This window comes from Streptomyces shenzhenensis (genome assembly GCF_021462265.1).
Classification (GTDB): Bacteria; Actinomycetota; Actinomycetes; order Streptomycetales; family Streptomycetaceae; genus Streptomyces; species Streptomyces shenzhenensis.
On record NZ_JAJONF010000016.1, the window covers coordinates 1 to 57,671 of the forward strand.

Genomic DNA, 57,671 nt, shown 5'->3' on the forward strand with positions numbered 1-57,671 from the left:
TCCCAAACCTTAGCGGATCCGCTCTGCGATTCCCAATCGGGCCTTGCGGTCCGACCGAGCACCACAGAGTCCCGAAATCGAATTGAATTCGGGCGCGCCGAAATCAACCCCGTCGGGAGATCATGCTGGTGTTTGGAGTGCCGCTCCTGCGGCGGAGGTGCTGTCGCAGAACCGTTACGGCTCCGCGGCAACCCGAAGAACATTACGGGGCGGGCAGCACGGAGTCAAGCGGCCCCTGTCAAGATTTTTTCCGCGGCCCCCGCGCCCCGACGTCAGTCCAGGTCAGTGAGCCGGCCGCCGGCGTCAGGCTGGGCGTGCTCGACACGGCGCAGCAGCCTGGTGAGGACCTCGCCGAGCACCGAACGTTCCGCCAGGGAAAGGTCCTGGAGCAGATCCTCCTCGAAGACGGAGGCCAGGCGCATGGCCTCAAGCCACTTCTCGCGTCCTTCGGGGGTCAGCTCGACAATCACCCGGACGCGGTTGGACTCGTCCCTCGCCCGGGTGACGAGCCCCCCGGCGACCATCCGGTCGATGCGATGGGTCATCGCGGCGGGCGTGAGGCCGAGGCGCTTGGCCAGTTCGCTGGGGCCCATGCGGTAGGGGACCCCGGAGAGGACGAGGGCCTTGAGGACCTCCCACTCCGCGTTGCTGATGCCGAGGGCGCCGGTCTGGCGGCCGTAGGCGACGTTCATGCGGCGGTTGAGCCGGGACAGCGCCGAGACGATCTTCTCCACCTGGGGGTCGAGGTCCTGGAACTCGCGCTGGTAGGCGGCGATCTGTTCGTCGAGGGTCGGCTCGCCGGCGCCGGTGGTGTCGGCCATGGCCGCAGTATCGCACGGACCCGCTTGGCGTTGAAGTCCTTCACGATGTAGTCTTTAGCTTCGAACTTTATCTTCTAAGTCTTGAGGCTTCAGTAGTCCGCTGACTTAACGACCTGAGAGAGGTGAACGTGACCAGGGCGATGGGCGCAGCGATGCGCCGGATCCACGTGGGCAACGCACTCAGCGCGTTCGGGCTCGGCTTCACCGTCCCCTACCTGTACGTCTATGTGGCGCAGGTGCGGGGGCTCGGTGCCATGACGGCGGGGTTCGTGCTCGCCGTCTTCGCCGTGGCCGCGCTGATAGTGCTGCCGTTCGCCGGGCGGGCGATCGTGCGGCGCGGCCCACTGCCGGTCCTTCTCACCGCCCTGGTGACGGCCGCGATCGGTGCGCTGAGCCTGGGGCTGGCGGGGAGCGGTCCGTCGGTGCTGGCCGCGGCCGCGCTGCTCGGGGCCGGGCAGGCCGTGATGCAGCCGGCGCTGGCGACGTTGATCGTGGACTGCTCGACGGCGGACACCCGGTCCCGGGCCTTCGCGACCCAGTTCTTCCTGCAGAACCTGGGGCTGGGGGTCGGTGGCCTCATCGGCGGCCATCTGGTCGACACGACCAAGGTGTCCTCCTTCACCGTGCTCTTCGCGATCGAGGCGACGATGTTCCTGCTGCTGGCAGCCGTCATGGCGACGGTGCGGATCCCGCACTCGCCGCGTTTCGCCGACACGCCGGCCTCGTCGTCCGCGAAAGGCAGCTGGAAGCAGCTGCTCGGGAACCGGGCGATGGTGCAGCTGTCCGTGCTGGGCTTCGTGCTGTTCTTCGCGTGCTACGGGCAGTTCGAGTCCGGGCTGAGCGCCTACGGCGTCGAGGCGGCGGGGATATCCACGTCCGCGCTGGGGACCGCGCTCGCCGCGAACACGCTGATGATCGTCGTCGCGCAGTTCGCCGTGCTCAGGTTCGTGGAGCGTCGGCGGCGGTCGCGGGTGATCGCCGGGGTCGGGCTGGTCTGGGCCGTGGCCTGGGTCGTGGCCGGGTACGCGGGACTCGGTCATGGCAGTCAGGAGATGGCGACGGCCGCGTTCGTGTCGACGTACGCGCTGTTCGGGCTGGGTGAGGCGATGCTGTCGCCGACGGTGGCTCCGCTGGTCGCCGACCTGGCGCCGGAGGGGATGGCCGGGCAGTACAACTCGGCGTTCGCGCTGGTCAAGCAGCTGGCGCTGGCCGTGGGGCCGGCGGTGGGCGGGCCGATGGGGGCCTCGCTGCACGCGCCGTACGTCGTGACGTTCCTGCTGTTCTCGCTGGGGATCAGTGTCCTGGCGGTGCGGCTCGGGAAGCGGCTGACGGATGTGCAGGACCGGCCTTGGCTGGCCGCGAGGAGCAGGGTCGTGGCCCGGGGTGGCGCGGCTGCGGAGTCCGTGTCCGCGTAGTTGGGGGCGGGAGTGGGCCGCTTACCGGCGCTGAAAGGGTCCCTCCCCCAGAGGGGGTGCCCCCCCAGCACCCACCCTCCCCCCACGCTCGGCTTCGCTCGCGCGCGGGGAGGCGCGACTGCCCGCAGCTGAGAACTGTCACGAGCGCCCGCGGCTGGGAACCGGCGGCGGGCGAAGCGCCCCGTCAGGGGCGCGGGGCCGCGTCAGTATGCGGTTCCGCCGCGTGGGCGCGCCCAGCCCACACCCGCCCGCAGCCGAAACCCAAGGGCCCGCCCTCCTACGGCGCTACCCCTTCGGCAGTACGAACTCGCACCACACCGCCTTCCCACCCCCCGGCGTCCTCCTCGACCCCCACCCCGAAGCGATCGTCGCCACGATCGCGATGCCTCTCCCCGACTCGTCCGCCGGCTCCGCGCGCCTCCGCCGCGGCAGGTGGTCGTCGCCGTCCGTCACCTCGATGATCAGTCGGCGGTCGGTGCGGCGGAGCCGCAGCCGCATGGGCGGGGTGCCGTGCTGGAGGGAGTTGGCGACCAGCTCGCTCGCGGCGAGGACACCCAGGTCGTGCAGATCGGCCGGGAACCGCCAGCTGGTCAGCACGCCGGAGGCGAACGCACGGGCGCGGGGCGCCGCCTCGATGCCGCCGAGGAGTTCCAGTGCGGCGTTGCGGAACAGGTCGCTGTCCGGGCCCGTACGGGCCGGATGCTGAAGAACCAGGACGGCGACGTCGTCGTCGTGGCCGGCCGTGACGCCGGCCGAGCGGACCAGGCGGTCGCAGATGACCTGGGGTGTGCCGGTGGCACCCGCAAGCGCGCGCTCCAGCGCCGCGATGCCCTCGTCCAGGTCCTCGTCACGGCGTTCGACCAGGCCGTCCGTGTAGAGGACGGCTGTGGAGCCGGGGCTCAGCGGTACCGAGGCGGACGCGTGCACCCAGCCGCCGGTGCCGAGCGGCGGCCCGGTCGGTTCCTCGGTGCGCAGCACGCTGCCGTTCTCGTCGCGGACCAGGATCGGGAGGTGGCCGGCGGAGGCGTACACCAGCCGTCCCTCGTTGGGGTCGTGGACGGCGTAGACGCAGGTGGCGATCTGGTTGGGGTCGATCTCGGTGGCGAGGCCGTCGAGGAGCTGGAGGACCTCGTGCGGGGGGAGGTCCAGGCGGGCGTAGGCGCGGACCGCCGTACGGAGCTGGCCCATGACGGCCGCCGCGCGGACGCCGCGGCCCATCACGTCGCCGATGACGAGGGCGGTACGGCCGCCGCCGAGGGTGATGACGTCGTACCAGTCACCGCCGACCGCGGCCTCGGTGCCGCCGGGCTGGTAGGTGGCGGCGATGCGCAGGTCGTCGGGTTGTTCGAGCTCCTGCGGGAGCAGGCTGCGCTGCAGGGTCACCGCGGTCTCGCGCTGGCGGCGTTCGCTCGCGCGCAGCCGCTCTGCCGCCTCGGCGTGGTCGGTGACGTCGGTGGCGAAGAGGAGGACGCCGCCGTCGCGGCCGCCGTTCTCGGCGACCGGGGTGCAGGTGAACGTGTAGGTGCGGCCGTCGAGCGCCTTGCGGGACTTGAGGGTGCGGGGCCTGCCGCTGCGCAGGACCTGGTCGAGGAGGGGGAGGAGGCCCAGTTCGGCGAGTTCGGGCAGGGCCTCGCGGGCGGGGGCGCCCGGGGGACGTACGCCGAAGGCCGTCGTATAGGCGTCGTTGACGTAGGCGACGTGGTGGTCGGGGCCGTGGACGAGGGCGACCAGGGCCGGGACGTGGTCGAGGACGCCGCGGGCGGGCAGTTCGTCGACCGCGGGCACACAGGGCGAGTTGTCTGTCAGCTGTTCGGCGCGGGCCGCGGGCACGGAGCCTTCCCCCCGTCGGTCCGGGGTGACCGCGTGCTCGGTCCGCGCTGCGGCGCGGCGCTGCGTTCCGGGGAGCCGGGCGCTCCAGCGCGTGAAGTTCACGAAACCTTGCCTCGTGTCGTCGTCTCCGGCCGGCTCGGGGAGCGGCCGGGGGCCGGGGGAGGTCCCCCGGTGCAGTTCTGGGGAGGAGCTGAGGAGAAGCCTTGTGCTCGGTCGGGGGCAGTCTGGCAGGGTGGCCGTCGGCGACGACATCCGTCAGACGCCGGGGCGGCCCGTGGAGTTCCTGAGTTCCGTCAGAACGACCCGTTCGAGTCGTCCGAGGGACTGTGTGGATGCTTTCCACCGGCCGCGAGTTCGAACTCCGCTCGGGGATGTTCGAGTGATCCGAGCGAGACGATCTCCCGTTTGAAGAGCCCGGCGAGGACCCATTCGGCGAGGACGCGGGCCTTGCGGTTGACGGTGGGAACCCTGCTCAGGTGGTAGAGGCGGTGCATGAACCAGGCAGGGTAGCCCTTCAGCCTGCGCCCGTAGACCTGGGCGACGCCCTGGTGGAAACCGAGGGAGGCGACCGCGCCGACGTAGGTGTGGGCGTAGGTGTCGAGGGGTTCGCCGCGCAGCGCGTGGACGATGTTGTCGCCGAGGGTCCTGGCCTGGCGGACCGCGTGCTGGGCGTTGGGGGCGGTCTCGGTGCCGGGTTCGGCGGCGGTGGCGTCCGGGACGGCGGCGGCGTCGCCGGCGGCCCATGCGTGGTCGACGCCGTCGATCGTCAGCTCGGCGGTGCACTTCAGCCGTCCGCGCGGAGTGCGCGGCAGGTCGGTGGCGGCGATCAGCGGGTGCGGCCTGACGCCTGCCGTCCATACGAGGGTGCGGGTCGGGAAGCGCTGGCCGTCACTGAGGACGGCGACGCGGTCGGCACAGGACTCCAGGCGGGTGTCGAGCAGCACCTGGATGTTGCGGCGGCGCAGTTCGGTGACGGTGTAGCGGCCCAACTCGGGCCCGACCTCGGGGAGGATCCGGTCAGTGGCCTCGACGAGGATCCATTTCATGTCCTCGGGCTGGACGTTGTGGTAGTACCGCGCGGTGTAGCGGGCCATGTCCTCCAGTTCGCCGAGGGCTTCCACGCCCGCGTAGCCGCCGCCCACGAAGACGAACGTGAGGGCCGCGTCGCGGATCGCTGGGTCGCGGGTGGAGGAGGCGATGTCCATCTGCTCGATGACGTGGTTGCGCAGGCCGATGGCCTCCTCCACGGTCTTGAAGCCGACGCCGTGCTCGGCGAGACCGGGGATGGGCAGCGTGCGCGCGATCGAGCCGGGGGCGAGGACCAGTTCGTCGTACTCCAGGAAAGTGGCGCCTTTTCGCTCCTCGGCGGTGGCGAGGGTGGCCACCTCGGCGGTGCGCTTGGCGTGTTCGACGGCCGTCACCTCGCCGATGACGACATGGCACTGGTCCAGAACGCGCCGCAACGGTACGACCACATGACGAGGGGAAATCGAACCCGCGGCCGCTTCGGGAAGGAACGGCTGGTAGGTCATATAGGGATCGGGAGTGACGACAGTGATGTCGACCTCGCCCCGCCTGAGTTCCCGCTTCAGCTTCCGCTGCAGCCTCAGGGCCGTGTACATCCCGACGTAGCCGCCGCCGACAACGAGAATGCGCGCACGTTCCTTCACCATCCCATGACGCACCCGTGACTCTTGTTTGTCCACAGCCCCGGCAATTTGTGTGACCGACGGGCGCCTGGGCCGGGCGCCGGGCGCGCGCCCCGGGCGGGACGAAAGGGGCCAGGTCAGCGGGGGCGGGCAAGGGGGCGCGAAGGCGTCGAATCGGGAGGTAAACGACCCGTGCTCCGATCGGGGGGCGCACCGTGCGGAACGTTCCCCTTCTGAATTGACAGCCTCTCAACTATGTTCGTGTGTCGACGGGGTGCAGAGGATGTGGTCGAGCGATCCGCGACAGGCGGTCCGCAGGCCCACGGTCCATGATCGGTCATGGGTCGGCCGCAGTTCCGCTCGCTCCGGCTATCAGTGACGGGGAGTCTCCGGGGGGAGACGTCGTTAACCGGGGGAACACAGATGCATATTCAGGACACGCATTGGTCATCGGCATCCGCTCTGGCGGCCGGCGGCGGAACGGTGAACTCGGCGACGGGCAACGGACGCGGTGACGGGCCGCGTACGACGCCGTTGCGGGTGGACGCACAGCGCAATCTGGAGCACGTGCTGCGTGCGGCACGCGAGGTCTTCGGCGAGCTGGGGTACGGCGCGCCGATGGAGGACGTGGCGCGGCGGGCGCGGGTCGGGGTCGGCACCGTGTACCGGCGCTTTCCGAGCAAGGACGTGCTGGTACGGCGGATAGCCGAGGAGGAAACCTCCCGGCTGACCGACCAGGCGCGGGCCGCGCTCGGGCAGGAGGACGAGCCGTGGTCGGCGCTGTCGCGCTTCCTGCGGACGTCGGTGGCGTCGGGGGCGGGGCGGTTGCTGCCGCCGCAGGTGCTCCGGGTCGGGGTGCCGGAGGGGCTCGGCGGCGGTGCCGACACCGGCTCCGGGACCGAGGAGGCCCGGCTGCCTCAGCAGCGGACGCAACCGGGGGCCGGGGAGTTGCGGCTGGTGGCGGAGGAACGGGAACCGGTGACCGGCGCCGACGGCGACGACGCGGGGGCGGCCGAACTGCTCGAGGTCGTCGGGCGGCTGGTGGAGCGGGCACGGGCGGCGGGTGAGTTGCGGCCGGACGTCTCGGTCTCCGACGTGCTGCTGGTGATCGCCACGGCCGCGCCGTCCCTGCCGGACGCCGCCCAGCAGGCGGCGGCTTCGACCCGGCTGCTGGACATCCTGCTGGAGGGGTTGCGGTCCCGGGCCTGACGGTGTCCTTGCTCGGCCGCGCGGGTGACCTTCGCACGGGCGTGTGCCGGGCGACGACCGTGGGCGGGTGCGGGTTGACTGTGGCTGGTCGCGCCCACGCGGCGGAGCCGCATGTCCGACCCGGCCCCGCGCCCCTTCGGGGCGCGTCCTCTTCCGGGTGACCGTTCGGCACTCGAGGACCCGGGCAAAAGGCGGTGTGGGAGTCTGAGCCGGTGATTCGGGCGGGCGGGCAGGCGGCGGGGGCGTTCCGCGATGAGCGTTGACGGGTGGGGCGAGTCCGTCGGTGAGGAGATGACCTCGCCGCAGGTGCCCAGCCGGGGCGGCCGGGCCGACGTTCCGGCGCAGCGCGACGGCGGTGTGCCGCCGCCGTCGCGGAAACCGCCGCACCCCGACAGCCAGTTGATCGAGCGGACGCGGGCCGGCGACGACTCGGCGTACGAGGAGCTGTACCGCCGGCACACGGACGCGGTACGGCGCTACGCACGGACCTGCTGCCGGGACGGGCACACCGCCGACGACCTGACCGCCGAGGTGTTCGCCCGCATGCTGCAGGCGGTACGCGGCGGGTCCGGGCCCGAGTACGCCGTGCGCGCCTACCTGCTCACCTCCGTACGCCGGGTCGCCGCGCAGTGGCTCAGGTCGGCCCGGCGTGAGCGACTGGTCGACGACTTCGCGCTGTTCGCGGCGCAGTCCGCGCGCGGCTCCGAGTGGTCCGGCAACGACGCCCTGGACGTGGGCGCGGATGTGCGGGCGATGCACGAGGCCGAGCAGTCGATGGCGATGCAGGCCTTCCGTTCGCTGCCGGAGCGCTGGCAGGCCGTGCTGTGGCACACCGAGGTCGAGGACGAGTCGCCGGGCGAGGTGGCCCCCCTCTTCGGGCTGGACGCCAACGGCACCCGGGTCCTTGCCGGCCGGGCCCGCGAGGGCCTCAGGCAGGCCTACCTCCAGGCCCATGTCAGCGCCGCCCTCGTCGACGACGAGGAGTGCGCCCGCTACGCCGGCCGGCTCGGCGGCTACGCCCGCCGCAAGCTGCGGGTCCGCGCCGAACGGGGGCTGCGCAAGCACCTGGAGGAGTGCGCCAGGTGCCGGCTGGCCGCCGCCCAGCTCGAAGAGGTCGCGAGCGGTATCCCGGCCGTCGTACCCGTCGCGGTCATCGGCTGGTTCGGGGCCGCCGGGTACGCCAAGGCGCTCGGGATCATCGCCGGGGGCGCCGGAGCGGGGGCCGCGGGCGCGGCCGCCGCGGCGAGCGGTTCGTCCGGCGGGGCGGGTGGCGGTGCCGGGGGTGCCGCGGCCGCGGAGGGGCCGGCGGGACCGGTGAAGGCCGCTATCGCCGCCGGGCTGATGGCGACGGCGGTCGCCGTGGTGGCCCTCGCCCTGGCGAACGACGGCCACCCGGCCGGGGAGGCCGCCGGACCCACCCCGTCCACGCCGGTCGTCCGGCCCGGGGCACCGACCCCCACTCCGTCGAAGAAGAGACCGGAACCCGAGCCGGTCGCCGTCGCCGCCCGACCGACCCCCGCCCTCACACCGACACCGACACCGAGCCCCCGGCCCACCCCCAGCCCGAAGCCCGCCCCCACTGCGATACCCGCGCCGCCCCTGACTCCGAGACCGACCCCCACACGCACACCGACCCCCACCCCCACACCCACTCCGCCGCCCGCCCCGGTCGTCTACCAGTGGAGCGAGCTGCGCTTCGACGTCACCGGCGACGGCACCCGGCCCGAGATGCGGCTCGGCGAGAGCAGCTGGGTGTGGCAGCGGCACGGCGTGACGGTCGCCGGCGAGAAGTACGCCCACGGGGTCACCGTGCACGGCAGGTCCTCCGTCACCGTCGACCTCAACCGGCAGTGCACCGCCTACGACGCGATGGCCGGCGTCGACGACATGACCCTCGGCCTCGGCAAGGTCGTGTTCGCCGTCTACGCGGACGGGGTGCGGCTGTGGCGGTCCGGGCTGGTCGAGGGCGGACAGGCCACCGTGCCCGTCCATGTGGACCTGACCGGGCACAAGACCGTGCGCCTGGTGGTGGAACCGCAGACCGCCTTCGACACGGTGGCGCTCGCCGACTGGGCCGAGTCGAGGTTCACGTGCCGGTAGCGGCGGCCGGCGTTCCGCTCAGTTCGCGCAGGGCGTCCTCCTCGGTGAGGGAGGCGCCCCGCGAGCGCTCGGCCGCGTAACGCTGCGAGGTCAGCGCGGCACGGGCGGCCGCGTCGACCTCCTCGGCGCGCGTGCGCTCCGGCTCGGGGCGGACACTCCCGGCGCGCCAGTGGTCGGCGGCGGCGTACAGCCGTACCGCCCCCGCCAGATCGCCGAGCCGGGCCAGCAGGTCGCCGCCGATGTCCACCAGCGCCGCCGTGATCACCTCGGCGCAGCGGTACTCCACCGCCTCGCGCAGCCCCTCGGTCACGATCGGCAGCGCCCGCGCGGGGCCGTGCTCCACCGCCGTGAGCAGGGCCTCGACCACGCGGATCGCGGCCATGAACTGCGGCGGCGCGGAGCCGGCCGCCGTCGTGGCACGGGCGGTCTCGTAGCACTCGCGCGCCCGCGGCAGTTCCCCGTCGCAGAGGGCCAGGTACGCCCTGAGCAGCGCCACGTACGCCTTCGACTCCGCCACCGCGTACCGGTCGGCGGCCTCGCCCGCCCGGTCGAGGGCGGCCTGGGCGCCCGCCCGGTCGCCGGAGCGGAAGGCGATCTCGGCGAGCCGCGCGAGCAGGAAGGGCGTCTCCGCGTGCGCGCCGACCTCGTGGGCGAGCCGCAGCGCCTCCCGGTACTCGCCCTCCGCCGCCGCGAACCGGCCGCGCGCCATGTCCGCCTCCCCGGCCGCGCTGCACACCTGTGCTCCCATCCAGCGGTCCCCGACCCGCCGGCTGAGGACCCGCAGCTCGGCCAGGTCCTCGTCGACGCCCCGCAGGTTGCCGGGTGAGTCGACCAGGATGTGGGTGCGGTACATCAGGGTGACGCCGATCTCCCAGTCACCGCCGTGCACCCGGCAGTTGGCGACCACCGCGGACATGTCCGGGGTGATGTCCACGGCGGAGCCGCCCAGGGTCCACGCGGTGAGCGGCCAGATGAGGCCCGGCATCCGGGCGGCCCGGGGACCGCCCGCCTCGAAGGCGGCCCGGACGCGCGCGACGTACCGCGGGGTCCGGTCGTCCCTCACCAGGTCCGGCCGGCCGGACTCGGACGCCAGGAACAGGTCGAGCAGCCTGAGGTCCATGCGCAGCTCGTACAGCGGGTGCCCGGCCCCGGCGTCCGGGGCGGCCAGGAGCGCGCCCACGGGGTCCGCCGCGTCGGCGGACGCGCGCAGTTCGTCCGGGTGGGCGTCCGCGGGCAGGGCGTCCCGGGCGACTCCCAGACGCAGTACCGCGCGCACCGAGGCCGTCGCCTCCTGGCGGTAGTTGCGCAGCCACCAGAACCAGCCGACGGCGAGGACGATCCGGCCCGCCTGCACCTCGTCGCCCGCGCGGAGCGCCCGGTCGAGGGCGGCGCGGATGTTGTCGTGCTCGGTCTCCAGGCGGCGGATCCAGGACAGTTGCTCCCCGGAGCGCAGTCTGGGCTCCGCCTCTTCCACGAGCGCCCGCACCCACGCGCCGTGCCGCCGCTCGGCCGCCGCGCGCGGTCCGGGGGCCTCCGCGGCGCGCTCGACGGCGTACTCGTGGATGGTCTCCAGCATGCGGTAGCGCATGCCGCCGGTGCCGTCCGCGCCGTCCGGGGTGGCGATGATCAGGGACTTGTCGACGAGCGCGCCGGTGAGGTCGGCGGCCGGTCCGGTGCACACGGCCTCCGCCGCCGTGAGGTCCCAGCCGCCGGCGAAGACGGACACCTCGCGCAGCATCGTCCGCTCCCGCTCGTCGAGCAGGTCCCAGGACCAGTCGACGACCGCCCGCAGGGTCTGCTGGCGGGGCAGGGCCGTGCGGCTGCCGGCGGTGAGCAGGCGGAAGCGGTCGTCGAGCCGGTCGGCGATCTGCCGGGGCGTCAGCAGCCGCAGCCTCGCCGCCGCCAGCTCGATGGCCAGGGGCAGGCCGTCCAGGCGGCGGCAGATCTCGTCGACGGCCGCCGCGTCGCCCGGCGCGGCGGCGCCGGTTGCGGGGCGGACGGCGGCGGCGCGCTCCTCGAAGAGGCGGTGTGCCTGCTCGGGGGCGAGGGGCTCGACCGGGCGCACCGACTCGCCGGGGACGCCCAGGGGTTCACGGCTGGTGGCGAGGACCGTGAGTCCCGGGCAGTGGGTGAGCAGGGTCTCGGCGAGGGCGGCCGCCGCTTCGATGACATGTTCGCAGTTGTCAAGGATCAGGAGCTGGCTGCGCGGGGCGCAGTACTCGACGAGCAGGGCCGTGGGGTCGCTCTGCACCGCCGCCAGTTCGTTGGTCATGAGCACGGTCTCGCGCAGACCGAGCGCGCTGACCACCGCGCCTGGCACCGCCTCCGGCCGGTCGAGCGGGGCGAGCTCGACGAGCCATGCCTGCGGGAGCCCGGCGGCGGCCTCCTCGGCGAGACGGGTCTTTCCGGAGCCGCCCGGTCCGGTGAGGGTGACGAGACGGGCCCTGTGCAATTCGGAACGAACGGCTTGGAGTTCGGGTTCCCGGCCCACGAAAGAGGTAAGACGCGGACGGAGGTTGCCGGTGCGGGGCGGGGGCGCGCCGAGGAGGCTGGGGCCGGGTCTCTGGGTGAGCAACGAGGCGTGCAGTGACTTGAGTTCCGGGCCCGGGTCGGTCCCGAGGCCTTCGGCGAGGGTGCGGCGGGCGGTCTCGTACGCGGCGAGGGCGTCCGCCGGGCGGCCGGTGTCGCGCAGGGCGCGGATGAGCAGGGCGTGCAGGGGCTCGTCGTACGGGTGGGCGGTGGTCAGCTCGGTCAGTTCCGGTACGGCGTCGGCGGCGCGGCCGAGGCGGAGCGCGGCGTCGGCGCGGGCGCGGGTGGCTTCCAGCCGGAGCGCGTCGGGGCGGGCGGCGGCCGCGCCGCGGTCGGGGAGGTCGGCGAGGGCGGGGCCGTGCCAGAGGGCGAGGGCGTCGGTGAGGAGACGGTGGGCTGCCGCCGGGTCGCCGGTGGTCAGGGCCTGGATGCCGTCGCGTACCCGTCGCTCGAAGACGTGCAGGTCGATGTCGTCCTCGGCCGCCTCCAGGCGATAGCCGCCCGGGGTGGAGGTGACGCTGTCCTTGCCGAGGGCGCGGCGGAGGCGGCCGACGAGGGCCTGGAGCGCGGCCGGGGCGTCGTGGGGCGGGTCGTCGTCCGTCGCCCAGATCTCCTCGATGAGGGTGTCGGGGGTGAGGGTGCGGGCGGGGTGGAGGGCGAGGACGGTGAGCAGGGCGCGGAGGCGGGGGCCGCCGACGGGTATGGGGGCGCCCTGGTCGTCGCTGGCCTGGGTCACGCCCAGGATTCGGTACCGCACCGGGTCATTGTCGCCGGGGGCGGGGGCGGGGGCACGGAGTTTCAGCGCCGGGGGTTGCGGGTTGCCCGGGGTGGGGGCCGGTGCCGGGGGGTGTCACTTACCGGCGCTGGCAGGGTGCCGCCGCGCCCACCCGTGCCGCCCCAGCGGCACGACTGCCCGCGGCTATGTAGAGCTATGTAGGGCTAGGTAGCACGCGGCGACTGCGGCGCCCCGCACGGGGCGCGGGGAACTGCGCGATCAGCCCCCCACCGGCCCGCGCCCGGCGACGAACCGGCACCACCCCCGATGCGGGGGCCTGGGGGCGGCAGCCCCCAGACACGGCGGCCCCCGTCACCACGTCACGCCCCCGACACGGCGATCCCCGTCACCACGTCACGCCCCAGACACGGCGACCCCCGTCACCGCGTCACGCCCCAGACGCCAACGCACCCCTCATCGGCGTCACCCCCGCCGGCACCGCACGGGCCCGCGCCGGCGTCCCCGTCCAGCACGTGCCCCGGCGGGAGAGGAGGCGGCGCAGCCACAGCTCCAGCGAGACCAGGTCGGCCAGGCCGTCCAGCGGCAACGGCTCCCCGGCGGCCGCCGCGCGCAGCGCCTTGCGGACCACCCTCGCCTCCACCAGGCCCGCCTGCGCCAGCAGCGGCGTCGAGAAGAGGGAGATCAGCTCGTCGGCCGCCACGCGCAGCCCCGTGCGGGTGGCGGCTGCCGAGGAGGCGTGGGAGGGGGCGCCCCAGCCCGGCGGGAGGTCGGTGACACCGGCGCCCTCCAGGACCGTGCGGAGGATGGCCGCGCGGGCGCCCGGCTGGACCCGCAGCGCCTCGGGGAGGTCGCGGCAGGCGCGGACCACCTGGTTGTCCAGGAACGGCGCGTGGAGGCGCTGGGAGCGGATTTCGGCCGCCTGTTCCAGGACGCGGATGTCGGCCGCGTGACGGGCCAGCACCGCACGCGCGCGGTAGTCTCCGGGGCGCTGGCCGGGGCCGACGCCGGAGCGGTTCGCCGCGCCCTGGAGCAGAACCGATACTTCAGCGAGCGCCTCGCCGGTCAGCCAGCGCGCCGCCGGACCCGGTCTCGCCCAGGTGAGCGCCGCGAGGGAGGCACCCACCGCGCCTCCGGGGTCGTCGAACCGGCGCCGCAGCAGGCGTTCGGCGAGGGTCTCGACGCCCGTGCGGTACGGCGTACGGGCCAGGCGCCGCGCCGCGCTGTACACGCGCGCGGGGACCATCACCGAGCCGTCGGCCTTGGCCAGCGCGGCGACCGGGCGGACGAGGTGGCGCCGCTTGCGGTCCATCAGCAGGTCGGCGAGGCGCGCGGGGTGGGCGTCGAGAACCTGGCGGGCGCCGTAGCCGGTGAAGTGGTCGGCGCTGCCGGCGGCGAGCCGGGCGCGGTGCCGGGCCGCGGAGACCAGGGACGGCCCCGGTTCGTCGGTCAGGGGGCCGTCGAGGTCGGCGTACGGCAGCGTCTCCTCGCCGCCGGTGACCACCACGTGGTGCAGGCGCGGGTTGGCGGCGAGGGTGCCGGCGCGCTGGAGTTCGGCCTCGCGGCCGCCCACGGCCAGGTCGTTGAAGGTGACGGCGAGCAGGCGCTCGCCGGCGCCGTGGCCGAGGACCGTGCCGGGCATCCCGGGCAGCCCCGCGGCGAGCAGCGCGAGCGTCCCCGACGCGGGGCCGCCGGAGAGGTCGGCGCCGATGCCCGGGACCGGCATCCCGCGCGCCGCGCGACGCTCGGCGGGGCCCATGCCGGGGACCGGACCCGGGTCGATGTCCGGGACGTGCCGGGGCGCCGACAACCGCGCGCGTACCGCTTCTACGAGCGCGTCCCGTACGGCGTCCACCGCACTGTCGGGGTCGGCGGAGGGTGCCGCGACCGCGAGCGAGGCGACCTGCTCGTAGCCGGCGATCTCGCGCGCCCCGGCGCGCAGGATCAGCGCGTGCCCTGGCGGAACGCGCCGCACGCCCTCGTACGGGGTCGAGTCGTGCAGCGCGGCCGGTACCTCGGGGACGGCGAGGAGGGCCGCGAGGTGGCCGTAGTCGAGGTTGGCCTCGATGAGGTCGGCGAGGGGGAGGGCGGCCGTGGCGTAGGCCGTACCGCCTGCCCAGGGGCTGTGGAAGACCGGCCGGGCGCCCGCGAGGTCGCCGCAGACGGTGACCCGGCGGCCGACCTGGACGACGGCCGTGTAGCTGCCGGACCAGGCGGTCAGATGCCGCAGTGCGCCCCCGCGCGCCGTGAAGAGGCCGAGGCGCAGCTCCTCGTCGGTGGCGCCGCAGGTGCCGAGGACGGCGATGCGGTTCTGCGCGTCGGCCCTGATGACGCGCACCTCGTCGGGCCGCCAGTCGCCGACCGCCCACAGCGGATCGGGGTCGCCCCACAGGAGCTGGGAGCCGATGGGGTGAACGGTCTCGCCGTCGTAACCCATGGCGCCGGCGGAGCCGATCGTGGCGGCACCGGAGGCGGTGCTGCTCCATCCCACCAACCACCGCATCGACGCCTCCACAGGCTGTGGACAACCATGCACGGTACGAACCGGGTCCCCATGCTGCCATGAAGGACGCGGTCCGAGGTGGCGGTGGGGCCGCCTTTGATCCCTGGAAGATTCCCCGGAGTTGCCGCAGGACCGGCTACGCGCGCGTGCCGCGGAAGAGCCACGGCGAGCGCCGACGGCCGTACGGCACCGGGTGAGTGCGACGCGAATGCGCCCCCTGTACGCTCCCCCAAAACGCCCTTCGCGCCCTCAATTGCCATGGTAGGAGCGTTGATCGCTCGCGGAGGGTGGGGGCGATTTTCGGCCAAATCCGAGATGGGCGCGCGGACTTGCGCACGCTCCGTACACGCTTGGCGCATCGCACCCGCGCGCACTTGACAACGCACAGTCCGGGAGGCGGGCATCGCCTCCCGGACCGGTCCGCCACCCGCGGGGATGAAGGTGGCGGTGTCCCCCAGCCCACTGGATCCAGTACAGCGGGCCGACCCACGCACCAGCCATGGAACCGCTCCCCTGGTGGCCGGAGAAGAGCGCACGGGCGGGCGCACGGCCACACGGCGGGGGCACGTCGCGACAGGTCGTGCACGGTGCGTGTCTGGGCCGCACTCGCGTACGGACCACAATCCCGCCATCCGGAAGAATGCCCCTTAACGCTTGGGATGCGGCGAACTACGCTGGGTTTACGAATGCCGCGTGGTTATGCCAGCGCGGCAGCCGTCTGTGTCGAGGGGTGGCGCATGTCCAGGGAGCAACGCGGGCCGAACGAAAAACTCGGCGCCGTTCTCGCCCTCGCGGGAATCAGCAACGCAGGACTCGCGCGTCGCGTCAACGATCTTGGCGCTCAACGCGGGTTGACTCTTCGCTACGACAAGACGTCGGTGGCGCGCTGGGTGTCGAAGGGCATGGTGCCGCAGGGCGCCGCCCCGCACCTCATCGCTGCCGCGATCGGCCAGAAGCTCGGCCGCCCGGTGCCGCTCCACGAGATCGGCCTGGCGGACGCGGATCCCGCCCCCGAAGTGGGCCTCGCCTTCCCCAGGGACGTCGGCCAGGCGGTGCGGTCGGCGACGGAGCTGTACCGCCTCGACCTGGCCGGCCGCCGGGCCGGTTCCGGCGGCATCTGGCAGTCGCTGGCCGGATCCTTCGCAGTAAGCGCGTACGCGACGCCCGCCTCGCGTTGGCTGATTACACCCGCCGACAGTTCGGTGGCACGCGAAGCGCACACCGTGGACGGTTCGGGCGCACCGCTCAAAGTCGGCCACAGCGATGTGCAGAAGCTGCGGGAGGCCGCCGAGGACGCCAGGCGCTGGGACTCCAAGTACGGCGGCGGCGACTGGCGGTCGTCGATGGTGCCGGAGTGTTTACGCGTGGAGGCGGCACCGCTGCTGCTCGGCGCGTACTCCGACGAAGTCGGGCGGGCGCTGTTCGGGGCGAGTGCCGAACTGACCCGGCTGGCCGGGTGGATGGCCTTCGACACCGGGCAGCAGGAGGCCGCGCAGCGGTACTACATCCAGGCGCTGCGGCTCGCCCGCGCGGCGGCGGACGTGCCGCTCGGCGGGTACGTCCTGGCATCGATGTCCTTGCAGGCGACCTACCGGGGCTTCGGCGACGAGGGCGTCGATCTCGCGCAGGCCGCCGTGGAGCGGAACCGGGGGCTGGCGACCGCCCGCACCATGAGTTTCTTCCGGCTGGTCGAGGCGCGGGCCCACGCGCGTGCCGGTGACGCCCAGGCCGCGGGGGCCGCGCTGAAGGCCGCGGAAGGATGGCTGGAGCGGGCGCGGGAGGGGGACAACGATCCCTCCTGGCTCGGCTTCTACGGCTATGACCGGTTCGCGGCGGACGCGGCCGAGTGCTACCGGGACCTGAAGGCTCCGCGGCAGGTGCGGCGCTTCACGGAGCAGGCTCTTTCCAAGCCGACGGAGGAGTTCGTGCGCTCGCACGGGCTGCGGCTGGTCGTCTCCGCCGTCGCCGAACTGGAGTCGGGCAACCTCGACGCGGCCTGCGAGCAGGGGGTGCGGGCCGTGGAGGTGGCCGGGCGGATATCTTCGGCGCGCACCACGGAGTACGTGAAGGATCTGCTGCACCGGCTGGAGCCGTACGGGGACGAGCCGAGGGTGGTGGAGCTGCGGGAGCGGGCGCGGCCGTTGCTGATGGCTCCGGCGTGAGGGGCGTCTGGGCGTCTGGGCGTCCGCGGGCCTGAGCACGCGGGGCGGGTGCGGGTGCCTCGTGGTTGCTCGCGCCCGCGCGGCGGCAGCCGCACATCGGACACAGCCCCGCGCCCCTTCGGGGCGCGCTGCACGCACCGGCGTTTGAAAGTGATGTCAGTGGCGCAGTGCACTATCGAGCGTGGGAGGTGGTGCAGGTGTCTGCCGGGGTTGCTTACGACTGCGATGTGCTCGTCATCGGGGGTGGGATCGTCGGGCTGTCCACCGCGTACGCGATCACCCGTGCCGCACCGGGGACCCGGGTCACCCTGCTGGAGAAGGAGGCCGGGCCGGCGAGGCACCAGACGGGCCGGAACAGCGGGGTCATCCACAGCGGGATCTACTACCGGCCGGGGTCGCTGAAGGCGCGGTTCGCCGTCAAGGGCGCCGCCGAGATGGTCAAGTTCTGCGCGGAGTACGGCATCGCGCACGCCGTCACCGGCAAGCTGATCGTCGCCACGGAGCGGGCGGAGCTGCCCCGGCTGCACGCGCTCGTGCAGCGCGGCCGGGAGAACGGGATTCCGGTGCGGGAGCTCGGGGCCGCGCAGATCGGGGAGTACGAGCCCGAGGTGCGGGGCCTCGCCGCCATACACGTCGGGACGACCGGGGTGTGCGACTTCGTGGGAGTCGCCCGGCAGCTCGGTCGGGCCTCGGGTGCGGAGATCCGGTACGGCGCGCAGGTGGTCCGCGTGGACCGGCGGCCGGAGCGGGGCGTGGCCGTGCTCACCGCGCGCGGTGACGTCGTACGCGCACGCGTGCTGGTCAACTGCGCGGGGCTGTACTGCGACGAGGTGGCGCGGCTGGCCGGGGACGAGCCGGGGATGCGGATCGTGCCGTTCCGGGGCGAGTACTACGAGCTGGCGCGGCCGGAGCTGGTGCGGGGGCTGGTGTATCCGGTGCCGGATCCCGCCTTCCCGTTCCTCGGGGTGCACCTCACGCGCGGGATCGACGGCGGCGTGCACATCGGGCCCAACGCGGTGCCGGCGCTGGCCCGGGAAGGGTACGGCTGGGGCGTCGTACGGCCGTGGGAGGTCGCCGGGACGCTGGCCTGGCCGGGGGCCTGGGCGCTGGCGCGGCGGCACTGGCGGTACGGGGGCGGCGAGCTGCGCAGGTCGGTGTCGAAGAAGGCGTTCACGGCGGCCGTACGGCGTCTGCTGCCCGCCGCGGAGGAGGGCGACCTGGTGCGGGCGGCCGCGGGGGTGCGGGCGCAGGCCGTGCTCCGGGACGGGACGCTCGTCGACGACTTCCTGATCAAGGAGGCCCCGCGGACGGTCCATGTGCTGAACGCGCCCTCGCCCGCGGCGACGGCCTCGCTGCCGATCGGGCGGGAGGTGGCACAGCGGGCGCTGGCGATGCTGGACGCGGTGTGACCCCCTCGGCCCTGCCGCCGGGGCCGTAAAATCGACCCACTGTGTCTGACTCCCTCAATGCCTCCGAACTCAATGCCTCCGAAACCGCCCCGCCCGGTGAGCGGCCCCACCACGCCCCCGGCCGGCACACCCGGGCCAAGGGCGAGCCCCGGTTCCCCGACGGGCCCAGGGCCGATCCCGCCGGGTCGCACTTCGAGCGGCGGATCCGCAGCTTCCAGCCGCGCCGCAGCCGGGTCACCGCCGGGCAGGCCGACGCGCTGCAGCGGCTGTGGCCCAAGTGGGGCCTGGACATCGACGGGCAGCGGGTCATCGGCCTCGGCGGGCTGTTCGGCAACGGCAACCCGGTGGTACTGGAGATCGGCTTCGGGATGGGCGAGGCGACCGCGCTGATGGCCGCCGAGGAGCCGGCCGTCAACATCCTCGCCGTCGACGTGCACACACCGGGGCAGGGGAACCTGCTCAACCTCGCCGACCAGAACGGCCTGTCCAACGTCCGGGTCGGCAACGGCGACGCGATCATCCTGCTCCGGGAGATGCTGACGCCGGACTCGCTGGACGGGCTGCGCGTGTACTTCCCGGACCCGTGGCCCAAGAAGCGGCACCACAAGCGGCGGCTCATCCAGGCCGAGTTCCTCGATCTCGCCGCGACCCGGCTGCGCCCCGGGGCGATCGTGCACTGCGCGACGGACTGGGAGCCGTACGCCGAGCAGATGCTGGAAGTGCTCGACGCCCACCCGGAGTTCGAGAACACGCAGGCCGACGGCGGTTTCGCGCCACGCCCGGCGCACCGGCCGCTGACCCGTTTCGAGGGCCAGGGACTGGACAAGGGACATGTGGTGAACGATCTGCTCTTCCGTCGCGTACAGCACCGGGTGCCGCAGAGCGAGCAGCACCGTCAGGAGTCACCTCGTTAGGGTCGATGCCGTGGCCGCCTTTACGCCGCCGTACCCGCAGCACCCGCCTTACCCGCCTTACCCGCAGAGCCGTCCGCCCCGCTGGTGGCGGCGGCGCTGGGTGCGGTACGGGGCGCTGGTCACGCTGCTGGCCCTCTCCGGCCTGGTGATCCTCGCGCTGGTGCGGGAGCAGACGGGGACGGAGGGCCTTCTCGTCGGCCTCGGGCTCGCCGTGCTGCCCGTGCCGCTGCTCGTGGGCGCGTTCCGGTGGCTCGACCGGGTGCAGCCCGGCCCCTGGCGGAACCTGCTGTTCGCCCTCGCCTGGGGTGCCTGCGCGGCCGCCCTGATAGCCATCGTCGCCAACAGTTTCGCGACGAGATGGATAGCGACGGCGACCGCGGATCCCAGCAGCGCGGACACGCTCGGGGCGACCGTGATAGCGCCGGTCGTCGAGGAGTCGGCGAAGGCGGCGGCGGTGCTCCTCGTCTTCCTCTTCCGCAGACGGGACTTCACCGGGATCGTGGACGGCGTGGTGATAGCCGGGGTCACCGCCACCGGGTTCGCGTTCACCGAGAACATCCTCTACCTCGGCACGGCCTTCGGGACCGACCGGCTGACCGGCGGCAGCGGGATCGCCTCCGTCACGGCCGCGACCTTCTTCGTGCGCATCGTGATGTCGCCGTTCGCGCACCCGCTCTTCACCGTCCTCACCGGCATCGGCTTCGGTATCGCCGCGCTCTCCGGGGAGCGGCAGCGGGCGCGGCGTGTGCTGGCGCCGCTCGCCGGGCTGCTGCTCGCGATGAGCATGCACGCGTTCTGGAACGGGTCTTCGACATTCGGGCAGTACGGGTTCTTCGCCGTGTACGGCATGTTCATGGTGCCGGCGTTCGGGCTGCTGACCTGGCTGGCCGTGTGGACGCGGCAGCGGGAGCTGCGGACCGTGCGGGAGGAGTTGCCGGCGTACGTCTACGCGGGGTGGCTGGGGGCGGCCGAGCCGTTCCTGCTCGGGTCGATGCGGGCGCGGCAGATGGCCCGGGAGTACGCCGCGTACCACTTCGGCAGGGCGGCGGGGCGGGCGGTCGCCGAGTACGAGGGGTACGCGACGACGCTGGCACTGCTGCGGCGCCGGGGGCAGCGGGGGCGGGCCGGGGCCGACTTCGTGGTGCGGGAGCGCGAACTCCTCACGGAACTGTGGAGCCGGCGGGAGCTGGTGCGGCCGGCCCTGGAGTACGCGGCCCGGACGGCCGCGCCGAGCGGGTGGCCCGGGTACGCGGGTTACGCGGGTTACGCGCCGACGGCTTACGGGGCACCGGGCCCGGGGTGGCAGGGGGCGGCGGTGCCGTACCCGTCCTACAACCCGTACCGGAGCTAGTGCTTCGGGGTCGCGGAGGGTCCGGCACCGCCGGGACGCGCCGTGCGGGCTCGGGCTGAGCACCGTCGCGGCGGCGAGGAGCGGTGACGAGAAACGGTGAGCGGCCCGCCGGTGGTGAGCCGGCAGGCCTGCGCGGGGCGTCAGGCGGAAGCCGTCGTCAGCCTGCTCAGTTCCTGGTCCGTCAGGGTCAGGTCGGCCACGCCCAGCAGGGGCGGGAGCTGTTCGAGGGTGCGCGCCGAGGCGATCGGGGCCGCGATGGTGGGCTGGGCCGCCAGCCAGGCCAGGGCGACCGTGGGGACCGGGGCCTCGTGGGCCGCGGCGATCTCGTCCAGGGCCGCCAGGACCTTCTGACCGCGGTCGGACTCGGCGTACTGGGCGGCTCGGCCCGCTCGGGCGCTGTCGACCGTCGTACCGGGGCGGTACTTGCCGGTGAGGAAGCCGGCGGCCAGGGCGAAGTAGGGGACGGCCGCGAGGCCGGTGCGGGAGGCCAGGTCCTGGAGCGGGCCCTCGTAGGTGTCGCGGGAGACCAGGTTGTAGTGAGGCTGGAGGGCGACGTACCGGGCGAGGCCCTCGCGGTCGGAGAAGTCCAGGGACTCCTGCAGCCGCTCCGGCGTGATGTTGGACGCGGCGATGTGCCGGACCTTGCCCGCCCGCACCAGCTCGTCCAGCGCGCCGATGATCTCCTCGACCGGGACCTCGGGCTGGTCGAAGTGCGTGTAGTACAGGTCGATATGGTCGGTGCCCAGACGGCGCAGGGACGCGTCGGCGGCGGCCTTGATGTTGGCGGCGGACAGGCCCGGGTACTCCGGGTGCTGGCTGACCTTCGTCGCGATGACGACGTCGTCCCGGTTGCCGCGCGCCCTGACCCACTTGCCGATGATCGTCTCGGACTCGCCGCCCTTGTTGCCCTCGATCCACGCCGTGTACGAGTCGGCGGTGTCGACGAAGTTGCCGCCGGCGGCGGCATAGGCGTCGAGGACGGCGAAGGAGGTGGCCTCGTCGGCGGTCCAGCCGAAGACGTTACCGCCGAGGGCGAGCGGGAAGACCTCCAGGTCGGAGGCGCCGAGCTTGCGGAGGGAAGGGGAAGCGGAAGAAGCAGTCATGCTTCACTTCAACACGCGGCCCCGGGCGCCCCATGCCGACGCGACACGAAGTTCTCGTAAAGGCGCCCCGCCTGTCCTGGGCAGGTCAGGGGTTGAGGCCCTTGCCGCGCAGCCAGGTCATCGGGTCGATGGCGGTGGCCTGGCCGTTCGGGTGCACTTCCAGGTGGAGGTGCGGGCCGGTGACGTTGCCGGTGGCGCCGACGCGGCCGATGACGTCGCCGGTGGCGACCTTCTGGCCGACCTTCACGCCGATCGAGGACTGGTGGCAGAACCACAGCTCGGTGCCGTCGTCGAGGGTGATGATCGTGCGGTAGCCGTAGGACCCGGCCCAGCCCGCCTCGGTGACCGTGCCGCTGTGCACGGCCTTGATCAGCGTGCCGGTGGGCGCGGCGAAGTCGAGACCGGTGTGGTAGCCGGAGGACCACATGGAGCCGGCCTGGCCGAAGGTGCCGGTGATCGTGTACGAGACGACGGGCAGCGTGTACTGCTTGGCCAGCTCGGCGAGGTGGGCCTGCTCGGCCTTCTGCTTCGCGGAGGCCTCCGCCTTCTCCTTGGCGTCGGCGGCCTTCGCGGCGGCCGCCTGCTCGGCCTTGGCCTCGGCGGCGGCGATCGCCCTGTCGGCGGCGGCGACGGCCTTGGCGCCGGCCTTGGTGTCGAGCTGGTTCTGCTGCTGCGCCGCCTGGGCGATGATCCGGCTGCGCAGCGCCTCACCGGCGTTCGAGGAGGAGTCCGCGTCGGTGGCGGCGGTCGTGGTGACGCTGCTGAGCGCCGTCTGGGTGGCCTGGTGGCCGCCGCCCTCGCCGAGCAGGGAGCTGACGGAGGAGGGCAGGTCGGGCAGGGAGATGGAGACCGGCGGCTTGCCGGTGTTGGCGCTGGCCATGCCGCCCGCGCCGACGGCGGCGATGACGCCGACGCCGAGAACCGTGGAGCTGCGGGCGAGCCCGCCGCCCTTCTGCCTGGCGACCCGGTGCCGGCCGCGAGCCGCGGAGAGGGACTCCTCGGTGGGGTTCCACTCCTCGAAGGGGCCCTCGTCGGGGCGGTAGCCGCCGTAGCCGAAGGTGTCGGGCTGACGCTGGCTGGGCACGAACGGGGCTGTGGGAGCAGGCGGGTTGGACGCCACGCGGGCGCACTCCTTTCCTTCCGCCGCCTACCGGGTTAGCTGACGGGTTCGGAGCGGGAAGGTCTCCTACGCGTGTATACCGGCCGTTTCGTACCCGGCGGTAGCCTCGCGATTCACCCCAAGGTGGTGGTTCCCCGGTTCCCTTGCGGGATTCGGCGCGTGCGCACGGAGCCGTCTCGGGTGACGGCTGGGACGACCGCGCTGCGTTATCGAACGTTAATAGACCCGGCCATGAGATTCCAAGCCGTTCGGCTTGATCATTAAGCTTTCAGGGCCCGGACTTACCGGCCACGAACGGTCAAAAGCGGTCGAGTCGACGATGCGAGCCGCTCACCTCAGGAGTCACACAGGTTTTGATGGTGACTCAGTTGTGATGCGGAGGGCGGCCGCCCGGACACCGAAAGTGACGGCGTTCTGCGGATTCGCGGGGGGCATGACTCAGGGCCGGAATCCTCTGACAAGGATTCCGGCCCTGGGTTTCAGTAGCGGGGACAGGATTTGAACCTGCGACCTCTGGGTTATGAGCCCAGCGAGCTACCGAGCTGCTCCACCCCGCGTCGTTGACACCAGCATACGCCATCCGAAGGGTGGGAGTCACACGGGTTGAGTCGCGTGGGGTCCGGCGGGTTCTGCGGGTTCTGCGGCCGCGGGCAGGTGGGGGCCGCTCGCGCAGTTCCCCGCGCCCCTGAAGGGGCGCTGCGGCAGCGCGATCCCGAAGGCGCGCGGGGACCCGCGCGAGCAATCACTGCGCACCCGCAACCGCAACCGCGAAAGAACTCCAGCCCTCTCTCCGGTCGTCCCGTCCAGCCCACCTGCTCAGCCGAGAAGATGCCCGTTCGGTGCCTTCGCCTGTGCCTCGAACTCACCCAGGAGCAGCACTTCCACCCCGGCCTCCCGGAGCGCCCCCGTCCCGTCGGCCGCCGTCACGAACGTGTCCGGCTCACGCCACGCGGTCACCACCCGCCGCACCCCGGCCCGCAGGATCAGCTCGGCGCAGGGGTGCGGGCGGGAGGCGCGGTGGGTACAGGGTTCGAGGCTGGTGTAGACCGTGGCGGCGGGCAGGCGGGGGTCGGTCGGGAGGATCTTGGCCAGGGCCGCCTCCTCCGCGTGGACCACTGCGTCGCCGGCCTCCCTGGAGTGGCCGCGGGCCAGTTCCGTGCCGTCGGCCGCGACCACCACCGCGCCGACGCTGAACGCGGTCCGGGAGGGCGGGCAGTCGGCCGCCAGTGCGCAGGCGAGCCGCAGCCAGTGGCGGTCGGCGGCGGAGGGCGCCGCACCCGCGCCGGGCGCCGTGGGCTCGTACCGCATCAGGACGACGTCCTCGATACGGCGGCTCTCCAGGAGCCGCAGCCGCCCGGCCTGGTATCCGCCCGGCCCGAACAGCCGCGGCGCCTTCGGGTCGCCGACGAAGAGGGGGGCCAGGACCAGCTGGAGCTCGTCGGCCAGGCCCTGCTGGAGGAGCTGGGTGTGGACCGTGCCGCCGCCCTCGACCATCAGGCGCCGCACTCCCCGCACGTCGTGCAGGTGCTCCAGGAGGAGCCGCCAGTCGAGCTCCGGGCCCAGCGACACGACGTCCGCCGCCACCTGCGCCCGCCCCGCGCCCTCGTCCGTGGTGTAGACGGCCTTCGCGCCGCCGGTGTGCCAGAACCTGGCCTGCGGGTCGAGCTCGCCGGTCGCGGTGACCGTGACCTTGAGGGGGTACTCCGGCTTGCCCGCCGCGGCCCGGGCCGCGCGCCGCTCCGGATCGTTGACCAGGAGCCGCGGGTTGTCCGCGCGGATGGTGCCGGCGCCGATCAGGATCGCGTCGACGGACGCCCGCACCTCGTCGACGCGGTCGAAGTCGGCCGGCGAGGAGAGCAGCAGCCGGTCGGGGCCGGTGTCGTCGAGGTAGCCGTCGAGGGAGACGGCGGCGGAGAGCAGGACGTGGGGATACGGCATCGGACGCGTTCACTCCCGGGGGACGGGCAGCCTTGGTTAAAGTTTGAAACAAACCTACACTGGATGCATGACGACTCGCTGGCTCACTCCGAAGGAGCAGCGCGCGTGGCGCGCGTTCATGGCCGCGAAGATCCTCCTGGAGGACGCGATCGACCGGCAGCTCCAGCAGGACGCCGGCATGCCCCATCTGTACTACGGCATCCTCGCCAACCTCTCCGAGGAGCCGGGGCACAAGCTGCGCATGACCGATCTCGCCGAGAAGTCGAAGATCACCCGGAGCCGGCTGACGTACGCCGTGACACGGCTGGAGAAGGACGGGCTGATCCGGCGCGAGGACTGCGCGTGGGACAAGCGGAGCAGCTTCGCCATCCTCACCGACGAGGGCATGGCCGTACTGGAGCGCACGGCGCCGGGGCACGTGGAGACCGTACGGGCGGCGGTCTTCGACCAGCTCTCCGACGAGCAGGTGGAGCAGTTGGAGACGATCGGTTCCGCGATCGCGCGGGCGCTGGAGGGCGGCGAGACCCCCAGGCCCACGTCGGACGAGGTGCCCTGGCGGCGCCGGTCGTCCCCCTGTTCCGGTCCGTGAGCCGCCGCAGCACGGAAACTGTTGATTCAAATTTAAAACATGAGTAGGGTTCCCCGCGTGGATCTGCTTCAAATCTGAAGCAGACGCCGCGACGTCCCGTACCGGGACCGCCGTCCTGCACCCGGACACTGGAGAACCCGATGACCGACTTCCCCGCCGCCACCCAGCGCGCCCGTGTCCGGGTCCCGCTGCGCTTCCACGACGGCTACAGCGTCGACGCCGAGCTGGTCACCTTCCATGGCCTGACCGACGGCCAGGAGCACGTCGCCGTCGTCCTGGGCGAGCCCGCCCCCGGCGCCCTCCCGCTGGTGCGGCTGCACTCCGAGTGCCTGACCGGCGACGTCTTCGGCTCGGCCCGCTGCGACTGCGGGCCCCAGCTGCGCGAGGCGGTCGAGCGCATCGCCGGCCGCGGCGGCGTCCTGCTCTACCTGCGCCAGGAGGGCCGGGGCATCGGCCTCTACAACAAGCTCGACGCCTACGCCCTCCAGGACCAGGGCCTCGACACCTACGAGGCGAACGCCGCCCTCGGCCTGCCCGAGGACGCCCGCGACTACACCGCCGCCGCGCAGATGCTCGCCGCCCTCGGCATCACCGAGCTCGACCTGCTCTCCAACAACCCCGACAAGGCCGAACAGTTGCGCGGCCTCGGCGTCACCGTCCGCGACCGCGTCCCGACCGGTGTCTTCAGCACCGCTCACAACGTCCGTTACCTGCGCGCGAAGGTCCTGCACACCCAGCACACGCTGCCGCTGTCCGAGTTGACGGAGCTCAACGCGGGCTGAGCACCGCAGGGCACGGTGGGCCGGCACCGACGGACACACCGCCGGGGGAGCCTCGGGGAACGACCGGTGGCCGGTACAGGAGTTCGCCGCCGCCCCGCACGAGGGGGGCGGCGGCGTGCTGACCGGGGTCCTGCGAGGGGCCGGTCCCGGTCTCCGAACCCGCGAAACACCGCGAGCCCCGGTCCGGACGAGGTCCGGACCGGGGCTCTTCGGTAGGCCGTGTGGGACTCGAACCCACAACCAATGGATTAAAAGTCCACTGCTCTGCCAATTGAGCTAACGGCCCAGGCGATGTTGCCTCCCCGAGCATAGCCGGACGGAGGCGTCTCGCCGATCGGGTATCGGGGTCGTGGCCGCGTCGTGTGGCAGAAGTGGGACGAGAAAGGGGCGGGAGGGCGCGGGAAGGGCGCGGGAGGGCGCGGTCGGTCAGAGGTCGACGAGTTTGGCGGTGTCCTCGGAGCGTGCCGTCCGGTCCGGGTTGAGGAACCAGTGGCGGGCCGAGGCCTGCCACCAGATCGCGGCGAAGCCGAGGACCGCGAGGACGGCGACCGGGGCGTAGTTGAAGGACTCCCAGGTGACCGGGGAGACCTGCGGGAGCATGAAGAGGACCGTGATGATCACGACCCACGTCACCGAGACCACGCCGACGACCAGCGACCAGCGGCCCAGGTGCCAGGGGCCCCGCTCGAACGCGTCGCCCTTGCGCACCCGCAGCAGCGTCGGGATCACGTACGCCACGTACAGGCCGATCACCGCGATCGACGTCACGGCGGCGTAGGCCGTGTAATTGATCAGGTACGGGAGGCCGAGGGCGAGGGCGGCGAGGGCCGCCAGCCACACCGCCGCCACGGGGGTGCGGGTGCGGGGGCTGACCGTGTGCCAGACGCGGGAGAAAGGCAGCGCGCCGTCGCGGGAGAAGGCGTAGATCATGCGGCTGTTGGCGGTCACCGACGCCATCCCGCAGAAGAGCTGGGCACCGATCACGACGAGCAGGAGGAGCTTGCCGGTGGTGGCGCCGAGCGCGTCCAGGAGGATCTGAGCGGGGGGCGCGCCGGTCGGGGACGCCAGCTCCTTGCCGTACGACTGGATGGCGAAGGTGAAACCCAGGAGGAGGACGAAGCCGGCTATCCAGGACGTCCAGATCGAGCGGACGATGCCCTTCGGGCCCGCGGTCGACGCGTCGTGGGTCTCCTCGGTCATGTGCGCCGAGGCGTCGTACCCGGTGAAGGTGTACTGGGCCATCAGGAGGCCGAGGAGGACGACATACGGGCCGCTGCTCCAGCCCGTCTCGTTGACGAACCTGGTGAAGACGAAGGACGCCGACTGGTGGTGGTCGGGGACGAAGGTCAGCGCGCCGACGATCACCAGGACGCCGATCACGTGCCACCACACGCTGACGCTGTTCAGGATGGCGACGATGCGGACGCCGAAGGTGTTGAGGAGGCCGTGCAGCACGAGAATCCCCGCGAAGAGCAGGATCGTACGGCCGGGGGTGACGGTGAAGCCGAACTGGAGGTTCAGGTAGGCGCCCAGGAAGGACGCGGCCCCGAAGTCGATGCCCGCCGTCACCGCCACCTGGCCGAGCACGTTGAACCAGCCCGTGAACCACGCCCAGGCGGCCGCGCTGCGCGGCGGGGCCAGCCGGTGGGCCCAGAAGTAGAGGCCGGCAGAGGTGGGATAGGCGGAACAGATCTCGGCCATGGAGAGACCGACGAAGAGGGTCATCAGGCCTACGGCCACCCAGCCCCAGGTGATCACGGCCGGGCCGCCGGTGATCATGCCGAAGAGGTAGAGGGTGAGGCAGCCGGAGAGGACCGAGATGATCGTGAAGGAGACCGCGTAGTTCGAGAAGGCCGACATACGGCGGGCCAGGACCTGGGTGTAGCCGAGCTGTGCCAGCCGTTCCTCGTCGGAGAGGGCGCCCGAGGGCGACTTGGCTGTCGCGTCATCTGTCATGCCCCCAGCGATTCCCTCCCCGGGGGCGTGACATGCGTCACAGCATGGCCGAAAATAGTCTGGAACGGCCATGAAACAGGCGGCAGAAGCCCGAACACGAGCCTGAACAGGCCTCAGAAGAGCGCCTTGTAGCCCTGCCAGCCCGTCGCGATCTTCACGCGCGCCGCGAACGCCCCCTTCCCGGTGCCCGTCTGCCGGTACAGGTTGCCCGCGGTGTCCCGCATCACCAGGTCGTTCTTGCCGTCCCCGGTGATGTCGCCGACGCCCACGACCGCGTTGTACGAGGCGTTCCAGTGCGCGGCGACCTTCACGCGCTCCTTGACCTGGCCCGCGCCGGTGCCGTCGTAGCGCCACAACGTGCCGGCCTTGTCGACCGCCAGCACGTCCCCGAAGCCGTCGCCGTTCAGGTCACCGGCACCGACGATCTTCGTGTACGCCGACCAGGTACGGATCTTGACCCCGGCCTTGAGCTTGCCGGCGCCGTTGTCGGCGAACAGGTAGACGTCCCCGGTGGAGGCCTTGCGGGCCAGCAGGTCGGTACGGCCGTCGCCGGTGAGGTCGCCAGGGGCGGTGAGGACGTTGTACGCGTTCCAGCCGGTGCCGAGGGAGACGTGCTTGTCGGACGGCTTGTACGAGCCCCCGCACTTGCCGGTGTACCGGCGCAGCTCCCCGTTCGGCATCCGCACCAGCATCTCGGCGCACCGGTCGCCTGTCATGTCCCCGAAGGGCACGGCGGCCGTGCCCGCCGGCCAGCCGGAGGCCGCCCACTTGCCGCTGAGCCTGCCGTCACCGGTGGTGTAGTGCAGCGTGAGCCCGCCGGAGGAGCTGAGGGTGGCCAGGTCGCCGTAGCTGTACCCGCCCTGGTCGTGGAAGCCCTGCGTGCCGCCGGTGTAGCCGAACTTCCCGCTCGTCGTGTACGTGCCCGAGCCCTCGACGGCGGTGGCGGTCAGCGTCCAGGTCTTCGGACCGTTGAGCGGGTAGCCGCCCTTGTCGTTCGTCCCGTCCCAGCCGATGTTGACCGCCGTGCCGCTGCCCTTGATGGTGGCGTCGGCGTGCCCGTGCGTGTCCTTCACGGTGAAGGTCCAGTTCGCCGGCTTGCTGAGCTGCCAGACGCTGCCCCAGACGGTGTTGCCGGTGGCGCCTTCCCTGGCGTCCTCGTCCCAGTCGGCCACCTCCGACTCGATCCCCGCCAGGGGCTGCGTCGGCACCCCGCTCGGCACGATCCGGATCACGTCGTCCGGGCCGACGTACGCGATGTCGCCGCCGAACTTGTCCACGGACCAGGTCAGCCGCCGCTGGTCCGCGGTTTGTCCGGCGGGCAGGTCGGCGATCGCGCGCGCCGCGGCCGCGGTCCCGGCGTGGAAGTCCGTCAGCATGAGCTTGCCCGCGGTCCGGTCGTGCTGGACGAGGTAGCCGTCGCCGACGAGCGCCGGGCCGGAGGGCACCTTGGTGTTCTTCTTCGCCGTGCGGTCGTACACGCCCGCGGCCCCCGTCGGACCGCAGTTCCAGTAGATCCAGCGGCCGATGACCTGGAGCTCCTTGACCGTGCAGGGCGCGCCGGTGGAGACGGTCGCGACCGTCTTCTTCGTCTTCAGGTCGTATCCGGTGACGACGCCGCTGCCGGTGCCCGGCGTCCACAAGGTCGAACCCCACACGGAGGCGGCGGTGATGGACCGGGTCAGCCGGACGTTCTGGGTCTGGTACGCGGGCACCGCGTCGACGTACTGCTTGCCGGTGGAGGACGCCTGGTAGACGTAGAAGCGGCCGGTGGCGTCGACGAAACGGCCGCCGGTGACGACCGGATCGGGCCCGCCGTCCATCGAATCCTCGGTCAGGTAGATCTGGGCCGTCTGCTTGCCGGTGCCGTCGTCCATGAAGTCGCCGACGTAGGTGTTGCCGAAGGTACGCATCGGCACACAGCCCCGTGCGCCCTCGTCGCACGGCACCCGTTGGAGATGGCTGCCGACCGCGTCCGTGCCGGCGAATCCCCGGGTCGTCTTCTCCAGCACCGTGGAACCGTCGGCCGAGATCTGCCGGCCGATCACCCACTGGTCATAGTTCGGCGCGTTCTCCACGGTGGCCAGGAAGCCGCCCGCGTAGTCGATGCCGTAGACGCCGTTCGTCGTGATCGGCGTCGGGGTGGTGTCCGCGGCGGCGGTGCCCGCGGTGGTCAGCGAACCGGCGCCGAGGGCGGCCAGGCCGACGAGAGTGAGTGCGATCCGGGCATGCCGGCTCAAGGAACCCCCCAGGAAGTCAAAAAGTCAAAGGATGCTAACAACCGGCACACAGACATCAATAGTGAATTGACTGTGAACACAGGGCGGTTGGCGGGGTCCGGTCCGGCCGGGAACGGGGACGCGAAAGGGCCCGTACGAACAAGTCGTACGGGCCCTTCGTCAGCTCACTCGGTGTCAGCCGTTGCGCTTCCAGCGCGGCTTGTCGTCACGGCGGCCGAAGGAGCCGGAGGACGAGGAACCGGAGGACGAGGAACCGCGGTGGTCGTCACGACGGCCGTACGGACGCTCGTGGCCGCTGTGGCCGCCGCTGCGGAAGCCCGGGCGGTCGTCGCGGCGGTCGCGGTTGAAGGGGCGGTCGCTGCCACGGTGGCCGGACGGACGGTCGTCGCGGCGGAAGCCACCACGGTCGTCACGGCGCTCGAAGGAACGGCCGCCGCGGTCGTCACGGTCACGGTCGAACGGACGGCGCTCGTCGCGGCGCTCGAAGGGACGTCCGCCACGGTCGTCCCGGCGCTCGTCACGGCGGAAGCCACCGCGGTCGTCACGGCGGTCGTCACGGCGGTCGTCGCGACGGTCGCGGTTGAACGGACGGTCGGTGCGGTCGCGGTCACGGTCGAAGGAACGGCCGCCGCGGTCGTCACGGTCACGGTCGAAGGGGCGACGGTCGTCACGGCGCTCGAAACCGCGCTCGCGGTTTTCCCGGCGCTCGAAGGGACGGCCGCCACGGTCGTCACGACGCTCGAAGCCACGGTCGCGATCACGGTCGCGGTTGAACGGGCGATCGCCGCGGTCCCGGTCCCGGTCGAAGGAGCGCTTCTCGAAGCCGCGCTCCCTGCTGTCCCGGCGCTCGGTCTCCCGCGCCACCGGAGCCGCCGGCTCCGCCGCCACGGCGGTCTCCTCGACCACCGCGACCGCCGCGTCCACCTGGGCCTGGGCCTGCGCCTCGGCCACCGCCGTCTCCGGGTCCTCGCCGCGCTCGCGGGCGACCCGGGCGACCAGGCGGTCGGCCTCCTCGCGCAGTTCGGCGGCCCGGCGCTGCGCCCGCTCCAGCTGCTTGGTGAGCTGGGCGACGTCACGCTCGGCCTGCTGCGCCGCGTTGCCCGCGGACTCGGCCTGCACCTCGGTCATGGAACGGGCGCCGGTGATGTCCGCGACCTCGGGGTCGAAGGCCGTTCCGGAGTTGATGATGTGACGGCCGGCGTCGACGCCCGCGTCCTCCATCAGCCGGAAGATCTGGCGCCGCTGGTGCGGCAGGGAGAGGGAGACGACCGTGCCGGTGCGGCCCGCGCGAGCGGTACGGCCGGCCCGGTGCAGGTAGTCCTTGTGGTCGCCGGCCGGGTCGACGTTCAGCACCAGGTCGATGCCGTCGACGTGGATGCCGCGGGCGGCGACGTCGGTGGCGACCAGGACGTTGACGTACCCGTCCTTGAAGTCGGCCAGGGTCCGGGTGCGGGCGCCCTGGGTCATGCCGCCGTGCAGCGCGTCGGCCTTCACCCCGGCGTCGCGCAGCTGCTCGGCGACGCGGTCGGCGCCCAGCTGGGTGCGGACGAAGATGATCGTGCGGCCCTTGCGGGAGGCGATCGCGGCGGTGACCGGCGCCTTGTCCTTGGGCTTCACGATGAGGATGTGGTGCGACATGGTCGTGACCGCGCCCTGGGCCGCGTCCACCTCGTGGGAGACGGGGTTGTTCAGGTAGCGCTCGACGAGGGTCTGGACCTCGTTCTCCATCGTGGCGGAGAAGAGCATGCGCTGGCCGCCGGCCGGGACCTGGTCGAGCAGCTCGGTGACCTCGGGCAGGAAGCCCAGGTCGGACATCTGGTCGGCCTCGTCGAGAACGGCGATCTGCACGTCCTCGAGGGAGCAGGCGCCGCGGTTGATGACGTCGCGCAGGCGGCCCGGGGTGGCGACGAGGATGTCGACGCCGCGCTCCAGGGCGTAGATCTGGTTGCCCATGGACGTACCGCCGCAGACGACCTTCATCTTCAGGCCGAGGACGTCGCCGTAGGGCTGGAGCGCGTCGGCGACCTGCATCGCCAGCTCGCGGGTGGGGGTGAGGATGACGGCACGCGGCCGCTTCTTCTCGGTGTGACCGCCGGCCAGGGTGGCCAGGGTGGGCAGACCGAAGGAGAGGGTCTTGCCGGAGCCGGTGCGGCCCCGGCCGAGGATGTCCTTGCCGAGCAGGGCGTCCGGGATGGTCGCGACCTGGATCGGGAAGGGGGTCGTCACGCCGTTCTGCGCGAGCTTGCGCACGACGCCCTCGGGGAGGCCGAGGTCGGCGAAGGTGGTCTGGGGGGTGGTGTCGGTGGTGTCAGCGGTCTCTTCGGAGACCTGGGTCACCAGTTCGTCGTCCTGGATGTTCTCGGGCACGACGATCTGATCATTACTGGACACGGACATGCGAATGCGAAACCTTCCGGAGTCTCTTCGGCACGCGCCCGTCAACTCCGTGATTCGCTCACGACCGCCTCAATGCGGTCCGCCACGGCAAGGGAGAGTACGCGCCACACGGCGCGCTCTGCGGTGGCGCCGGGCAAATGGGATCAAACGATCTACCACCATACGCACCCAACACCCCGGAAGGCAAACCGAGAGCCAGCGACGCAGCTCACAGCAGGTTTGCCCCAGCCCCAACGACACTCACGCCAATCCGCCGCCACACAGCTCGCACAGACCGGACGCGCAGCCCTACAGTCCCCCCAACACCCGAGCCCGCCATCTTCTTCCACCCCCGAAAACACCTTCTCCCCCACCCGGGACTCACCCACGCCCCGCGCACACCCGCCGCCGCCCCGGCGGCACCGCCACCCGGCCTCGGTCCGCCCACCCGAAACTCGCCCCACCCGGAACCCGACCCACCGCCACGCGTCGCCCAGCGGCACCCGCCGGCGCCCGCCGCCACCGGGTGGCTCCGCCGCCCGAGGTTCGCCCGTCACCCGGGCTTCGCGCGCCGCCTGGGGCTCGCTCGTGGTCCGAGAAGCCTTCCCGTCGTCGCGGCGCTCAGCCCCCGCGGTGTCTCCCGGCGGTGCCCGGACGGCCGCGCGCTCCCTACGCCGGCCCCGCCTGCGGGGCCGGTTCCCGTTGGACCAGCTGGGTGCCCGTGCCCTCGTGGGCCGACGAGGACGGCTCGGCCGACGGCGGGTCGGTCGCCGGGGGCGGCGGGGTGGGCGAAGACGGCGGCGGGGTGGGCGAGTCCGGCGGCGGCGCGGGGCTCGTCGGGGCCCCGGTCGGCCCGGCCGGCGCCCCCGGCGCCGCGCTCTTGCCCGGCTTCGCCGGCCCGCCCGGGGCCGCGCTCGCCCCCTTCGTCGGTTCCGCGGACGCCGACGCCGACTCGCCCGGCTTCGCCTTCCCCCCGTGCCCGCGCTTCCCGTCCGCCACCGCGCCGCCGTACCCCGCGCCCCCGCCGGACACCCCGGAGCCGCCGCCGGCCCCATCACCGTCCCGGTGCCCCGCCGAGTGCGACGGCTTGGCCTTCCCCGCGTCGTCACCCACGTTCACACAGCCGGCGGCGGCCGCGACCGCCATCACCGTGACGGCCAGACGGACGGGTACGTTCAAGGGGCGCACGGCGGCCACCTCCGGGGGCGGAGAAAGAAGTCAACCTGCCCAACTCCCGCCGCCCACAAGAGGACACGCCCCCAGCTGTCGCGGGGGCACGGGTGTATGGCTCACCATGGGGTGTGCGATTCGACTCCGTTCCCATGCCGGCGAGCGTCGGGGCCAGGCCTCGTGACGGCCGCGGCTACCCGGTCCCCGCGATCACCCCGTGGGAGGACGACACCCCCCAGTTCGCGCTCACCGACTACGAACGCAGCGCGGCGTGCGCCCGGAACAGGCTCTGTTCCGTCTGCAACACCCTGATGCCCAAGGGCCCGGTGTGGCGGGTGGTAGGCGCCGCGGAGAGTTCCGCGATCCGTGACGCGCTGAGCGCCGGGCGGCCGTACCGGAACCTGGCACCGACCCTGGAGGCTCCCGGGCACCGCGCCTGCATGCTCTACGCCTCGATGGTCTGCCCGTATCTGGCCCGCCCCAACGCCAGGCGGGGCACAAGCGCGGAAACCCCGGACGACATGACCGCGCATGTCGTCCGGGGTGCTGTGCGGGGAAAGCTGGGTGCAGTGGTGGGATTCGCCGACTACGAGTTCGCCGTCACCAGCTCCCAGGTCCTGTTCCGTTTTCTGGACGTGGTCGAGTTCCTGCCGCACGACACGGCCGACGAGCACCTGGCGGAGCTGCGGGCCGAACTCGCCCGCTCCGACGGCCGGCCGGGCGGCGGGCAGCGAGGGTAGGCCGTCACCCGCGGTAGGCGGGCAGCCCCTTGTGCGCGGAGACCTTCACCGGGCTGCCGAACCCATGGGCGGTCCTGGTGACCGTGTAGGTGCCGTTCGGGGTCCGGAAGGCGATGGTCTTGCCGTTGGGCGACCAGGTGGGCTCGGTGTAGTCGGTGGTGGCGTGCGGGGTGATGTCCTTGACGGCGTTGGTGCCGGCGGTCAGGTCGTCGACGAAGAGGTGGTCGTGGCCGCCGACCGAGCGGACGAAGACGACCTCCTCCTCGTCCGGGGCGAGCGCGGGCTCCGATCCCTTGGCCAGCGCACCGCCCTGCTGACGCAGGTAGTCGTCCCGGATGTAGACCTCGCCGGTGTGGGTGTTCTCGTAGACGGCCGTGCCGTAGGCCCCGCCGGCGTTCGGCCAGGCGTTGTTCGTCTGCGGGAGCGCGCCCGACTCCGGGTCGTCGCTGTACAGGCTGATCTTGGCCGGCTTGCCGTGGTCGCTGGTGGCCTTGACGCGCTCCAGCACGGTGCTGCCGTGGATCTTGGCGGCGAAGATGATGTTGTTCTTCGCGGGGATGCCGTTCGCCCGGTCGGCCGCGGCGACCTGCCAGGTCGGGTGGGACCAGGTCTGGTTGCCCGGGTTGGCGGCGACGGTGACGCGGTGGCTGCCGTCGGGGTTCGAGACGACGAGGTTGCCGTGACCGTCCACGAAGGCGGCCTTGCTGCCGCTCGGGTTCCAGGCCAGGTCGCGGACGACGGTACCGAAGTCGATCGACTTGCCGCCGACGAGAACGTGACGGGTGCCGTCGCTGATGGTCAGCCCCCGGGGCACGCTCACCGCCGCGGTGGCGGGAGCGGCCGTCGCGGTGACGGACACGCCGGCCACGGCCAGCAGCGCGGCGACACCGGTGACTGCGGCTGCTGCGGTACGACGACGGTAACGTGCGGACATCGGGTTCCCCCCAGGATGAAATACGCGACAAGAGAAGTGGTCGGTACTGAACCGCACTGACCCGAGTGGTCGGTGCTCAGTGGTCAGTGGTCATCGCGGGAGTCGACTGCCGTCCCCGGAGCCGCCCCGGCCCGGTCCTTTCGGCCCGTGCCGCCCTCTCGCGATGACTGAAGTCTTCCTTCGAGGGGTGACGGGGCTGTGCGTGCGCTGTCACAGGTGTGCAATAGGGCACACGGCCGCGTTCGTCCCCGACAATGGCCCTGTGCTGGAGATGACACGCGACAGGTTCGAAGAGCTGGTGAGTGAGGCCCTGGACCGGATCCCGCCGGAGCTGACGCGGGTCATGGACAACGTGGCCGTGTTCGTGGAGGACGAGCCGTCGGCCGACGACCCGGAGCTGCTCGGGCTGTACGAGGGGACACCGCTCACCGAGCGCGGGGAGTGGTACGCCGGGGTCCTTCCCGACCGCATCACCGTCTACATGGGGCCGATCCTGCGTTACTGCGAGACGCCGGACGACGTGGTCCACGAGGTCGCTGTGACCGTCGTCCACGAGGTCGCCCACCACTTCGGCATCGGGGACGCCCGGCTCCACGAACTGGGCTGGGGCTGACCCCTGCCCGCCCCGGCTCGTCGCGCGCCGCCAACCACCGCATGCGAGCCCGCAATCCTGGGCATACGGCACCAATGGCCCGCGTCCGCACCCGAGCCCGAAGCCAACCCCAAGCCCAAGCCCAAGCCCACAACCAAACCCGAACCCGAACCCGCAGCCAAACCCGGCCCCGCAGCCGCCTGCCAGTCCTGGAACTCGTCCCCGACGCACACCGGCCGCCCGCCTGGAGCCGCGTCCTCGGCCTGGCCGCCGTCGTCCTCACCGGTGCCTGGCTCGGCCTGCTGATCGTCGGGAACGTCCGTACCCAGGTCGGCCCGATGGACACGACGATGACGCTGCGCCCGTCCCTCACCGGCGGCACGAAGATCAACGTCTCCCCCCTGGGCGCCCTCTACCTGGACACCCACACCGGTCCCGTCCGCCTCGACGTCAACGTGGACCAGCTCGACCCGGTCCGCTCCCAGGCCCTGGTCGACCACCCCGAGCGCCTCTCCGGACTCCAGACCGAGGTCACCCACGACGTCGAGCACGACACCCTCGACCTGGCCGTACGCTCCTGCGTGGCCGTCGTCGCCGGCGCCACCACCCTGGGCCTCGCGGTCTACCGCCGCCCCCGCCGCGCCCTGGCCGCCGGCGGCCTCGCCCTGACCCTGCTCGCCTCCTGCGGCGCGACCGCGTACGCCACCTGGAACCCCGAGTCGGTCCTGGAACCGAGGTTCTCCGGGCTGCTCTCCTCCGCCCCGGCCCTGGTCGGCAACGCCCGCGGCATCGTCACCGAGTTCGACGTCTACCAGAAGGAACTGGCCCGCCTGGTGACGAACGTGACGAAGCTGTACGACGTCACCTCCACGCTCCCCGCCTACTCCCCGGACCCGGCGACCCTCCGTGTCCTGCACGTGTCCGACATCCATCTGAACCCGGCGAGCTGGAAGATCATCGCCTCGCTGGTGGAGCAGTACAAGGTGAACGTGATCGTCGACTCCGGCGACACCATGGACCACGGCACGGCGGCCGAGAACGGCTTCCTGGACCCCGTCGCCGACCTGGGCGCGCCCTACGTCTGGGTGCGGGGCAACCATGACTCCCGCACCACTCAGCGCTACCTCTCCCGCATGAAGAACGTGCACGTCCTGGACGACGGCCGCGCCGAGACGATCGGCGGGCTGCGCTTCGCCGGGATCGGCGACCCCCAGTTCACACCCGACCGCTCGACGGTCCCCGGCGGCGACGAGGCCGAGGAACTGGCCGGGGACCGCCTCGCCACGGCCCTGCGGGAGCAGCGGGCCGCCGGCACCCCGGTGGACGTCGCGATCGTCCACGAGCCGTCGGCGGCCCGGATGACGGACGGCGAGGTGCCCCTGACCCTGGCGGGCCACCTCCACCACGAGCAGACGGAGCTCCTCCCGCACGGCACCCGGCTCCGCGTGGAGGGCTCCACGGGCGGCAGCGGACTCAGGGCCGTCGAGGGCAAGTACCCGGACCCGATCGAGGCCTCGATCCTCTACTTCGACCGGGACAGCCACCGGCTCCAGGCCTGGGACGAGATCAAACTGGGCGGTCTCGGCGAGACGACGGCCGAGGTCAGCCGCCACCTTCCGGCAAAAGAGCAGCCCTGAGCCCCCGCAGCTATTCGGTTTGGCCCAGATCCCGACGTCGTAGTACAGTCACGTCGTGCCCAAGGGCGCCGGTCAGGGCTTGACCGTCCCGAACCTCGACAAGCGGTGAAGGAGAAGCGGAACCTCTCAGGGGAAGCGGAGTCACATGCTTCTCACGTCCCCTGGACGCGAAGACGAAGCAGAGCAGCACCTGGTAGTACGCCCTCATCGTCTAGCGGCCCAGGACGCCGCCCTTTCAAGGCGGTAGCACGGGTTCGAATCCCGTTGGGGGCACGCAAGATCGTGTGCAACACTGTTGCACACACAGCTTGGTCCTGTGGAGCAGTTTGGAGTGCTCGCCACCCTGTCAAGGTGGAGGCCGCGGGTTCAAATCCCGTCAGGACCGCTGAGGTTTCACGTGAAACCTCGTGGCTGGGTAGCTCAGTTGGTACGAGCGATCGCCTGAAAAGCGATAGGTCGCCGGTTCGACCCCGGCCCCAGCCACCACAGACAGCCCCTCCGGGATTCCGGAGGGGCTGTTCTCATTCCGCGCCCGGCCCCCCGCACTTCTTCCACTCCCGTTGCATCAGCTCCAGCTTTTCGTAGAAGTCGGGGTCCTCGGCGATCGTCCCCGATGTGAAGGGGATGGGCAGCAGGAACGACCTGCCATCGGTCCGGGTGACTCCGATCTGAGTGATGGACCCGTTGCGCCCACGGCCCGCGAGCGCGTGGATGCTCTCGATGTCCCGCCAGCCCACGCGCCGGCGTCCGGTCATCCCGCGAGTGCGCAGGCCCTCCGCGTCGATGCGTGTCCAGCCCGTCGGCATCCCCGCCAGTGGCACGAACAGCACGGTCGGTATCAGCCCGAACATGAGCCAGAGGCCCACGGCGGAGCCGGTCTGACCGTCGGCCAGGTATCTGGCCGCACGCACACACACCGCCCCGGCCCACCCCGCCATCCCCAACGCGAACGCCCACATCACCAAGCGCTGCCTGCGCGTGTACCGAAAGACCGTCTCGCCCATCCGTGCAGTCTGGCAGCGGTCCGCCGACGGACTCCGTTTTGATCAAGATGAGGGCGGAGTATGGCGTTCCTTTGAAGTCGGGCTGCGACCATGACGACTGCATGACAACGCTGAGCTGAATCATCTCCTCCGGCGTTCCTGTGACCACACCCGCGAACGCTCCGTGGAGACCTCATGCACAGATCCCGTCCCGCCGTCGGCCTGTCCCTCGCCGTGATCGTCATGGCGGGGGTGATGAGCGGCTGGGGGACCGGACGGGCCGCGGCCGATCCCGGGCCGGACAGGACGCTGTACGTGGAGGCCTACAGCCCGGTATGCAATGACAGCGGTACGGGGACGGAGAGCCGGCCCTTCTGCACCGTGCAGGCCGCCGCGGACGTGGTCGAGCCGGGGGACACGGTCCGGATCCTGGGGGACTACTCCCTGTCTCCGCACCCGGAAGCGGTGGCCCTCACCCGGTCGGGGACCAGCGACAAGCCGATCACGTTCAGCGGAGCGCCCCTCCCCTCGAGCCGTCTGAAGACGGTGCTCGCCACTCCCGCCTCCGCACCGGCGCTGACGCTGAAGGGCGTGCACGACGTGCGGGTCGAGGCGCTGACCTTCACCGACGAGCACCACTCGGACGTGGTGGCGGTGACCGGGTCCGACCACGTGACCCTTGACCAGCTGACGGTCGACAACGCCGCCCCGACGGTCCCCGTCACCGGGACGGCGATCGGCGTGGACGGCACTTCCTCCGACGTGACCGTGTCACGGAACACGATCAACCCCAGCACCGCGTACGGCGTGCGGGTGGCGCCGGGAGCGGCCAGGGTCACCGTGACGACCAACATGATCCTCAGCCAGCAGCAGGCCGGCATCGCCGTGTCGGGGGCGGCCGACACCGACGTGACCAGCAACACGGTCTTCGCGCCCTGTGCCGCCGGAGTCTCGCTCGACGGCGGGAGCTCCGGGGTGGTGGAGAACAACGTGGCCATCACCAACGGCTCGATGCAGACCAGCGCCTGCGCGGCGCCGACCGCTCCGCTCTACGCGGTGTCGGCCGACTCCACGGGCCAGGTCACCGCCGACTACAACGTGGCGGCGCACTCGGCGTCCACTTCCGCCCCCGCCCGCACCGAGTACTCCTGGGCCGGCACCTCCTACGCCACCAGCGGGGCGTTCCGGGACGCGACCGGCCAGGGCACGCACGACATCGACGGGATCAACGGGTACCCGACGACGCCGTCCGAGCACTCCCCCCTGATCGACTCGGCCGACGCCACCGCGCCCGGCGAACTCGCCACCGACGCCCAGGGGCGACCACGCGTCGACGACCTGCTGGTCGACAACACCGGCGACGGCACCGGCCACCCCGACCGCGGCGCCCTGGAACGGCAGGACACCCTCACCATCGCCGCCGGGGACGTTCCGACGCCCCCGAAGGGGCTCGCGCCGCTCGGCATCTCCATGAAGACGGACGCCACCAGCTCCTGGGGCGCGCCGCTCACCTACTCGATCGACTTCGGCGACGGCAGCGACCCGGCCACCGGCACCCCCGGCACCCCGGCCGCACACACCTACACCACGCCGGGGCTGTACACGACGCGCCTCACCTTCACCGAACCGGACGGAACGAGCGCCGAGAAGTCGTACGCCGGGGTGGCGGCAGGTACGGCCACCCCGCCCGGCACCGCCCTGTCCGTCGCCCCGGACACCGCGAGCGGGCAGGTCGACCCCGGGCTCGCGCGGTTCACCGTGCCGGCACCGGCCGACTCGTGGGAGGTCGGGTACCGAACCCTGACCTACGGCGACGGCACACAGGACAACCTGGCCGCCGGCGCCCAGCAGCCCACCCACCAGTACCCGGCCCCCGGCACCTACACCGCCACCCTGACCCAGACCGACCTGCTCGGCCGGACCACCACCGCCACCGCCGTCTTCCACGCCGCCGACGCCTTCGTCGCCATGACCCCGCAGTACGACACCGAGAAGACGGTCGCCGCGCACGGCGTCCTGAGGCTCTCGGCGGCCACGCTGCGGGCCGATTCGAACGGCGTCGACGCGGTGCAGCTCCAGCTCGTCACCAGCAACGCGAAGGCGAGCGGCGCGCTCACCCTCTATCCCCACGGCACCACCCGCCCAGGCACCGCCGACACCGCCTTCGAGCCGGGCCGGACGGTCACCGCCGAGACGACGGTGCAGGTCACCCCGACCGGTTCGGTCGACCTCTACAACGGCAGCTCCGGCGCGGTGACGGTCAACGTCGCCACGGTCGGCCTCCAGTCCCACGCCCAGTACGCCGACACGTACCACCCGGCCGCTCCGGCCCGCCTGCTCGACACCCGCACCGGCACCGGCGGCGTGCACAGCCCGGTCGCCGGCGGTCACTCGGTCACCCTGTCCGTCGGCGGCACCCACGGCGTCCCGGCGGCCGCGGACGCCGTGGTCCTCGACGTCACGGCCACCACCACCAAGGCGGCCGGCGACCTCACCGTCGCCACGCACAGCACCAACGACTCGATCGTGAGCGGCCCCCACTGGCTCACCGGCCAGACCGCCACCACCCAGGTCGTGATCCCCGTGTACGACGGCAAGGTCGTCCTGCGCAACGAGAGCAAGGCGTCGGCGAACCTCGTCGCGGACCTCGTCGGCTGGTACGGCACCACCGCGAACGGCTCGGAGTTCCTGCCCGCCACCCCGGCCCGCAAGACCGTCAGGATCGCCGCCCGCGCCACCCTCAAGCTCAAGGTCACCGGCGCCCACGGCGTCCCCGCGACCGGGGTCACCGCCGCCGACCTGAACCTGACCGTGCCCTCCCCGTCCGGCAGCGGCTACCTCGTCGCCTACGCCGACGGCACCGCCCGCCCCGGCGTCTACTCGCTGAGCTTCACCAAGGGGCACACCGCGGCCGGCCGCGCGCTGGTCAGGGTCGGCACCGACGGCGAGGTCGACCTCTACAACGCCGCCACCGTCCCGGTGAACGTGTACGCCGACCTGGTGGGCGACTACGACGTCTTCCCCGCCGCGTCCTGAATCTCCTTGGCGGCGTGACCCGCCGCCGCTAGGTTCTGGCGGGTCAACACGTCATCAGGGTGGGGAAGATGAGCCGGGATCAGGACATGCAGCTGGAGAAGGAACGTGCGCGATACGGCCTTCTCGCCGTCGTCGTCAGCAACCTCGCGATCGCCGCGGTCGCGGTCTTCGGTGTCTGGCGGCTCAACGGCAACGAGTCCGTGATCATCGGCGTCCTGACCGCCGCCTTCACGGCGGTCAGCAGCATGACCACGGCCTACCTGGGGATCAAGGCCGTGTCCAACACGGCGAAGTCCATGGCCGCGGCCTCCTCCGCCACCCCACCCGCCCAAACCCCCGCCGCTCCCGCCCAGCGAACCCCGTAGAGGCTTTCGGCTCACCGGCGCTGCCAGGGGACGCCGCCGGCGCCGGCCCGCGGCCGCCTCTGGGCACCTCCGGGGCGGCCCTGCCGGGAGGGCGCCGCCCGCGCCGGCCCGCGCCCGCCTTTCGGCACCTCCAGGACTCCTCCGGGGGCAAGGCTGGGAAGCGTCTCTTCATGGGCGCGGGACCGTATTCGACGTGCGGCCGCCGCCGCGTGGGCACGACCGGCACCCCTTCCCCCCGACTCCGCCCGCACCCGAACCACTGCGTCGGCCGGGTGCGGCGCCATCGTGGCTGGTCGCGCAGTTCCTCCCCCAGCCTTCGGCCGGGGGTACCCCCAGCGCCCCTGACGGGGCGCTCCACCACCGCCCGCACCCCCATAGCCCCCTGGCCGAACCGCCGGAGGCAAAAGCGTTCGCCATGAATTTCCCCGAGGTGAGATCCTGGACCGCGTATGTCTACGCACCCCGCCCCCGCCCTCGGCCCCCTCGCCCCTCGCCTGACCGAGCTCTCACTGCGCGACGCGCACCGGCTCGGGCGCAGGCTGGAAGGCGCGCGCAAGATCCGTAAGCCGGAAGCCCGGGCCGCCGTCCTCGCCGAGATCGAGGCCGAGGTGGCCAGGGCCGAGGAACGGATGGCCGGCCGCCGCGCCGTCGTACCCGCCGTGTCGTACCCCGAGCAGCTGCCGGTCAGCCAGAAGAAGGACCAGATCGCGGAGGCGATACGCGACCACCAGGTCGTGATCGTCGCCGGTGAGACCGGCTCCGGGAAGACCACCCAGATCCCGAAGATCTGCCTGGAGCTCGGGCGGGGGGTGCGCGGCATGATCGGGCACACCCAGCCGCGCCGGATCGCCGCCCGGACCGTCGCCGAGCGGGTGGCGGAGGAACTGCGGACGCCGCTCGGGGAGTCCGTCGGCTGGAAGGTCCGCTTCACCGACCAGGTGAACCCCGACGCCACCTTCATCAAGCTGATGACGGACGGCATCCTGCTCGCCGAGATCCAGACCGACCGCGAGCTGCGCGCCTACGACACGATCATCATCGACGAGGCCCACGAACGGTCCCTCAACATCGACTTCCTGCTCGGCTATCTGGCGCAGCTGCTGCCGCGCCGGCCCGACCTCAAGGTCGTCATCACCTCCGCGACCATCGACCCCGAGCGGTTCTCCCGGCACTTCGGCGACGCCCCGGTCATCGAGGTGAGCGGCCGGACCTACCCGGTCGAGGTGCGTTACCGGCCGCTCCTCGAAGAGGACACCGAGGACGCCGACCGGGACCAGATCACCGCCATCTGCGACGCGGTGGAGGAGCTCCAGGGCGAAGGGCGGGGCGACATCCTCGTCTTCCTCTCGGGAGAGCGGGAGATCCGGGACACCGCCGACGCGCTCACCAAGAAGAACTACCGGTTCACCGAGGTCCTCCCCCTCTACGCCCGGCTCTCGCACGCCGAGCAGCACCGGGTCTTCCAGCCGCACACCGGTCGCCGGATCGTGCTGGCGACCAACGTCGCCGAGACCTCCCTCACCGTCCCGGGCATCAAGTACGTCATCGACCCCGGCTTCGCCCGTATCTCCCGCTACAGCCACCGCACCAAGGTGCAGCGGCTGCCCATCGAGGCGATCAGCCAGGCCAGCGCGAACCAGCGCAAGGGCCGCTGCGGCCGTACGTCCGACGGCATCTGCATCCGGCTGTACAGCGAGGACGACTTCGTCTCCCGGCCCGAGTTCACGGACGCGGAGATCCTCCGTACCAACCTGGCGAGTGTCATCCTGCAGATGACCGCGGCCGGCCTCGGGGACATCGAGAAGTTCCCGTTCATCGACCCGCCGGACCACCGCAACATCCGGGACGGTGTGCAGCTGCTCCAGGAGCTGGGCGCGATCGACCCGGCCGAGAAGGACCCGCGCAGGCGGCTCACCGAGACCGGCCGCAAGCTGGCCCAGCTGCCCGTCGACCCGCGGCTCGCCCGCATGGTGCTGGAGGCCGACAAGAACGGCTGTGTCCGCGAGGTCATGGTCATCGCCGCCGCGCTCTCCATCCAGGACCCCCGCGAACGCCCGGCCGAGAAGCAGACCCAGGCCGACCAGCAGCACGCCCGTTTCCGCGACGAGACCAGCGACTTCCTCGCCTTCCTCAACCTGTGGAAGTACGTCAGGGAGCAGCAGCGCGAGCGCGGCTCGTCGTCCTTCCGGCGCATGTGCAAGCAGGAGTTCCTGAACTTCCTGCGCATCCGTGAGTGGCAGGACATCTACCTGCAGCTGCGTACGGTCGCCAAGCAGATGGACATCCACCTCAACGAGGAGGACGCCCCCGGCGACCGCGTGCACGTCTCCCTGCTCGCCGGCCTCCTGTCCCACATCGGCATGAAGGACGTGAAGAACGCCGCAGGGGAGAACGGGAAGACCACGGCGAAGAACGAGTACCTGGGGGCGCGGAACGCCAAGTTCGCGCTCTTCCCGGGTTCCGCGCTGTTCAGGAAGCCTCCCCGGTTCGTGATGTCGGCGGAGCTGGTGGAGACCTCACGGCTCTGGGCCCGGGTCAACGCGAAGATCGAGCCGGAGTGGGTCGAGCCGCTCGCCGGGCACCTCCTCAAGCGGACGTACAGCGAACCGCACTGGGAGAAGGACCAGGCGGCGGTGATGGCGTTCGAGAAGGTCACGCTGTACGGCCTGCCGATCGTCGCCGACCGGAAGGTGAACTACGGCCGGATCGACCCGGAGACCAGCCGCGAGCTTTTCATTCGCAACGCACTGGTGGAGGGCGACTGGCGCACCCACCACAAGTTCTTCGCCGACAACCGCAAGCTGCTGAGCGAGGTCGAGGAACTCGAACACCGCGCCCGGCGCCGGGACATCGTCGTCGACGACGACACGCTCTTCGACTTCTACGACCAGCGGGTGCCCGAGCACGTCGTGTCCGGCGCGCACTTCGACTCCTGGTGGAAGCGGAAGCGGCACGAGCAGCCGGAGTTCCTGGACTTCGAACGGGAGATGCTGATCCGGGAGTCGGCGGAGGCGGTCACCAAGACCGACTACCCGGATTCCTGGCGGCAGGGACAGCTGAAGTTCCAGGTGACCTACCAGTTCGAACCGGGGGCGGACGCCGACGGTGTGACCGTCCACATCCCGCTGCAGGTCCTCAACCAGGTCAAGGACGAGGGCTTCGACTGGCAGATCCCGGGCCTGCGGGAAGAGGTGGTCACGGAGTTGATCCGCACCCTCCCGAAGCCGATCCGCCGCAACTACGTGCCGGCGCCGAACTTCGCGAAGCGCTTCCTGGACTCCGCGGTCCCCCTGCAGGAGCCGCTCACCACCACCATGGCGCGTGAGCTCAAGCGGATGGTCGGGGTGCCCTTCGAGGCCGAGGACTTCGACTGGGCGAAGGTCCCGGACCACCTGAAGATCACCTTCCGGATCGTCGACGAACGGCGCCGCAAGCTGGCCGAGGACAAGGATCTGGAGGCGCTGAAGCTGCGGCTGAAGCCGAAGGCGCGCCAGGCCCTCTCCCAGGCCGCCGCGGCCACCGCGGAGCGCCAGGGCGGCGAGTCCCTGGAGCGCGCGGGGCTGACCGACTGGACGATCGGAACCCTCACCCGCGTCTTCGAGACGCGCCGGGCGGGCCAGCCGGTCAAGGCGTACCCGGCCCTGGTCGACGACGGCGACACGGTCTCGGTCCGTCTCTTCGACACCGAGGAGGAGCAGACCGCGGCCATGTGGAAGGGCACGCGCCGGCTCATCCTCCGCAACATCCCGGTGAACCCGGCCAAGTTCGCGTCGGAGAAGCTGACGAACGCCCAGAAGCTCGCGCTGTCGGCGAACCCCCACGGCACGATCCAGGCCCTGTTCGACGACTGCGCGATGGCCGCGGCCGACAAGCTGATCGCGGACTTCGGCGGGCCGGCGTGGGACGAGGAGTCGTACCGGAAGCTGTTCGACAAGGTCCGCTCCGAGATCGTCGACACGACGGTCCGTACGGTCGCCCAGGTGCAGCAGGTCCTCGCGGCCTGGCAGGCCTGTGAGCGCCGTCTGAAGGGCGTCCGGAGCCCCGCGCTGCTGGCCAACCTGACGGACGTCCGCAAGCAGCTGGACGCCCTCGTGAAGCCGGGCTTCGTGACGTGGGCCGGTATACGCCGGCTCCCCGACCTGATGCGCTACCTGGTGGCGGCGGACCGTCGCCTCCAGCAGATGCCGACGAACGTCCAGCGGGACACCACCCGCATGGAGAAGGTCCACGAGATGCAGGACGAGTACGCCTGGCTCCTGGAGCAGCTCCCGAAGGGCCGGCCGGTGCCGCAGCAGGTCCTGGACATCCGCTGGATGCTGGAGGAGCTCAGGGTCAGCTACTTCGCGCACGCGCTGGGCACGGCCTACCCGATCTCCGACAAGCGGATCGTGAAGGCAATCGACGCGGCGGTCCAGTAACCGACCGGGCACGCTGGGTGAGTTCGACCAGCCCCCTCCCCCTCCTGTACAGTCCTTCTCGCGGCACAGCGCAGAGGAAGTGCCGCGAAACCTGGTCCTGTGGAGCAGTTTGGAGTGCTCGCCACCCTGTCAAGGTGGAGGCCGCGGGTTCAAATCCCGTCAGGACCGCACAAAGCCGAGGCCCGTATCCCCAGCAGGGGAAGCGGGCCTTTCGCATGCCCCCGCCCGGCAGGCTGCCGAGGCAGGAGCGGGGCCGGAGGCAGTGAGTCCCGGCAGCGCGTTCTTCCCCGCCACGACGGCGGAGACCGGCGGCGCCCGAACCGGCCGCAGCCAGGGGGTTGGGCACCGTCGCGGCGGAGCAAGGCGGCGAACGAAGAGCCAAGCGGCAGCCGAGACGCGAACGATGCCGGGCGCAGTGAGCCGCCGCGGCGCGAAGCGTGCGCGGCGCGAAGCGTGCGCGGCGGAGGAAGAAGCAGCCGTAGGCCGCCGGATCAGCGGGCCGCCGGACCAGCGGGCGGCCGGGCGGGCCGGACTCACAGCCCAACAGGCGGGCCGAACAGGCGTACAGGCCGCACGCGAGGGCGGCAGGGCGAGCCAGGCGGGTGAACCGACAGGCCGAGCCGGACAGAGCGAGCCGACAGGGGCCGGTTCACGCGGTCGGCGGGTCGGGGCTCTTGACGGGGTCACATTCAGTGGTTACCCAGAAGGGAGGGCTCGGTTTTCTCGGCTTCCTGCGGGAGGTGGCGTATGGCGGCTTCGGTACGGCACGAAACGCGGGCATTGCTGAGGGCCCACCTGGCGGCCGCCTCGTCGTACCGGCATCTGACCCGGCACTGTCCGGTCTGCCACCGCCTGCTGCGGCTGGCCATGGACTCCGCCCCGTGCCCCCCGGAGACCCCCGAGGACGCCGTGGAGGACGAAGGCTCCGTGGGGGTGTGACCGACGCCGGCAAGGGCAGCCGGGTCAACGGCCTTTGCTGTGGGGCCGGTTCCTCGCGGGACTCCTCTAGCGCACCCTGCGGAGTACAAACAACCCATGCGGTATGTGACGGGTGTCACCGCATGAGTTTCCGAAAGGGCAGCACTTACCCCCTTCCTACAACTGGTCAATTTAATATGTGCAATTGCACCACCCTGTGGACCTCGCCCCGGACTGGGCTCCGGTGCCCGCACAGCGGATCCGACAGCGGTCCCCAGACTCCGACAAGGCTGCTCACAGCGGCGCCGGTCAGGGGCGCCCAAGACCCCATGGACACACAAAAAAGATCGCGCTGGACCCGGCGGAGTCCAGCGCGATCTACGACGCACCCTGTGTCGCTTGCCTGAAAAGTTCTTGTCGGCCTGGGCGTGGGTCCTGTTGGGGCAGGTCCCGCGTCGCTTGGAGCTAGGGTTTCGGGCGCCTCGACCAGTGGGGGACCGGTCGGTTTGCCCGCTATTCAGTTGGTCAGGCTTCGCTGCGCTGCTGAGGGATGCCCGCCAGCAAGGCGCGCACCTCAGCCTCGCGGTAGCGGCGGTGCCCGCCGAGCGTGCGGATCGATGTGAGCTTGCCGGCCTTCGCCCACCGCGTGACCGTCTTGGGGTCGACGCGGAACATCGTGGCGACCTCAGCCGGGGTCAGCAGCGGCTCGGCATCAGGGGTGCGAGCGGTCATGAGCGGCCTCCTCGGGAGAACCGAACCTTCTCGGTTCTTTCCTCTAAATTCTGCACCTTGACCCGCGTTGCCCGAAATGGCGGACGCGAGTCGAGTCGGTTATAGGACGAACGGCTTGTCCTCGGCACTACAACTACACCATCCGTCCAGCCGCGTCGGCCAAACCGATGGAATTGCCCTCCCAGGTAGGCATCAGCCGCGGAAGCCGATGGACCATGCCATAGCGGACAGTCACGCCTCTGTGACGATCAGTCACAGGACGATCAGGAGTCACCAGACCCCCCAAAGCACGTAATGCTGAGAATCCGCCCACAGTGCACCACACTTGGACGGATGGAGCCTTCCCCGGACTCCTTGTCCTATTTTGGCACGAGGAGTGGCAAGAGGCGCAAGAGCCGTGTAAGTGCTGTCCGTCACCCTTGCCGCAAAAGCCCGGATCGGGATCCAACGTCCTGTGCGTTCACTGAAGTGCCGTCAAGGTACGTTGTTTCATGGCTTCTGGGCCGTGACCTACATCACTCACACCACACACGTCACGCGGGTGTCATCCGGCTGTAAACAGCATCGAACACCCCGTCACCCAGTACGGAGCGGGAAGCATCCGCGCTCAGACCGGCACTCAGTTCGCCGAACGGAGGTCCCGTACCGCCCGCCACCGCTCCACCAGCCGCCCGTACGCCTCCCCGGCCGCGGCCCCGTCGCCCTGGCGCAGCGCCTCGATGCCGGCCGCCACGTCGGCCGCCGAATGGTCGTCCTCCAGGGCCCCGGCCGGCACGGTGTGCACGAGACCGCCGTAGTCCAGCTCCACCAGCGAGCGCGGGTGGAACTCCTCCAGCCAGCGCCCGACGTCCAGCAGGCCGTCGATCAGGGGCCCTTCCTCCATGGTGTCCTTGAGCGTGCGCAGCGCCCGCGCCACCCGGCGCCGGGCCTGCACCATCGGGGTGCGGTAGCGCAGCATCGGCGGGATCTCCCCGGAGCCCTTCTCGAACCGGCGCTCCTCGTCGGAGACCAGCACGAACCAGTTCAGCGGCACCTGCCAGGTCGCGGTGCGGATCCAGGGCCGGCAGTCGGGATTGCGGGCCAGCCAGCGCTCGTAGTCCATCGCGGCCTGCCGGCGCACGACCGGCGGCAGCATCGCGTCCACGACCGGCTTCGGCAGCTCCTCGGGAAGCTCCTGCAGGGCCTGCCAGCCGCGCAGCCGGGTCCGCCACGGGCAGACGCAGACGACGCCGTCGACCTCCAGGACGAAGGCGTCGGCACTCTCCTGCACCGGCACCGGGATCGGCGGGGTGGGCACCAAGTCGGCCAGGGAGCGGCGGAGTTCGTCCTGATAGGAGGGACGCTCCGGACGGCGGGCGTAGCGCGCCCAGTGGTCGCGCTCCCGTTCCGGGAAGGCGGCCAGCGGCTCGTACACACGCAGGTACGTCGCGTAGGGGACGACCACCGAGGACACCTTGGGCACGCCTGCTCCCTCCCCATCGGACCGGGCTCGAAACCAGCGCGGCCCACGCCGGGGCCGGCCGGGCCCGGCCGCGGAAACCACAGCAAATCGTCCCACGCGCATACGTGCGCTCACGGCACGGGAGAGTGATCCTGAACACTGCGCGGACGGTGTGCGGGCAATGGCTCTACGCTCATGCCACGGCCCCGCCACCCTTACGGGAGCCCCCGCTTCCACCGCCGCACACACGCGACACACGCGACACAACCGGGAGTCACCACAGTGACCGACGTTTCCACCGGCGTCCTGCACACCCTGTTCCACTCCGACCAGGGCGGCCACGAGCAGGTCGTGCTCTGTCAGGACCGCGCGAGCGGCCTCAAGGCCGTCATCGCCATCCACTCCACCGCGCTGGGCCCCGCCCTCGGCGGCACCCGCTTCTACCCGTACGCCAACGAGGCCGAGGCCGTCGCCGACGCCCTCAACCTCGCGCGCGGGATGTCGTACAAGAACGCCATGGCCGGGCTCGACCACGGCGGCGGCAAGGCCGTGATCATCGGAGACCCGGACCGGGACAAGACCGAGGAGCTGCTGCTCGCCTACGGGCGGTTCGTGGCCTCGCTCGGCGGCCGGTACGTCACCGCCTGCGACGTCGGCACGTACGTCGCCGACATGGACGTGGTCGCCCGGGAGTGCCGCTGGACCACCGGCCGCTCCCCCGAGAACGGCGGCGCCGGCGACTCCTCCGTGCTCACCGCGTACGGCGTCTACCAGGGCATGCGGGCCAGCGCCCAGCACCTGTGGGGCGACCCCTCGCTACGCGGTCGCAGCGTCGGCGTCGCGGGCGTCGGCAAGGTCGGCCACCACCTGGTCGAGCACCTCCTGAACGAGGGCGCCCGGGTGGTCGTCACGGACGTGCGCGGGGAGGCCGTCGGCCGGATCTCCGACCGCCACCCCGAGGTCCGGGTGGCCGCCGACACCGACGCCCTGATCCGTGTCGAGGGCCTCGACATCTACGCCCCCTGCGCGCTCGGCGGCGCCCTCAGCGACGAATCCGTGCCGGTGCTGACCGCCAAGGTGGTGTGCGGCGCGGCCAACAACCAGCTCGCCCACCCGGGTGTCGAGAAGGACCTGGCGGACCGCGGGATCCTCTACGCGCCGGACTACGTGGTGAACGCCGGCGGGGTCATCCAGGTCGCCGACGAGCTGCACGGGTTCGACTTCGACCGGTGCAAGGCGAAGGCGGCGAAGATCTTCGACACCACGCTGGCCATATTCGCACGTGCGAAGGATGACGGGATCCCCCCGGCCGCGGCGGCCGACCGGATCGCCGAACAGCGGATGCACGAAGCGGCAACGGCGGCCGGCCGCTGATCGAGGACCGGGTTTCCGGGCGGATTTCCGGTACCTGCCGGCGGACAGTTGGAGAGAACTCTCACGTTCGTCGGCGGGTCGCCCGCCAGGAAGTGGTTAAAATCGTGGTTGACCAGCGAGGACGGGGCACCTTGAGGGTCATGGAGTCAGGCGCGTGGTGCGGGCGACGTACCGTATGGGCGCGGGCTCAGGTACCGTGGAAGCCCTACGGACCGGTCTCTCCGAGGAGAGCCCGTTCCGGATCATGAACGCGTGTCAGACTCTGGGGCCGTCGAGCCCCATCACCGAGGGGGTCGAGCCATGGGGCGCGGCCGGGCCAAGGCCAAGCAGACGAAGGTCGCCCGCCAGCTGAAGTACAACAGCGGTGGGACTGACCTGTCACGTCTGGCCAGCGAGCTGGGCGCATCGACTTCGAGTCAGCCGCCGAATGGCGAGCCGTTCGAGGACGACGACGAGGATGACGACCCGTACGCCCAGTACGCGGATCTCTACAACGACGACGATGAGGACGAGGACGAGGACGACCAGTCCGGTCCGCACTCCCAGCATCGTCGCGGTGCTTGACTTCAGCGGCTGCTGAGCCGCTTCACTTGCCCGGTCCGGGATTCTCATGCCGGACCGGGTTTTGTGCTGGCCTCCTGGGTTCCGCCCCGGACCCCCTTCCTGGGACTCCCCCGGAGGCGGAGTCCCAGGTGCTCTCAGGGGCTGGGTCTATGCGTGGTCGCCCACCAGTTCCGCGCCGGTGGTGTGGCCGCCGCGCTCGGTGATCTCGCCGGCGACCCATGCCTCGACCCCGCGGTCGGCCAGTGTGGTCAGCGCCACGTCCACCGATTCCTGCGGGACGATCGCGATCATGCCGACGCCCATGTTGAGCGTCTTCTCCAGTTCGAGCCGCTCGACGTCGCCGGTGCGGCCGACCAGGTCGAAGATCGGGCCGGGCGTCCAGGTGGCACGGTCGACGGTCGCGTGCAGGTGGTCCGGGATCACCCGGGCCAGGTTCGCGGCGAGTCCGCCGCCGGTGATGTGGCTGAACGCGTGGACCTCCGCGGTACGCGTCAGGGCCAGGCAGTCCAGCGAGTAGATCCTGGTCGGCTCCAGAAGTTCCTCGCCGAGGGTGCGGCCCAAGTCCTCGATCCGGGCGTCGAGCGCGAGGCCCGCCTGGTTCAGCAGCACGTGCCGGACCAGGGAGTACCCGTTCGAGTGAAGCCCGGAGGACGCCATGGCGATCACCGCGTCACCCGTACGGATACGATCCGCGCCGAGCAGCCGGTCGGCCTCCACCACACCCGTACCGGCGCCGGCCACGTCGAAGTCGTCCACGCCGAGCAGACCCGGGTGCTCGGCCGTCTCACCGCCCACCAGGGCGCAGCCGGCCAGTACACAGCCCTCGGCGATGCCCTTGACGATGGCGGCGACCCGCTCGGGGTGCACCTTGCCGACGCAGATGTAGTCGGTCATGAACAGCGGCTCGGCGCCGCACACCACGATGTCGTCCATGACCATGGCGACCAGGTCGTGGCCGATGGTGTCGTACACACCCAGCTGCCGGGCGATGTCGACCTTCGTGCCCACGCCGTCCGTCGCGGACGCCAGCAGCGGGCGCTCGTAGTTCTTGAGCGCGGAGGCGTCGAAGAGACCGGCGAAGCCGCCGAGGCCGCCGAGGACCTCGGGGCGCTGCGTCTTCTTCACCCACTCCTTCATCAGCTCGACGGCGCGGTCGCCCGCCTCGATGTCGACACCGGCGGCCGCGTAGGAGGCACCGGAGGAACTACCCGTCGACGGAGTCGACTGATCGGACACAGCAGACATTGCCTGGGATCTTTCGGTTGATGACGGGGCTTACGGGCGACGGATCGCGTCGGCCGCGGCCGTGGCTGCCGGACCGGCCGCCAGCTCGGTCTCCAGGAGCTGCTTGCCGAGCAGCTCGGGGTCCGGGAGCTCCATCGGGTACTCGCCGTCGAAGCAGGCGCGGCAGAGGTTCGGCTTGGCGATGGTGGTCGCCTCGATCATGCCGTCGATGGAGATGTACGCCAGGGAGTCGGCGCCGAGCGAGGTGCCGATCTCCTCGATGGTCATGCCGTTGGCGATGAGCTCGGCGCGGGTGGCGAAATCGATGCCGAAGAAGCACGGCCACTTCACGGGCGGCGAGGAGATCCGGATGTGGACCTCGGCCGCGCCCGCTTCCCGGAGCATCCGCACGAGGGCCCGCTGGGTGTTGCCGCGCACGATCGAGTCGTCGACGACGACCAGGCGCTTGCCCTTGATGACTTCCTTCAGCGGGTTCAGCTTCAGACGGATGCCGAGCTGCCGGATGGTCTGCGAGGGCTGGATGAAGGTCCGGCCGACGTAGGCGTTCTTGACCAGGCCGTTGCCGAAGGGGATGCCGGAGGCTTCCGCGTAGCCGATGGCGGCGGGGGTGCCGGACTCCGGGGTCGCTATCACCATGTCGGCGTCGGCCGGGGCTTCCTTGGCGAGCATCCGGCCCATCTCCACGCGGGAGAGGTAGACGTTCCGCCCGGCGATGTCGGTGTCCGGGCGGGCCAGGTACACGTACTCGAAGACGCAGCCCTTGGGCTTCGCGGCAGCGAATCGTGAGGAGCGCAGACCGTTCTCGTCGATGGCGACGAACTCGCCAGGCTCGATCTCGCGGACGTAGCTGGCGCCGCAGATGTCGAGCGCGGCGGACTCGGAGGCGACGACCCAGCCGCGCTCCAGCCGGCCGAGGACCAGCGGGCGGATGCCCTGCGGGTCGCGGGCGGCGTAGAGGGTGTGCTCGTCCATGAAGACGAGGGAGAAGGCGCCGCGCACCTTCGGGAGGACCGCGTGCGCGGCCTCCTCGATGGTCAGCGGCTTGCCGTCCGCGTCGACCTGGGCCGCGAGGAGGGCGGTGAGCAGGTCGGTGTCGTTGGTGGCCGCGACCCGGGTGGACCGGCCGTTGTTGTCCTTCGGGAGTTCGGCGACCATCTCGGCGAGCTGCGCCGTGTTGACCAGGTTGCCGTTGTGGCCGAGCGCGATCGAGCCGTGCGCGGTGGCGCGGAACGTCGGCTGGGCGTTCTCCCACACGGAGGCCCCGGTGGTCGAGTAGCGGGCGTGACCGACCGCGATGTGACCCTGGAGCGAGCCGAGAGAGGTCTCGTCGAAGACCTGGGAGACAAGTCCCATGTCCTTGAAGACGAGGATCTGGGAGCCGTTGCTGACCGCGATACCCGCGGACTCCTGGCCCCGATGCTGGAGGGCGTACAGCCCGAAGTACGTGAGCTTGGCGACCTCTTCACCGGGAGCCCAGACACCGAAGACGCCGCAAGCGTCCTGGGGGCCCTTCTCGCCGGGGAGCAGATCGTGATTGAGGAGACCGTCACCACGTGGCACGGTACCGAGTGTAGGCGAGGTCGACCACTGGTCCGAATTGGGGATACCCGGCCGTAATGGATCTACGACGGCGGACCCGCTGGTGGCTTTCTCCGTCTCCGCAGGTCAGCCCGGTGAGAGGTTCCTCCAGGCGGCGCCGGTTCGCGCGGACCGGGGCCCGCGCAACCCCCTGACACCGTATCTCTGAGTGAGGTGTCGCACATCATTCGGGGACCGCCGGGCGGGCCGCACGGACGTCACGGTCATGTCCTGGACAGCTGGACGCGGTCGCCGCCGGCCGTGGTGAGGGTGAGTTTCCGGTCCTCGCCCTTCATGGTCAGCGGTCCGGCGGTGAGTGTGCGGGCGAGGGCGCGCTCGAAGGCCATCCTGGCGCTGTCGCAGGCCATCCGGGTGGTGCGGGTGTGACTCAGCCGGATCCGGTCGTCCGTGATCTGGACCGTGGCGCTGAACTGGTTGCACCCGAGGCTGCCGGCCGCCCGCCCGTCCTCGATCTTCACATGGGCGTGCGCCGGGGCGCGCTGGGTGGTGCCGTCGACGGTCACGCTGTCGACGGTCCAGTCGATCCCGGTCACCGGCGGTCGGCTCTCCACGGATCCACCTCTCTCACTGCCACAGGCCGTCGCGAGCGGAACGAGCAGGGCCGCGGCCGCCGCCGTCAGGGTCATACGGCGCATGCGCCGTTTCCACCCGTACATACCGGTTCGACGGACCGCACGGGGTGATCGGTTCCCTCATCGCATGACGGGCAGGTACGCCCCGAGGTCCGCCCGCTCCCCACTCGCGCTGACCCTGGCGTCCGCCACGGCCTCCTGCCACGCCAGCCGCCCGGTGGCCAGCCGGATCCAGGTCAGCGGGTCGGCCTCGACGACGTTCGGCGGGGTCCCCCGGGTGTGCCGGGGCCCTTCGACGCACTGCACCACCGCGTACGGCGGCACCCGCACCTCGGTGGAGCCGCCGGGCGCCTTGACCGCGAGCGCGTCGGCGAGCAGCCGGGTGCAGGCGGCGAGTGCCTGCCGGTCGTAGGGGATGCCGAGTCCCGGGACCGCCGCGTTGAGGTCGTCGGTGTGCACGACCAGCTCCACGGCCCGGGTGACGAGGTAGTCGTCGAGGGAGAGCGCGCCGGCGTTGGTGGCGAGCAGCCGGGTGCCGGGGTGCGCGGCGAGCAGCGCGCGGAGGCCTGTGTCGGCGTCGGCGAGGTAGGCGCCGAGGTCGGCGTGGCCGGCGGCGAGGCGCTGGGTGAAGTCGGCGATGGCGGTGGCGTTGCCGGAGGTCCCGAACGGCCAGTCGAGGAGGACCGCGTCGGCCTTGGCCGGCTCGGGCAGCTCCAGGGCCCGGTGGACGGCGGTGAGCGCCATGCCGATGTGGGCGACGAGCTCCCGCACGGTCCACCCCGACAGCCGGGTGGGGAGCGCGAGCTGCTCGGGGGTGAGGGCGGGGACGGCGTCCCGCACGTTCGAGAACTGGGCGAGGACCGCTGCGCGGGTTCTGGCCGGGTCGTAACTGCGGGCGCGCTTCTTGGCCTGGGGCATGGCGGTGAGCCTATTCATCGTCGTTCATGAGCGCAGTTTCACTGCGAGCGAGTAGAAGCGGGTGATCTGGGTTTCGCTGTCGTTGTCGTCGGACACCAGGTAGAGCGGGTGCCAGCCCTTGTACGTGCCGGATTTCCAGGGGGCGCCGATTGCCATGCCCTCCACGTTGTCGAGGAGCGGGTGCTGGGGGGTCGAGGCCGGGACGGCGACCGCGCCGGGGCCGCCCGCGGGGCAGGTCGCCATGTCGACGACCAGTTCGTCGGTGGCGAAGATCTTGGCGGACTGATGCCACAGGGAGTTCAGCTTGGTGACGTCCTGGGCGTGGGTGAGGGAGAGCTGTGCGATCCGGATCTCCGAGCCGAGACCGGCGGTGTACTGGCGTTCGAGGGCCAGAAGGCCGCCGTTGTCGTCGATGGCCGTCAGCTCGGACAGGTACATGCCGTCTTCGGCGAGGAACGCGTACTGCCCGTCCGGGGTGTAGGCGCCGCCGGGTGTTCCCGTGTAGCGCTGGATGCGGATGATGCCCCGGCCCCGGGTGTCGCCGTCGTCGGCCAGGGGCCCCTCCCAGCCGGCGTAGAGGTGACGGCCGTCCGGGGTGACGGCGAGGGACTCGATGCTGCGGCCGGTCTGCGCGGAACCCTCGGGGGCGTAGCGCAGCTTCTTCGGGATGGGGAAGTCCTTGCCCACCTGGTGGCCGGTGGCGATGTCGAAGCGGCGGATGGCCGGGCCGGTCTCCGAAGAGATCAGCATGGTCTTGCCGCCCTTCTCGATGACCATGCCCTCACCGTCGTACCAGTCGCCGTCGATCGGGAACTTCGTCCCGTCCGCACGGCGCAGCGGCACGGCCGTGCCTGCGCGGAGAGCGAGCTTGAACGGCGACCCGAGGGTGACGGGCCAGACCCGGCCCGGGGCGTTGTCGGCGAGCGCGAGCGCCTCGACCTCCTTGCCCTGGGACACGAGGGCCAGGGCGGACAGGCCGTAGATGTCCTCGTACTTGACGTTCTGCTTGTTCAACGCGTCGGAGTGATCGAGCAGCACGGCGCGGGGTGCCGCGGGGTCGTCCGCTGAGGGAGCCGCGCAGGGGCCGGCGGCGGCGGCCGGATGGGTGTCGTGCCACCAGTGGACGAGGGGCGGGATACCCAGACCGAGGGCGACGCCGAGGGCGCCCGCGGTCACGGAGAGAACGGGGGTGCGCAGGCGCTGCCAGCGCGTGGGAGGGGGCGGAGGGACCTGTGGGGGCCACCGGGGCTCTTTGGCGGCGTTGTGGACGAAGTCGAGGCCGCCGACACCGTTGTGGTCCTCGTCCTGCGGTTCCTGCGGGACCTCGGGCTTGAGAGCGTGGATACGTCTCCTGGCCTCCAGGAAGAGGTCGCGCAGGCCGAGCATCTCCGGGCCGTCCGGCAGTCCCTGGCGCATGACGTCGACGAGGGCGCCGGTGAACAGGGTGCAGCGCTTGGGGTCGGGGGCGTGGGAGGGGCGGTCACGCGGGGCGGAGGTCATGACGTACGCCCCCTCGACGTCCCGCAGCGTCGACACGGCCACCTGGACGTCCTGGCCGTGGCCGTCCGTCATCTCTGTCAGCACGTGGCCGCTGAAGCAGCAGTCGAGAATCAGGACCCGGCGCAGGGCGGAACCCGTGTCGCGGATGGCGCGGCGGACGTCGCCGGAGCGGACACAGGTGTCCGGCTGGTCCTCGACCGAGTCCGG

The 57,671-nt window shown here is 71.7% G+C and carries 39 protein-coding genes, 6 tRNA genes and 1 riboswitch (1 of these 46 running past the window's edge); of the genes, 22 read left to right on the forward strand and 23 right to left on the reverse strand.

Annotation, left to right across the window (positions count from 1 at the left end; genetic code table 11):
* Positions 1 to 272: 272 nt before the first annotated feature.
* Positions 273 to 821 (reverse strand): MarR family winged helix-turn-helix transcriptional regulator, encoded by a 549-nt coding sequence (locus LQ326_RS21165; RefSeq protein WP_234538850.1) that lies wholly within the window; start codon positions 819 to 821, stop codon positions 273 to 275.
* Positions 822 to 949: 128 nt separating this feature from the next.
* Between LQ326_RS21165 and LQ326_RS21170 the strand changes: the two genes are divergently transcribed.
* On the forward strand, positions 950 to 2,236 hold the full coding sequence (locus tag LQ326_RS21170) for an MFS transporter (RefSeq protein WP_234538852.1): 1,287 nt from the start codon (positions 950 to 952) through the stop codon (positions 2,234 to 2,236).
* 285 nt (positions 2,237 to 2,521) lie between these two features.
* On the opposite strand, the gene LQ326_RS21175 is transcribed toward LQ326_RS21170, so the two are convergent.
* Positions 2,522 to 4,168 (reverse strand): ATP-binding SpoIIE family protein phosphatase, encoded by a 1,647-nt coding sequence (locus LQ326_RS21175; RefSeq protein ID WP_234538854.1) that lies wholly within the window; start codon positions 4,166 to 4,168, stop codon positions 2,522 to 2,524.
* A 191-nt stretch (positions 4,169 to 4,359) separates the two neighbouring features.
* A complete protein-coding gene (locus LQ326_RS21180) occupies positions 4,360 to 5,739 on the reverse strand; it encodes an NAD(P)/FAD-dependent oxidoreductase (protein ID WP_234538855.1) in 1,380 nt (459 codons plus the stop codon).
* A gap of 399 nt (positions 5,740 to 6,138) precedes the next feature.
* On the opposite strand from LQ326_RS21180, the gene LQ326_RS21185 reads away from it, so the two are divergent.
* Positions 6,139 to 6,924, forward strand: a complete 786-nt coding sequence (locus LQ326_RS21185; protein WP_234538857.1) for a TetR/AcrR family transcriptional regulator — start codon at positions 6,139 to 6,141, stop codon at positions 6,922 to 6,924.
* A gap of 252 nt (positions 6,925 to 7,176) precedes the next feature.
* Complete coding sequence (locus tag LQ326_RS21190) at positions 7,177 to 9,024, forward strand: sigma-70 family RNA polymerase sigma factor (protein WP_234538858.1); 1,848 nt, start codon at positions 7,177 to 7,179, stop codon at positions 9,022 to 9,024.
* Here the strand turns inward: LQ326_RS21190 and LQ326_RS21195 are convergent.
* Together LQ326_RS21195 and LQ326_RS21200 are read right to left on the reverse strand one after the other, a co-directional pair.
* Entirely contained in the window at positions 9,011 to 12,310 is a 3,300-nt protein-coding gene (locus LQ326_RS21195) for an AfsR/SARP family transcriptional regulator (RefSeq protein WP_234538859.1), read from the reverse strand. The genes LQ326_RS21190 and LQ326_RS21195 overlap by 14 nt on opposite strands.
* A gap of 406 nt (positions 12,311 to 12,716) precedes the next feature.
* Positions 12,717 to 14,789: an asparagine synthase-related protein gene (locus LQ326_RS21200; protein WP_234538860.1), complete on the reverse strand. Its 2,073-nt coding sequence runs from the start codon at positions 14,787 to 14,789 to the stop codon at positions 12,717 to 12,719.
* Positions 14,790 to 15,526: 737 nt separating this feature from the next.
* Between LQ326_RS21200 and LQ326_RS21205 the strand changes: the two genes are divergently transcribed.
* From LQ326_RS21205 to LQ326_RS21220, 4 genes are all read left to right on the forward strand, one after another.
* On the forward strand, positions 15,527 to 16,951 hold the full coding sequence (locus LQ326_RS21205) for an NsdA family TPR-like regulatory protein (protein WP_181807741.1): 1,425 nt from the start codon (positions 15,527 to 15,529) through the stop codon (positions 16,949 to 16,951).
* Between the two features lie 188 nt (positions 16,952 to 17,139).
* Complete coding sequence (gene lhgO / locus LQ326_RS21210) at positions 17,140 to 18,360, forward strand: L-2-hydroxyglutarate oxidase (protein ID WP_234539023.1); 1,221 nt, start codon at positions 17,140 to 17,142, stop codon at positions 18,358 to 18,360.
* 41 nt (positions 18,361 to 18,401) lie between these two features.
* The gene (trmB, locus tag LQ326_RS21215; RefSeq protein WP_234538861.1) at positions 18,402 to 19,274 is read left to right on the forward strand and encodes a tRNA (guanosine(46)-N7)-methyltransferase TrmB; all 873 of its coding nucleotides are present in this window, start codon (positions 18,402 to 18,404) and stop codon (positions 19,272 to 19,274) included.
* Positions 19,275 to 19,284: 10 nt separating this feature from the next.
* Positions 19,285 to 20,625 (forward strand): PrsW family intramembrane metalloprotease, encoded by a 1,341-nt coding sequence (locus LQ326_RS21220; protein WP_308401987.1) that lies wholly within the window; start codon positions 19,285 to 19,287, stop codon positions 20,623 to 20,625.
* A gap of 140 nt (positions 20,626 to 20,765) precedes the next feature.
* Here LQ326_RS21220 and LQ326_RS21225 read toward each other — a convergent pair whose 3' ends face one another.
* The 4 genes from LQ326_RS21225 to LQ326_RS21240 all read right to left on the reverse strand — a co-directional run bounded on the left by LQ326_RS21225 (position 20,766) and on the right by LQ326_RS21240 (position 24,786).
* A complete protein-coding gene (locus LQ326_RS21225; RefSeq protein ID WP_234538862.1) occupies positions 20,766 to 21,728 on the reverse strand; it encodes an aldo/keto reductase in 963 nt (320 codons plus the stop codon).
* A gap of 85 nt (positions 21,729 to 21,813) precedes the next feature.
* Entirely contained in the window at positions 21,814 to 22,848 is a 1,035-nt protein-coding gene (locus tag LQ326_RS21230) for a M23 family metallopeptidase (protein ID WP_234538863.1), read from the reverse strand.
* 9 nt (positions 22,849 to 22,857) lie between these two features.
* Positions 22,858 to 23,016: riboswitch (cyclic di-AMP (ydaO/yuaA leader) on the reverse strand.
* Positions 23,017 to 23,331: 315 nt separating this feature from the next.
* A tRNA-Met gene (locus LQ326_RS21235) sits at positions 23,332 to 23,405 on the reverse strand.
* Positions 23,406 to 23,664: 259 nt separating this feature from the next.
* Positions 23,665 to 24,786: a dihydrofolate reductase family protein gene (locus LQ326_RS21240; protein ID WP_234538864.1), complete on the reverse strand. Its 1,122-nt coding sequence runs from the start codon at positions 24,784 to 24,786 to the stop codon at positions 23,665 to 23,667.
* A gap of 67 nt (positions 24,787 to 24,853) precedes the next feature.
* Between LQ326_RS21240 and LQ326_RS21245 the strand changes: the two genes are divergently transcribed.
* Complete coding sequence (locus LQ326_RS21245) at positions 24,854 to 25,375, forward strand: MarR family winged helix-turn-helix transcriptional regulator (protein WP_234538865.1); 522 nt, start codon at positions 24,854 to 24,856, stop codon at positions 25,373 to 25,375.
* Positions 25,376 to 25,515: 140 nt separating this feature from the next.
* A complete protein-coding gene (locus tag LQ326_RS21250) occupies positions 25,516 to 26,157 on the forward strand; it encodes a GTP cyclohydrolase II (RefSeq protein ID WP_234538867.1) in 642 nt (213 codons plus the stop codon).
* 213 nt (positions 26,158 to 26,370) lie between these two features.
* Here the strand turns inward: LQ326_RS21250 and LQ326_RS21255 are convergent.
* The 5 genes from LQ326_RS21255 to LQ326_RS21275 all read right to left on the reverse strand — a co-directional run bounded on the left by LQ326_RS21255 (position 26,371) and on the right by LQ326_RS21275 (position 33,914).
* A tRNA-Lys gene (locus LQ326_RS21255) sits at positions 26,371 to 26,443 on the reverse strand.
* Between the two features lie 140 nt (positions 26,444 to 26,583).
* Positions 26,584 to 28,113: an amino acid permease gene (locus LQ326_RS21260; RefSeq protein ID WP_234538869.1), complete on the reverse strand. Its 1,530-nt coding sequence runs from the start codon at positions 28,111 to 28,113 to the stop codon at positions 26,584 to 26,586.
* Positions 28,114 to 28,226: 113 nt separating this feature from the next.
* On the reverse strand, positions 28,227 to 30,350 hold the full coding sequence (locus LQ326_RS21265) for an FG-GAP repeat domain-containing protein (protein WP_234538870.1): 2,124 nt from the start codon (positions 30,348 to 30,350) through the stop codon (positions 28,227 to 28,229).
* Between the two features lie 174 nt (positions 30,351 to 30,524).
* On the reverse strand, positions 30,525 to 32,747 hold the full coding sequence (locus LQ326_RS21270; RefSeq protein ID WP_234538871.1) for a DEAD/DEAH box helicase: 2,223 nt from the start codon (positions 32,745 to 32,747) through the stop codon (positions 30,525 to 30,527).
* A gap of 648 nt (positions 32,748 to 33,395) precedes the next feature.
* On the reverse strand, positions 33,396 to 33,914 hold the full coding sequence (locus LQ326_RS21275; protein WP_234538872.1) for a hypothetical protein: 519 nt from the start codon (positions 33,912 to 33,914) through the stop codon (positions 33,396 to 33,398).
* A 134-nt stretch (positions 33,915 to 34,048) separates the two neighbouring features.
* On the opposite strand from LQ326_RS21275, the gene LQ326_RS21280 reads away from it, so the two are divergent.
* Positions 34,049 to 34,636: a hypothetical protein gene (locus LQ326_RS21280; protein WP_234538873.1), complete on the forward strand. Its 588-nt coding sequence runs from the start codon at positions 34,049 to 34,051 to the stop codon at positions 34,634 to 34,636.
* 4 nt (positions 34,637 to 34,640) lie between these two features.
* Here LQ326_RS21280 and LQ326_RS21285 read toward each other — a convergent pair whose 3' ends face one another.
* Entirely contained in the window at positions 34,641 to 35,570 is a 930-nt protein-coding gene (locus LQ326_RS21285) for a TolB family protein (RefSeq protein WP_234538874.1), read from the reverse strand.
* Positions 35,571 to 35,832: 262 nt separating this feature from the next.
* On the opposite strand from LQ326_RS21285, the gene LQ326_RS21290 reads away from it, so the two are divergent.
* The 5 genes from LQ326_RS21290 (at position 35,833) to LQ326_RS21310 (ending at position 38,285) form a co-directional block, all read left to right on the forward strand.
* Positions 35,833 to 36,183: a metallopeptidase family protein gene (locus tag LQ326_RS21290; protein WP_181805810.1), complete on the forward strand. Its 351-nt coding sequence runs from the start codon at positions 35,833 to 35,835 to the stop codon at positions 36,181 to 36,183.
* Between the two features lie 74 nt (positions 36,184 to 36,257).
* Positions 36,258 to 37,799, forward strand: coding sequence for a metallophosphoesterase family protein (locus LQ326_RS21295; protein WP_372496909.1), 1,542 nt, complete (start codon positions 36,258 to 36,260; stop codon positions 37,797 to 37,799).
* 200 nt (positions 37,800 to 37,999) lie between these two features.
* Positions 38,000 to 38,072, forward strand: a tRNA-Glu gene (locus LQ326_RS21300).
* Positions 38,073 to 38,109: 37 nt separating this feature from the next.
* Positions 38,110 to 38,184: transfer RNA gene (locus LQ326_RS21305), tRNA-Asp, on the forward strand.
* 24 nt (positions 38,185 to 38,208) lie between these two features.
* A tRNA-Phe gene (locus tag LQ326_RS21310) sits at positions 38,209 to 38,285 on the forward strand.
* A gap of 35 nt (positions 38,286 to 38,320) precedes the next feature.
* On the opposite strand, the gene LQ326_RS21315 is transcribed toward LQ326_RS21310, so the two are convergent.
* Complete coding sequence (locus tag LQ326_RS21315) at positions 38,321 to 38,803, reverse strand: PH domain-containing protein (RefSeq protein WP_234538876.1); 483 nt, start codon at positions 38,801 to 38,803, stop codon at positions 38,321 to 38,323.
* Between the two features lie 174 nt (positions 38,804 to 38,977).
* On the opposite strand from LQ326_RS21315, the gene LQ326_RS21320 reads away from it, so the two are divergent.
* The 5 genes from LQ326_RS21320 (at position 38,978) to LQ326_RS21340 (ending at position 47,540) form a co-directional block, all read left to right on the forward strand.
* Positions 38,978 to 41,818: a PKD domain-containing protein gene (locus LQ326_RS21320; protein ID WP_234538877.1), complete on the forward strand. Its 2,841-nt coding sequence runs from the start codon at positions 38,978 to 38,980 to the stop codon at positions 41,816 to 41,818.
* A gap of 68 nt (positions 41,819 to 41,886) precedes the next feature.
* Complete coding sequence (locus LQ326_RS21325; RefSeq protein ID WP_234538878.1) at positions 41,887 to 42,183, forward strand: hypothetical protein; 297 nt, start codon at positions 41,887 to 41,889, stop codon at positions 42,181 to 42,183.
* A gap of 449 nt (positions 42,184 to 42,632) precedes the next feature.
* The gene (gene hrpA, locus LQ326_RS21330) at positions 42,633 to 46,601 is read left to right on the forward strand and encodes an ATP-dependent RNA helicase HrpA (RefSeq protein ID WP_234538879.1); all 3,969 of its coding nucleotides are present in this window, start codon (positions 42,633 to 42,635) and stop codon (positions 46,599 to 46,601) included.
* A gap of 93 nt (positions 46,602 to 46,694) precedes the next feature.
* Positions 46,695 to 46,769 (forward strand) — tRNA-Asp (locus LQ326_RS21335).
* Between the two features lie 579 nt (positions 46,770 to 47,348).
* Positions 47,349 to 47,540: a DUF6274 family protein gene (locus LQ326_RS21340; protein WP_234538880.1), complete on the forward strand. Its 192-nt coding sequence runs from the start codon at positions 47,349 to 47,351 to the stop codon at positions 47,538 to 47,540.
* A gap of 504 nt (positions 47,541 to 48,044) precedes the next feature.
* On the opposite strand, the gene bldC is transcribed toward LQ326_RS21340, so the two are convergent.
* Together bldC and LQ326_RS21350 are read right to left on the reverse strand one after the other, a co-directional pair.
* Positions 48,045 to 48,251, reverse strand: a complete 207-nt coding sequence (bldC, locus tag LQ326_RS21345; protein WP_003949541.1) for a developmental transcriptional regulator BldC — start codon at positions 48,249 to 48,251, stop codon at positions 48,045 to 48,047.
* 619 nt (positions 48,252 to 48,870) lie between these two features.
* Positions 48,871 to 49,713 (reverse strand): DUF8083 family protein, encoded by an 843-nt coding sequence (locus LQ326_RS21350; RefSeq protein WP_234538881.1) that lies wholly within the window; start codon positions 49,711 to 49,713, stop codon positions 48,871 to 48,873.
* A gap of 261 nt (positions 49,714 to 49,974) precedes the next feature.
* Between LQ326_RS21350 and LQ326_RS21355 the strand changes: the two genes are divergently transcribed.
* Complete coding sequence (locus tag LQ326_RS21355) at positions 49,975 to 51,066, forward strand: Leu/Phe/Val dehydrogenase (RefSeq protein ID WP_234538882.1); 1,092 nt, start codon at positions 49,975 to 49,977, stop codon at positions 51,064 to 51,066.
* Between the two features lie 300 nt (positions 51,067 to 51,366).
* Entirely contained in the window at positions 51,367 to 51,630 is a 264-nt protein-coding gene (locus LQ326_RS21360) for a DUF3073 domain-containing protein (protein WP_046733692.1), read from the forward strand.
* 147 nt (positions 51,631 to 51,777) lie between these two features.
* On the opposite strand, the gene purM is transcribed toward LQ326_RS21360, so the two are convergent.
* The 5 genes from purM to LQ326_RS21385 all read right to left on the reverse strand — a co-directional run.
* Positions 51,778 to 52,875 (reverse strand): phosphoribosylformylglycinamidine cyclo-ligase, encoded by a 1,098-nt coding sequence (purM, locus tag LQ326_RS21365; protein WP_234538883.1) that lies wholly within the window; start codon positions 52,873 to 52,875, stop codon positions 51,778 to 51,780.
* Positions 52,876 to 52,905: 30 nt separating this feature from the next.
* Entirely contained in the window at positions 52,906 to 54,435 is a 1,530-nt protein-coding gene (purF, locus tag LQ326_RS21370; protein ID WP_234538884.1) for an amidophosphoribosyltransferase, read from the reverse strand.
* Positions 54,436 to 54,677: 242 nt separating this feature from the next.
* Positions 54,678 to 55,109 carry an META domain-containing protein gene (locus LQ326_RS21375; RefSeq protein WP_234538885.1) on the reverse strand — a complete coding sequence of 144 codons (432 nt, stop codon included), beginning with the start codon at positions 55,107 to 55,109 and terminating at the stop codon, positions 54,678 to 54,680.
* A 57-nt stretch (positions 55,110 to 55,166) separates the two neighbouring features.
* Positions 55,167 to 55,964, reverse strand: a complete 798-nt coding sequence (locus tag LQ326_RS21380; protein ID WP_234538886.1) for a maleylpyruvate isomerase family mycothiol-dependent enzyme — start codon at positions 55,962 to 55,964, stop codon at positions 55,167 to 55,169.
* A 24-nt stretch (positions 55,965 to 55,988) separates the two neighbouring features.
* Positions 55,989 to 57,671: the 3' portion of a caspase, EACC1-associated type gene (locus LQ326_RS21385; RefSeq protein ID WP_234538888.1), read on the reverse strand. Its footprint extends 345 nt past the window's final position; the window shows 1,683 of its 2,028 coding nt (coding positions 346–2,028); its start codon lies off the right edge, out of view; the stop codon is at positions 55,989 to 55,991.

Excerpts from the sequence above, each read along its gene's own strand:
- LQ326_RS21165 (WP_234538850.1), bottom strand. The coding sequence starts at position 821 with ATGGCCGACACCACCGGCGCCGGCGAGCCGACCCTCGACGAACAGATC.
- LQ326_RS21180 (WP_234538855.1), bottom strand. The coding sequence starts at position 5,739 with ATGGTGAAGGAACGTGCGCGCATTCTCGTTGTCGGCGGCGGCTACGTC.
- LQ326_RS21185 (WP_234538857.1), top strand. The coding sequence starts at position 6,139 with ATGCATATTCAGGACACGCATTGGTCATCGGCATCCGCTCTGGCGGCC.
- LQ326_RS21190 (WP_234538858.1), top strand. The coding sequence starts at position 7,177 with ATGAGCGTTGACGGGTGGGGCGAGTCCGTCGGTGAGGAGATGACCTCG.
- LQ326_RS21200 (WP_234538860.1), bottom strand. The coding sequence starts at position 14,789 with ATGCGGTGGTTGGTGGGATGGAGCAGCACCGCCTCCGGTGCCGCCACG.
- LQ326_RS21205 (WP_181807741.1), top strand. The coding sequence starts at position 15,527 with ATGTCCAGGGAGCAACGCGGGCCGAACGAAAAACTCGGCGCCGTTCTC.
- LQ326_RS21225 (WP_234538862.1), bottom strand. The coding sequence starts at position 21,728 with ATGACTGCTTCTTCCGCTTCCCCTTCCCTCCGCAAGCTCGGCGCCTCC.
- LQ326_RS21240 (WP_234538864.1), bottom strand. The coding sequence starts at position 24,786 with ATGCCGTATCCCCACGTCCTGCTCTCCGCCGCCGTCTCCCTCGACGGC.
- LQ326_RS21245 (WP_234538865.1), top strand. The coding sequence starts at position 24,854 with ATGACGACTCGCTGGCTCACTCCGAAGGAGCAGCGCGCGTGGCGCGCG.
- LQ326_RS21250 (WP_234538867.1), top strand. The coding sequence starts at position 25,516 with ATGACCGACTTCCCCGCCGCCACCCAGCGCGCCCGTGTCCGGGTCCCG.
- LQ326_RS21260 (WP_234538869.1), bottom strand. The coding sequence starts at position 28,113 with ATGACAGATGACGCGACAGCCAAGTCGCCCTCGGGCGCCCTCTCCGAC.
- LQ326_RS21270 (WP_234538871.1), bottom strand. The coding sequence starts at position 32,747 with ATGTCCGTGTCCAGTAATGATCAGATCGTCGTGCCCGAGAACATCCAG.
- LQ326_RS21280 (WP_234538873.1), top strand. The coding sequence starts at position 34,049 with ATGCCGGCGAGCGTCGGGGCCAGGCCTCGTGACGGCCGCGGCTACCCG.
- LQ326_RS21285 (WP_234538874.1), bottom strand. The coding sequence starts at position 35,570 with ATGTCCGCACGTTACCGTCGTCGTACCGCAGCAGCCGCAGTCACCGGT.
- LQ326_RS21295 (WP_372496909.1), top strand. The coding sequence starts at position 36,258 with ATGGCCCGCGTCCGCACCCGAGCCCGAAGCCAACCCCAAGCCCAAGCC.
- LQ326_RS21315 (WP_234538876.1), bottom strand. The coding sequence starts at position 38,803 with ATGGGCGAGACGGTCTTTCGGTACACGCGCAGGCAGCGCTTGGTGATG.
- LQ326_RS21320 (WP_234538877.1), top strand. The coding sequence starts at position 38,978 with ATGCACAGATCCCGTCCCGCCGTCGGCCTGTCCCTCGCCGTGATCGTC.
- LQ326_RS21325 (WP_234538878.1), top strand. The coding sequence starts at position 41,887 with ATGAGCCGGGATCAGGACATGCAGCTGGAGAAGGAACGTGCGCGATAC.
- hrpA (WP_234538879.1), top strand. The coding sequence starts at position 42,633 with ATGTCTACGCACCCCGCCCCCGCCCTCGGCCCCCTCGCCCCTCGCCTG.
- LQ326_RS21340 (WP_234538880.1), top strand. The coding sequence starts at position 47,349 with ATGGCGGCTTCGGTACGGCACGAAACGCGGGCATTGCTGAGGGCCCAC.
- bldC (WP_003949541.1), bottom strand. The coding sequence starts at position 48,251 with ATGACCGCTCGCACCCCTGATGCCGAGCCGCTGCTGACCCCGGCTGAG.
- LQ326_RS21360 (WP_046733692.1), top strand. The coding sequence starts at position 51,367 with ATGGGGCGCGGCCGGGCCAAGGCCAAGCAGACGAAGGTCGCCCGCCAG.
- purM (WP_234538883.1), bottom strand. The coding sequence starts at position 52,875 with ATGTCTGCTGTGTCCGATCAGTCGACTCCGTCGACGGGTAGTTCCTCC.
- LQ326_RS21375 (WP_234538885.1), bottom strand. The coding sequence starts at position 55,109 with ATGCGCCGTATGACCCTGACGGCGGCGGCCGCGGCCCTGCTCGTTCCG.
- LQ326_RS21380 (WP_234538886.1), bottom strand. The coding sequence starts at position 55,964 with ATGCCCCAGGCCAAGAAGCGCGCCCGCAGTTACGACCCGGCCAGAACC.